The organism is Rhodococcus sp. AC861, assembly GCF_979256035.1.
The window spans coordinates 340,088-392,669 of sequence record NZ_CEEDMW010000006.1 but is presented as its reverse complement, the minus strand read 5'-3'; the positions used below and the strand labels follow the sequence as shown (position 1 = coordinate 392,669).

Genomic DNA, 52,582 nt, shown 5'->3' with positions numbered 1-52,582 from the left:
CCGAGCACCGGAACTACCAGGACCCACCGGTATCAACCACCACAAACTGTCTCAGACAGGTTGACAACTACCGTGCACGGTGCGCAGACCGCCGCGCGCTGCGCCGCGATCAGCAGCGGACGGTGTACGCCCAGGAGGTACCGCTCGGCCCGGTGACCCGCACCAACACCGTCGTGGCGCCACCCGGCGGAAGCGAGACGACTGCGGACCCGGTTCCCTCATTCAGGTCGTCGCCGATGTACCCCGATTCGTAGACCTTCCCGCCCTGGTAGAACACTTCGATGTTGTCCGGAACGCTCTCCGTCTCGTAGTCGAGCACGAAGGACGTCGGACCCGTTCGGCCGAGCTGGTGATTGGTATCGGTCACGCCCTCGCCGCCCGACACTGTCTGCTCGTTGCAGTTCTGCGTCGGTGTGCCGGGGCCGCTACTACCGAGGTCGCTTCCACCGAATCCGCCGATGGCCTCGCCGAGGATGCGTGCCCCCTCGCTCAGGGTTCCGATCGGATCGTCGATCAGGCTGCTGCCCGTGCTGCTACCGAATGTGGACGGTTGCGCACTGGCGACTGCCGGTGCGACGAAGGCCAACCCGGCCGCCACCACAGCAACGGTCGCTATCTGTCGGCGTCGAAAGTTCATGCTGCTCACTATGTTTCCTCCACGCGATGGAGCGGTACCTCCGCCTGCAGCCCATCGTGGCAGCGATGACCCGTGCCGCATATCGGTCGTTCGCACTACCTCACCGCGCAGCGCCCGGCCGAGCGCGCACTCTGCAACCTGCGCAGACCACCGCGCGCAGCGCCCGGCGCGGAGCCGGCCCGCTCACCGCTCAGCCGGCGGCACATCCTGAACTCGCGACACGAACTCGTCCAACTCGGCCTCGCTGTACGGGGTGTGCACTCGCACCGTCGAACCGGGACGCAGAGCCACCGACAAGCCGGGCCGCCATTCGCGGGCAGGGCGTACGGGGCGAGGGGTAAAGCCGCCACCGCAGTTGGGGCAGACGTTCGACAGTCGGTCGACGCAGGCGGTGCAGAAAGTGCAGTCGTAGGTGCAGACCCACGCATCGACGGACGACGGTGGCAGATCCACGTCGCACCGTTCGCAGTTGGGCCGCATGTCCATGGTGTGGGCGCAGAGGGGTTCGAACCCCCGACCGCTGGTGTGTAAAACCAGAGCTCTACCGCTGAGCTATACGCCCCTGTGCTCCCCGGCAGGACCGGGGAACGCGCTCAAGAATCTAGCGCGGCCAGCGCGTTCTCCCAAGCGCCCTGGTCACGGGCCTCCCCGGGCCCCATCATCTCGGCGAACCGGACGATGCCGTCGGTGTCGACGAGGAAGGTTCCGCGGTTGGCAAAGCCCAGGTCCTCGTTGAACACGCCGTATTGCCGGGCCACTTCCCCGTGCGGCCAGAAGTCGGACAGCAGCGGGAAGGTGTACCCCTGTTCGGCGGACCAGATCTTGTGTGTGGGCGGCGGACCGACCGACACCGCGATGACCGCGGTGTCGTCGTTCTCGAACTTGGGCAGTTCGTCGCGCACACGGCACAACTCGCCCTGGCACGTGCCGGTGAACGCGAGCGGGAAGAAGATCACGAGGACGTTCTTCGAGCCGCGGTAGTCCGACAACGAGACGGGCTGGTTGTTCTGATCCTTCAGTGTGAAGTCGGGGGCCGGCGCCCCCACCTCGACAGCCATCAGCGCTTCGTCGGCTGTGCCTTGGGCTGCACCAGCCGGCTGCCGATCCATGCACCGAGGTTCGTCGTCGATGTCTGGGTAAGGCCTGCGGTGGGTGCGGATTCGGCGATCTCGCTGGGTTCGACGTGGCCTGACTGGCCTGTCTTGGGAGTGAGGACCCACACGAATCCGTCGTCGGAGAGCGGGGTGATGGCATCCATCAGCGCATCCACGAGGTCTCCGTCCCCGTCGCGCCACCACAGCAGCACGACATCGACGACCTCGTCGGAATCCTCGTCGACGGTTTCCCCGCCGATCATCTCCTCGACGTCGGCCCGCAAGTCGTCGTCGGTGTCTTCGTCCCAACCCAACTCTTGCACGACCATGTCGTGGGTGACTCCGAGCTTCTGGGCGTAGTTCTGGGCGTCCGCCGCGGCGACCACGGTCGTGTCCTCCTTCAAGTAGAAAACCCGGTCGAGACCGATCGGGCGGTAGTGCCAAGTGTGCAGTAGACAAAGCGAACATGGTCGGGCGCCCCGGCGCAAGCCGACGCGGCGATCTGCTCGATTTTCTGTTGCATTGATTTCACGTGTACCCAATCGGGAACCACCTGCACCAAGCGGGGTCCGATGGGGCAGGATTGACAGCGATCACCCGAGATTGACCCAGATCACCGTGAAGCACCACAGCGGGTCGGCGTCACAGGACCGACTCGCACTGGCCCGGGGGCACACCATGCCCTCGCCACATCGAGGAGAACACACGTTGTCGGAATCGACGAAGGAAGAGCGCACCGACGCGGCAGATGCCGCGGCAGGCGCTGTCGCACGGAAGGCGAGCACGGACGGCCGCGTTCGCGTCATCCGAGAGGGGGTGGCGTCCTACCTCCCGGATATCGACAGTGACGAGACCGACGAGTGGCTGGAATCGTTCGACCAGCTCCTCGAGCGATCCGGGCCGCAGCGCGCGCGCTATCTGATGCTGCGCATGCTCGAGCGTGCCGGCGAGAAGCGCGTGTCCATCCCGGCGCTCACCTCAACCGATTACGTCAACACCATCCCCACCGAGAACGAGCCCTGGTTCCCCGGCGACGAGTCCATGGAGCGTCGGTACCGCGCATGGATCCGCTGGAACGCCGCGATCATGGTCCACCGTGCGCAGCGCCCCGGCGTCGGCGTCGGCGGCCACATCTCGACGTACGCCTCGTCCGCCGCGCTGTACGAGGTGGGCTTCAACCACTTCTTCCGCGGCAAGGACCACCCCGGCGGCGGCGACCACATCTTCATCCAGGGCCACGCCTCCCCCGGCATCTACGCCCGCGCCTTCCTCGAGGGCCGCATCCCGGCCGAGCGGATGGACGGGTTCCGCCAGGAGTACAGCCACGCGGATCAGGGTGGCGGCCTCCCGTCGTACCCGCACCCGCGTCTGATGCAGGACTTCTGGGAGTTCCCGACGGTGTCGATGGGCCTCGGCCCGATGAACGCCATCTACCAGGCACGCTTCAACCACTACCTCGACGATCGCGGCATCAAGGACACCTCCGACCAGCACGTGTGGGCGTTCCTCGGCGACGGTGAGATGGACGAGCCGGAGTCGCGCGGTCTCGCGCACGTGGCCGCGACCGAAGGCCTCGACAACCTGACGTTCGTCGTCAACTGCAACCTCCAGCGGCTCGACGGCCCGGTTCGCGGCAACGGCAAGATCATCCAGGAACTGGAGTCGTTCTTCCGCGGTGCCGGCTGGAACGTCATCAAGGTCGTCTGGGGCCGCGAGTGGGACACGCTCCTGCACAAGGACCGAGACGGCGCCCTGGTGAACCTCATGAACACGACGCCCGACGGCGACTTCCAGACCTACAAGGCCAACGACGGCAGCTACGTCCGCGACAACTTCTTCGGTCGCGACCCCCGCACCAAGGAGTTGGTGAAGGACCTCAGCGACAGCGAGATCTGGAACCTCAAGCGCGGTGGCCACGACTACCGCAAGGTCCATGCCGCCTACGCCGCGGCGATGGAGCACAAGGGTCAGCCGACGGTGATCCTGGCGCACACCATCAAGGGCTACACGCTGGGCAAGCACTTCGAGGGCCGCAATGCGACCCACCAGATGAAGAAGCTGACCCTCGACGACCTCAAGGCGTTCCGCGACATCCAGCACATCCCGATCTCCGACGAGGAGCTCGAGAAGGATCCGTACCTGCCCCCGTACTACCACCCGGGCGAGGACTCCCCCGAGATCCAGTACATGCTCGATCGTCGTAAAGCGCTGGGCGGCTTCGTCCCCGAGCGCCGGACCGCGGCCAAGCCGCTTCCCATGCCGCCCGACTCGACCTACAAGTCGATCATGAAGGGTTCCGGCAAGCAGGAAGTCGCCACGACGATGGCGCTCGTCCGTGTCATGAAGGAACTGCTCCGCGACAAGGAGATCGGGCACCGCGTCGTGCCGATCATTCCCGACGAGGCACGCACGTTCGGTATGGACTCGTGGTTCCCGTCGCTGAAGATCTACAACCGCAACGGCCAGCTCTACACGTCGGTCGACTCGGAGTTGATGCTCGCCTACAAGGAGAACGTCACCGGTCAGATCCTGCACGAGGGCATCAACGAGGCCGGCTCCACATCGTCCTTCACCGCGGTCGGTACGTCGTACGCGACGCACGGTGAGCCGATGATCCCGCTGTACATCTTCTACTCGATGTTCGGCTTCCAGCGGACCGGTGACGGTCTGTGGGCCGCTGCCGACCAGATGGCCCGCGGCTTCGTGCTCGGCGCCACCGCCGGCCGCACCACCCTCACCGGCGAGGGCCTGCAGCACGCCGACGGACACTCGTTGCTGCTCGCCGCCACCAACCCGGCTGCCGTCGCCTACGACCCGGCGTTCTCCTTCGAGATCGCCCACATCATCAAGGACGGACTCCGCCGCATGTACGGCGGAACCGAGGGTGTCGACGGGTTCGGTGGAGAGAACATCTTCTACTACATCACCCTCTACAACGAGCCCTACCGTCAGCCGGCCGAGCCGGAGAACCTCGATGTCGAAGGTTTGCTGAAGGGCATCTACCTGTTCCAGGAGGGCACGGCCGACGGCCCCAAGGCGCAGATCCTGGTCTCCGGCGTCGGCATGCCGTCCGGACTTCGCGCTCAGGAGCTCCTCGCGAAGGACTACGGCGTGTCCGCCGACGTCTGGTCGGTAACCAGCTGGGGCGAACTGCGCCGTGACGGTGTCGCCGCCGAGACGGAGGCACTGCGCAACCCGGGCGACGAGCCGCGCGTTCCGTACGTGACCACCAAGCTCCAGGACGCCGAGGGCCCGTTCGTGGCTGCGTCCGACTGGATGCGGGCCGTGCCGGATCAGATCCGCCAGTGGGTCCCCGGCAGCTACACCACGCTGGGCACCGACGGGTTCGGCTTCTCCGACACCCGCACGGCCGCCCGTCGCCACTTCAACGTCGACGCCGAGTCCATCGTCGTCGCCGTGCTGTCCGCGCTCGGCCGGTCCGGCGAGTTCGACAAGGACAAGGCGGTCGAGGCAGCCGAGCGCTACCAGATCGACGATGTCCTCGCGGCGCCGATCTCGACGGCCGACCCGGGCGTTGCCTGACGGTTCCACCAGCGGCGGCGCGTAGGTTCTTGTCCATGAACGACATCGCTCCCGATTCCCCCGACGGTTCTCCGGAGGGGGAATCGGAGCGGGTTCGGGAGCGGCGCGAGCTCCGACGTGCCGCTGCTGAGGCGCACCGCCCCGGAAGCGCGATCCGGGCGCGCCAACAACGAGTCCCGCTTCCCGACGCGTTGCTGCGTCGGGTCAAGCAGTTCTCGAGCAGGCTCTCCACCGAGGCACTCACGCAGATGCAGGATCAACTGCCGTTCGTGAGCGACCTCGATGCGTCGCAACGCGCGAGCGTGCAGATGCTGGTGCAGACCGCGGTGGTCAACTTCCTCGAGTGGTTGCAGAACCCCGACAGCGACATCCGTTTCAGTCTCGACGCGTTCCAGGTGATCCCGCAGGATCTGGCTCGCCGGCTCACGTTGCGTCAGACCGTCGACATGGTCCGCGTGGCCATGGAGTTCTTCGAGCAGTGGCTCCCGGCCCTCGCTCGCAACGACCAGCAGCTCGTCGCGTTGACGGAGGCCGTGCTGCGCTACGGCCGAGAGTTGGGATTCGCCGCGGCATCCGTCTACGCCAGTGCTGCCGAATCGCGCGGCGCCTGGGACACCCGGCTCGAGGCATTGGTCGTCGACGCCGTGGTGCGCGGCGACACCGGCTCGGACATGTTGTCGCGGGCCGCCACCCTGAACTGGGACGCGACAGCTCCCGCGACGGTCCTGGTCGGCTCACCACCTCCCGACCAGGGTGTCTCGGTGGTCGGCACCGTCCACACCGTGGCGCAGCGACACAATCGGGCAGCGTTGGCGGTCGTCCAGGGAACCCGGTTGGTCATGGTCGTCAGCGGCCACCTGTCCGGCGATCTGTCGAGTACGGCGTTCCTCGACGACCTGATGCGCAACTTCTCCGATGCCCCGGTGGTGATCGGACCGACGACCCGCACGCTCGGCGCGGCGCACACCAGTGCCCTCGAAGCGTTCGCCGGGATGCACGCGGTCGTCGGGTGGCGCGGAGCGCCGCGGCCGGTGCACGCGGGCGAACTGTTGCCCGAACGAGCGCTGCTCGGGGATTCTGCCGCGGTGACATCGCTCAACGACCACATCGTGCAGCCGCTGTCGGCAGCAGGTTCGGCACTGTCGGACACTCTCGATGCCTATCTGGACTGCGGCGGCGCCGTCGAGACGTGTGCTAGGTCACTGTTTGTTCATCCAAATACTGTGCGATATCGGCTCAAGAGGATTGCCGAGGTGACCGGTCGGGACCCCACCAATGCGCGTGATGCGTACGTCCTGCGTATCGCGGCAACAGTGGGTCGCCTGTCGCAATCCCATAACGAAAGTCCATCACCGATAACAACAGTCACAGCCGGAACATTTGGGAACCTCATACAGTAACGGTTCTTGCGCCCGGAGCGATCAGAGGCATCCTGCAGGGCGTTTGTAGGGTTCTGACAAATTCGGTGCCGAAGGTTCATCGCGTAGGACATCTACTCAGGACGCCTTCACAGTGTTTTCTTAGTTCCGTGATCGCAGTACTTTCGCCCGGACAGGGCTCTCAGACACCCGGCATGCTCGTACCGTGGCTCGCCCTTCCCGGCGCCGCGGATCGTCTCGCCCTCTGGTCCCAGGCGTCGGGCCTGGACCTGACGCGGCTCGGAACCACCGCCACGGCGGAGGAGATCACCGACACCGCTGTGACCCAGCCCCTCGTCGTGGCTGCCGCTCTCCTCGCCTTCGAGGAGATCGAGCGCACGCACGGTCTCCCCGAGAACCTCGTCGTCGCGGGTCACTCCGTGGGCGAGCTCGCGGCCGCCGCGGTGGCAGGAGTCATCACGGCCGACCAGGCGGTCGCGCTCGCCGCGATCCGCGGCGCCGCGATGGCCAAGGCCTGCGCACTGGCTCCGACCGGTATGTCCGCCGTCCTCGGTGGCGACGAGGATGCCGTCCTCGAGCGTCTCACCGAACTCGGCCTCGAAGCGGCCAACCGCAATGCGGCGGGCCAGATCGTCGCCGCCGGACTGCTGACCGACCTCGCCGAGCTCGCAGCGAACCCGCCCGAGAAGGCACGGGTTCGCGCGCTGCCCGTCGCCGGCGCGTTCCACACGCGCTTCATGGCGTCGGCACAGGACGCCGTCGTCGAGGCCGCTGCGTCGATCACCCCGAAGGATCCGAAGCGGCGCCTGCTGTCCAACTCGGACGGCCGGGAAGTCACGTCGGGAGCCGACGCACTCGAGAAGATGGTCGCTCAGGTCACCCGCCCCGTGCGGTGGGATCTGTGCACCGCCACGATGCGTACGTCCGAGGTGACCTCGATCGTCGAGCTGCCGCCTGCCGGCACGTTGGTCGGGATTGCCAAGCGCGAGATGCGCGGCACACCGACCACGGCCCTCAAGACTCCGGAGGACGTCTCCGGCCTCACCGCCCCGGTATCGGTCGGTTAGGTTACTGCGCGCAACCTCGGGCCCCACTACGGCGGGGCTCGCGGCTGCGCACTGTCCACCGCCTCACGGGCGGTGGACTGGGCCGGTTCGTAACCGGCCCGAGCTCGCCGGACATGCGTTCGTCGAGTCAGCACTCGAATACGACACCGGCGCCCCCATCGGCGCCGGGTGCACCGTTTCTTACACGAAGGGAGCCACTCCGTGGCCACGCAGGAAGAACTCATCGCCGGACTCGCCGAGATCATCGAAGAGGTCACCGGCATCGAGCCGTCCGAGGTGACCCTCGAGAAGTCGTTCGTCGACGACCTGGACATCGACTCCCTCTCCATGGTCGAGATCGCCGTTCAGACCGAGGACAAGTACGGCGTCAAGATCCCCGACGAGGATCTCGCCAGCCTCCGCACCGTCGGTGACGCAGTGAACTACATCCAGAAGCTCGAGTCGGAGAACCCTGAAGCCGCCGAGGCCATCAAGGCGAAGCTCGACAACCAGAGCGACTCCGCAGGCGAGTGAGCACGACCGTGACCACGCCCAGCACAGCCAATGGGGGCTTCCGCAACGTCGTCGTGACCAGCATGGCGGTCACGACCTCCATCGCCGGTGACGTCGATGCAACGTGGAAGGGACTGCTGAACGGAGAGAGCGGTATCGACGTACTCGAGGATGACTTCATCACCGAGTTCGATCTTCCGGTTCGTATCGGCGGCCATCTGGCCGTCAACCCGTCGACTCTTCTGTCGCGAGTCGAGCAGCGTCGTATGAGTTACGTCGAGCAGATGGCGTACGTCCTGGGCAAGGAGGTGTGGAAGAACGCCGGTAGCCCCGAGGTCGACTCGGAGCGTCTCGGCGTGTCCATCGGCACCGGCCTGGGCGGCGGAGATGCACTGCTCGAAGCCGACAAGAAGATGCGTGAAGGCGGATACCGCAAGGTTTCTCCCCTCTCCGTACAGATGATCATGCCGAACGGACCGTCGGCTGTGGTCGGGCTCGACCTGGGTGCTCGCGCCGGTGTCATCACACCGGTGTCGGCATGCTCGTCGGGATCGGAAGCGATCGCTCACGCATGGCGGATGATCGTCATGGGCGACGCGGACATCATGGTCACGGGTGGAGTCGAGGGACATATCGACGCGGTTCCGATCGCGGCGTTCTCGATGATGCGCGCCATGAGCACACGCAACGACGATCCGACGGCGGCCTCGCGGCCGTTCGACAAGGACCGCGACGGCTTCGTCTTCGGCGAGTCGGGTGCACTCATGGTCATCGAGTCGGAAGAACATGCACTGGCACGCGGAGCGACGATCCACGCTCGTCTCCTCGGCGCCGGAATCACCTCGGACGGGTACCACCTCGTGGCTCCCGACCCGTCGGGCTCCGGTGCAGCTCGCGCGATGCGTCGCGCGATCGAGACGGCCGGACTGACCGCTCAGGACATCACTCACGTGAATGCCCACGCGACCGCGACGCCGATCGGGGACACGGCCGAGGCCACCGCGATCAACGCTGCGGTGGGCAACCATGCCTCGGTGTACGCACCGAAGTCGGCCCTCGGGCACTCGATCGGCGCTGTCGGCGCCCTCGAGTCGATCCTGACAGTGCTCAGCATCCGGGACGGGATCGTTCCGCCCACGCTGAACCTGGACAACCAGGATCCGGAGATCGACCTCGATGTCGTCAAGGGCGAAGCCCGTCGCGGCGAGATCGAGTACGCACTGAACAACTCGTTCGGTTTCGGTGGGCACAACGTTGCGCTCGCCTTCGGTCGTCACTGACCGGGCACCACACCGCGTCACAGCGGAGATCCGGCGGCCTCGCCGCCGGATCTCCGTTCGCACCACCACTCCCCTGCCGGGAGCGGCAGCAGAAGGGGAAATTCGATGACCGTCCTCGCTCCGAACACCCGCTCCACGTCCTCGCGCGATCCGCGCGACCCACTCGGCAGGCTCGAGAAACTTTTCGACTCCGGTACCACCACCCCGCTGCACGACCGTGACAAGTCCGGTGTGCTGGCCGCGTCCGGTGAGATCGACGGAGTCCGCACCATCGCCTACTGCTCCGATGCCACCGTCATGGGCGGCGCCATGGGAGTCGACGGTTGCAAGCACATCGTCTCGGCGATCGACGCAGCACTCGAGATCGAGGCGCCCATCGTGGGCATCTGGCACTCGGGCGGCGCGCGTCTCGCAGAGGGTGTGGAGGCACTGCACGCCGTGGGTCTCGTCTTCGAAGCGATGGTCCGCGCGTCAGGCACCGTTCCGCAGATCTCCGTGGTCCTCGGTTTCGCTGCCGGCGGCGCCGCCTACGGCCCCGCACTGACCGACGTCGTCATCATGGCGCCGGAGGGCCGCGTGTTCGTCACGGGTCCCGACGTGGTGCGCAGTGTCACCGGCGAACAGGTCGACATGGAGTCGCTCGGCGGCCCGGCCACGCACTACCGCAAGTCCGGTGTCTGCCACATCGTCGCCGACGACGAGCTGGACGCACTGGCCCGCGGACGTCGGCTGGTGTCGATGTTCAGCGAGCAGGGAGAGTTCGACCTCGCCGCCGCGCAGCACGGCGACACCGACCTGAAGGCGCTGCTTCCTGCCTCGAACCGTCGGGCCTACGACGTCCACCCCGTCATCCACGAACTGCTGGACAACGTCGAGGGCGAATCGTCGTTCGAGGAGTTCCAGGGAGGGTGGGCTCGCAGCATCGTCACCGGCATGGGCCGGCTCGGTGGCCGCACCGTCGGCATGATCGCCAACAACCCGATCCGCCTCGGTGGCTGCCTCAACTCGGAGTCCGCGGAGAAAGCGGCTCGGTTCGTCCGGCTCTGCGACGCGTTCGGCATTCCGCTCGTCGTCGTCGTCGACGTGCCCGGCTACCTCCCGGGCGTCAGCATGGAGTGGGAGGGCGTCGTCCGACGCGGCGCGAAGTTGCTGCACGCGTTCGCCGAGGCCACCGTGCCCCGCGTGACCCTGGTGACGCGGAAGATCTACGGCGGCGCCTACATCGCGATGAATTCACGGGCGCTCGGCGCCACCGCGGTGTTCGCCTGGCCCGAGTCGGAGGTCGCCGTCATGGGCGCCAAGGCGGCCGTGGGCATCCTGCACAAGAAGGCTCTCGCCGCCGCGCCGGATCACGAGCGTGAGGCGCTGCACGACCGCTTGACTGCCGAGCACGAGGCCATTGCCGGTGGTGTCGAACGCGCAGTCGGCATCGGTGTCGTCGACGCGATCATCGACCCGTCCGCCACGCGCAGCACTCTGACCCGCGCGCTGGCAGACGCTCCCGCGCGTCGTGGACGCCACAAGAACATCCCGCTCTGAGTGGCGGAGGGTCCATCTAGCTCGCGAGCCAGGTGACCTCTCCGCCGACTCCACCGAGTCGGAACTGTTCGAGTTCGTCGTCCCAGGCGGTCCCGAGTACGTGATCGAGCTGCGCGTACACGTCGCCGCGGCTCTGCTCCAGTATCGACTTCAGGCGCTGCTCGCCCACCATCACGTCACCGTTGGCGCTGGTCGCGCCGTGCCACAGTCCGAGACCGGGGACGTGCGCGAAGCGCTCGCCGTCGACCCCTTCACTGGGGTCCTCGGTCACCTCGAAGCGCAGCATCTGCCACGAGCGCAGCACGCTGGCCAACCGGGAACCGGTGCCCACGGGACCGGTCCAGTTGGTGGTTGCCCGCAGTTGACCGTCGAATGCGGGCTGCGCGGTCCACTTCAGATTCGCTCGGCAGTCGAGCGCATCGGACAGCGCCCATTCGACATGCGGGCACAGCGCGGCCGGCGACGAGTGAATGTAGACGACACCCGTTGTCGCGTCCGCGAATTGATTCAGTGCGTTCACCGTTGCCTCCAGCTTCGACGAGGGACGTCTTCCCCAACGGCCTGACGAATCGACTGGTGTACGGCTGCCTACCAGTGTGCCTCGAGTTACCCCTGTTACACCAGTCGATCGGTGTGTCGAATGTGCTTCGGCGGCGTGTCGTGCGACATTTCCGGCACGACCGGGGCCGCGGAGGTCACAGGGAGTCGACCACCACGTCCCCCAGCGCTGTCCACACCGGCTTCGCCCACGCTCCGAACGGTTTGTCGGCCAGCACGATGCACGACGCCCGCACCTTTGGATCGACCCACAGGAACGTCCCCGCCTGACCGAAATGGCCGAACGTACGCGCCGAGTTGCGGTTGCCCGTCCAGTGCGGCGATTTGTGATCGCGGATCTCGAAGCCCAGACCCCAGTCGTTCGGCCGCTGCGGTCCGTAGCCCGGCAGGATTCCAGCGAGACCGTCGAAGTGGACGGCCGTCGCGTCGGCGAGCGTCTCGGGTGCGATCAGTGTGGGGGACAGCAGTTCGGCCGCGAACGCCTCGAGGTCGCGCAGACTCGACCGCGCGCCGTGGCCCGCGGATCCGTGCAACTCGGTCGAGGACATGCCGAGAGGTTCCAGCACCGCTGCCTCCAGGTAGTCCGGGAACTCGATGCCGGTGCGCTCCCCCACGTACTCGGCGAGGATCTCGAAGCCCGCGCTGGAGTAGATGCGCTTGGTTCCGGGCGCCGTCGACGGTGTGCGGTCGTCGAAACCCACCCCGGATGCGTGAGCGAGAAGGTGTTCGACGGTCGCTCCGTCCGGGCCGGCAGGATCGGTCAGCTCGATCGCACCCTCCTCCACCGCCACCAGAGCCGCGACAGCGACGAGCAATTTGGTCACCGACGCCAGTTCCTGCACGCGGTCGCGATCTCCGTGCCGTGCGACGACGCGTCGTTCGGTGCCCGTATCCACCATCACGGCCGCCGACACCACCGCCACCGGCCACTCGTCGAGCGCGGACAGAGACTCGGAGACGTTCTCGGTAACCACGTGTCCGACTGTAATTCACACTCGTCACAGATTCGGTTCGGTTCCGGCCGTGCGCGACTAGCGTGGGGAGAATGACCAGCGCGAGCGATACGGACACTGCAGGAACCACGCGCGTCACCCACGGCACCTGCACTCTGTGCGAAGCCATGTGCGGCCTCGAATTCACCGTGACCGACGAGGGTGTCCAGTCCATCCGCGGTGACAAGAAGGACCCGTTGTCGCGCGGCCACATCTGCCCGAAGGCGACGGCACTGGTGGACATCCACCAGGATCCCGACCGGGTTCGACGGCCGCTGCAGCGCACCGAGTCGGGATGGCGGGAGTTGGAGTGGAAGGAGGCGATCGACATCGTGGCGCGTCGACTCGCCTCCATCCGCGAGGAACACGGCGCCGACGCCGTCGGGGTCTACGCCGGTAATCCGAACGTGCACAGTCTCGGTGCGATGACACACGGCATCCCGTTCCTGTCGATGCTGCGTACTCGCAACCGGTACTCCGCGACGTCGCTCGACCAACTCCCCCACCAGCTGACCAACATGCTGTTCTACGGTCACCAGCTGCGGCAGCCGATCGCCGACATCGACAACACGCAGTTCTTCCTCGTCCTGGGCGCCAATCCGATGGCGTCCAACGGGTCGATGATGACGGTGCCCGACTTCGGCAAACGGGTGAAGGAGCTGCGCGCCCGCGGGGGCCGGATGGTCGTAATCGATCCTCGTCGCACCGAGACCGCGGACGTGGCGGACACGCATCTGTTCATTCGGCCGGGCACCGACGCCTATCTGTTGCTCGCTCTGATCAACGTCATCGTCACCGACGGGTCCGCGACGCCTGCCGCGTATGTCGACGGACTGGACGCCGTGACGGAGGCGGTGGCGGCGTTCACGCCCGAGGCGGTAGCGCCCCGCACCGGCATCGACGCCGATGTCATCCGCTCTCTTGCACGGGATCTGGCGTCCGCCGACTCGGCAGCGGTGTACGGACGCATGGGAGTGTCCACGCAGCAGCACGGCACCGTGTGTCAGTGGGCGGTGCACGTCCTGAACATCGTCACGGGCAACCTCGATCGTGTCGGCGGCGTTCTGTTCACCGATCCCGCGGTCGACCTCATCGCGAACAAGATCACCGGCCGCGGACACTTCGACAAGTGGCGCAGTCGGGTCCGCGACCTTCCCGAGTTCAGCGGCGAACTACCGGCTTCGACGTTGGTGGACGAGATGACGGTCGACGGTCCCGGCCGGGTGCGCGCGATGGTGGTCGCCTCGGGTAACCCGGTGCTGTCCATGCCCGGTGGCCCCCGACTCGACGCCGCGTTCCGTGAACTGGATTTCATGGTGTCGTTCGACATCTACATCAACGAGACCTCGCGCCACGCGAACATCATCCTGCCGTCCACCACAGCCCTCGAACGCGACCACTACGACCTGATCTTCTCGTCGTTCGCGGTGCGGAACATCGCGAAGTTCAATCCTGCTGTGCTGCCGAAACCTGCCGGGGCGATGCATGACTGGGAGATCTTCCGGGACCTGACACTGCGGTACTCGGCGGTGCGCCGTCGCAGTCTGCGCGACCGTACGGCGGGTCGCCTCGGTCGAGCGTCCGTCGTCCGCGAGGTCCGGACGCGGTTGTCCCCCGGGCGCACCATCGAACTGCTTCTCCTGGCGGCGCGTGGTCGCGTCACCATGCGCTCCCTCCGGAAGCACCCGCACGGTCAGGATCTGGGGCCGTTGCGTCCCGGACTGCCCGGCAAACTCCTCACGCGTACCAAGCGGATCTCGCTGATGCACGACGTGGTCACCACGGACATCGACCGTCTCCGTGCGACGGTGACCGCAGCACCGCGGGCAGACGGTGACCTGGTGATGATCGGGCGTCGTCACGTCCGCAGCAACAACTCGTGGATGCACAATTCGCCGAGATTGGTGAAGGGTCGCCCGCGCCACGGACTGCTCGCTCATCCCGACGACTTAGCGCGACTCGGAATCGCCGACGGCGACACTGTCGACGTCTCCTCGGCCGCCGGTACCGTGCGCATCGACGTGACGGCCAGCGACTCGATGATGGTGGGCGTGGTCAGCATCCCGCACGGATTCGGCCACGACCGCGACGGTGTGCGACTCGACGTCGCCCGAACGGTCCTCGGGCCGAGTGTCAACGACATCACCGACCCCGCACGCGTCGAGAACGTCGCCGGCAACGCAATTCTCAACGGAGTGCCCGTCACACTGCGGCCGGCGGGGTCCGCTCAGTGCGCCGACAAGTCGATCAGCGGTGACCCGTCGACGAGCAGCGCCGTGAACGCGGCGTCGTCGACAGGTGGACAGATGGCGTGACCCTGGGCGCGGTGACATCCCGACGCGACCAGCATCCTGGCCGCGCGGGTGGTCTCGACGCCGTTGGCGACGACGTCGAGGCGTAGCGAGGTGGCGAGGCCGATCATGGCCGAGACGAGTGCGCGGTCGTCGCCCTCGATGCCCAGGCCGTCCGTGAAGTGTCGGTCGATCTTCAGAACGTCCAACGGCAGTCGCTTGAGGTGCAGGAGCGAGGAGTACCCGACGCCGAAATGGTCGATAGCGGTGAGAACGCCGATCTCGCGCAACGCCATCAGCGCCGCTCCCGAACCGGCGACGGAGTCGACGACGGCTACTTCCGACAGTTCCAGGCAGACCAACCTCGCCGGAATGCCGTAGTGGTCGAGCACTCGCTGGACTCCCCGCGCGAATCCGGTGACAGCCAGATGCACCGGTGAGATGTTGATGCGCAGAACGAGATCGGTGCGGCCGGTCTTCTCGCGCCATCCGACGTAGGCCCGGCACGCCGCGTCGATCACCCAGCGTCCGAGGTCTGCGGCAAGGTTCGACGCGTCGGCAATGGGGACGAAGACGTCGGGGCCCAACAGCCCGCGGGTGGGGTGCGGCCACCGCACCAGCGCCTCGACGGCGACGACCGTGCCCGTGCGCAGATCGACTTCGGGTTGGAAGTGCAGGATCAGCTTGTCGTGAGCGATGGCCCATCCCAGAGTCAGCTCGATGTCGTTGCGCAGATCGTTGCTCGCCGCGATCGCGTCCGAGTAGAGAACCACCGCGTTTCCACCGGCCGACTTGACCTGCAGCGCTGCCTGATCCGCCTGGCGGAGCAGTTCGGCGGGATCTCCCGTTCCGACGGATACCCCGATGCTGGCCGTCCGGGTGACCCTGTCGTCGCCGATCACCATCGGCTCCGCGACCAGCGCCCGGACCGCCTCCGCGCGTGCCGCGACGACGTCGGCGGACGGAGTCCCGCCGAGGACGACGACGAACTCGTCCCCACCGAGCCTGGCGACGACGTCGTTGTCGGGCAGGCGCGCGCGGAGCCGCTGTGCCACGGTGCGCAGGAACTGATCACCCATCCTGTGCCCGAGGAAGTCGTTCAGGGCGGCCAGTCGGTCGATGTCGACGAACAGGAGCCCGACCGTGGAACCGGCATCGACGAGTTCGGCGAGATGCTCACCGAGGCCGTGCCGGTTCAAAAGTCCCGTCAACTCGTCGTACATGGCGGTGTTGCGCAGCTCGTTCTCGGCCGCGACCCGACGTTGCACTTGCGCGAGCATCGCTCCCACGGCCGTCACGGCCGCGAGCTCGTCGGGAGTCCACTCCCTGTCCTCGAAGCAGACGAAGCCGAGGACACCGAGGGTTTTCCCGGCGCCGAGGAGAGGAACGGTGACGACGGTGGTGGCCGGGACGCCGGATCCTTCCTCGATCCGTTCGCGGTAGTCCTCGGGCTGGTCGCTCGGCCGGTAGATCTGCACCTGCGTCTGCGTCCGGGTCACGGCGAAGACCGGGTCCGCGTCGGCGAACCTCACGACGCCCAGCGGGTCGGGATCCGGCACGAACGAGCGCGGGGGCCATTCGGCGACCATGACCGTCGCATCCGCCGCGGCGTCGTTGTGTCGCAGGAAGCACGTGTCCATGTCGAAGACGTTCACCAGGTCGCGCAGCAGCAGCCGGTACGCGTCTGCGACGGTCGCCGCATCGGCACCGAGAAGGCGCGTCGCCAGATCGGACACAAGTGTGTTCAACGGCCGTCGCACGCCTGCGGAGCCGTGATGTGCCTCCATGACATCTCCTGAAATTCTTCGGACCCCGACGTGCCCCCGCACAACCCTTGTCACCCCACACACCGTCTCCGCCCCCGCGGACACCGCAGTTCGAGCACTGCCGGTGCATCACATGCATACCATCTGACTCGCAAACACTATGACCTGCAACTCATGAGATACCACAGGAAAACCGGCTCCGGCCCTGTTTCACCGCAACACGAGTCTGGCAGGATCGTAAGTTGTTGTGCCAGAATGCATGCCATGCGGGACCCAGTTGCCGGCCAGTCATCCGAACCAGCTCGACGCGCGCACAGCACTGCTCCCGTTCCCGACCTGTCCACGTTGTACTACCGCGTGGTCCGGTCGTCTCTCGCCACGACCATTCACGACGAGACAGGCGCTCTCGCGCTGTTCAACGCCGCGTGCAGCGGGCTCCTCGGTTACGACGCCGCCGAGCTGGCCTCCCTGCCGTCGGCAGGCATCCTCCACCCCCACGATGCGCCCGAGTTGGCCGCGGCCACCGGCCGGGCGACGCATTCGCCGGACGGCACGTCGCGAGCGCGAGTGCGACTGATGCGCAAGGACCAGTCGGCCGTCGAGGTCGATCTTCTGCTGACGCGCGTGCTCGTCGGGCAGCGCCGGTATCTGATGGTCGAGTCCACTCCGGTCGTCCCCGTCGCGTCGGTCGCCTGAGTTTCATTCACACCGCACGGAACGGAGGCGACATGTCGGCGATGCCGACCGTGTCGACGGTCGGAACCAGGCCGTCCGATCGGGGTTACTACACAGACTCGGCGTTCGGGTGCACGATCGTCGCCACCGACCCGTCGGACCGGCCCGATCTGTGGGAGCGATTCCTCGACGGCGCCCACCGCAGCTACGTCCACCACGACGTGTTCTCCGCGTTGGACTACGACGTCATCCGTGACGGGTCGACCACCAGCTTGTTCTTCTGCGCCATCGATCCGGCGGGACGCATGTTGGCCGGCGCCAGGTTGCAGGGTCCCTACAGCGATGCGCGTCAGACTCATGCGGACAGCGAGTGGCGCTCCCATCCCGACGGCCGAACACGTCTGCGGCGCATGGTGAACGACCGCCTGAGCGAGGGAGTCGTCGAACTCAAGACCGGGTGGGTCGACGGAGCCGCCCCTCGGACCAGCAAGCTCGCCGACATGATCGGGTACGCAGGACCGCTGGGCTGTCTGCTCCTCGACGCCCGGTACGCCCTGGTGACCGCGGCCGACCATGTCCTCTCGATGTGGCAGGACGCCGGTGCCGTCGTTGCCCTCGATGTCGAGCCCGCGTCGTACCCGGACGACAGATATCGGACGCGGGCGCTCTGGTGGGACACCCGGTCCTTCCGAGATGTCGCTGCGCCCGACCATGTTCGGCGCATGGACAATGCCTCGCGACAACTCGTCCGCACCAGAGCCGTGTCCGAGCGGCCACACCTCGCCCCATCAGGAGCAATCTCATGACCGGATCACTGCTCGGGCACCACGGCGCCGTCGTCCTCGACCCGACAGACGACGACGACCGCCGGCGCATCGACTCGCTGCGGACGGACGGCGACACGGTGGTTCTCGATACCGTGGAGGCGCAGCGGCGCGGGCTGGCGGAGCTGGTCCCCCTGCCCGACAGCGACATCACGGACGAAACCGCGCGGTGGATCCACTATCCCTGGCGGCGGACCCTCGTCCACGTCGTCGGGCCGAAGGGGTTCCGGCGGCTGCGACTCGACCGCAACCGCAACAAGATCACCGCAGCCGAGCAGGATCGACTCGGCGACATCCGAATCGGAGTCGTCGGACTCAGCGTCGGCCACGCTGTCGCCCACACGTTGGCACTGGAAGGTCTCTGCGGCGAGCTCCGCATCGCGGACTTCGACGACCTCGAGCTGTCCAACCTGAACCGGATCCCCTCCTCGATCCTCGAACTCGGCGAGAGCAAGACACATGTCGTCGCGCGGCGTATCGCCGAACTCGACCCGTATCTGGCCGTCCGCGTGTACGACGACGGCATCACACCCGACACCGTCGACGACTTCCTCGACGGACTCGACATCGTCGTCGAGGAATGCGACTCGCTGGACATCAAAGTCCTTCTGCGCGAGGCGGCTCGACGACACCGGATACCCGTCATCATGGAGACCAGCGATCGCGGCCTGCTCGACGTCGAACGGTTCGACCTCGAGCCGGATCGTCCGCTGTTCCACGGCGCACTGGGCACGCTCGAGTCGACGGACCTGGCCGGCCTGAGTACCCGCGACAAGGTCCCGCACGTCATGTCGATTCTCGGTGCGTCGGACGTGTCGGCACGCTTCGCCGCGTCGATGGTGGAAGTGGAGAGAACCATCTCGACGTGGCCGCAACTCGGGAGCGACGTGGCTCTCGGCGGCGCGACGGTCGCGTCGGTGGTACGTCGCATCGCCCTCGATCGCCCTGTGGCGTCGGGGCGCACGCGTATCGACGTCGATGCGTTTCTCGACGACCTGACGTCACCGCCCCTCGTCGCGGATCCGATCGTCGATCCGGCCGACGTGCCACCGTCGCATCGCCCCGTCGATACGGTCGAGGTGATCGCGGAAGCAGCTCGGCGCGCACCGTCGGGTGGCAACGTCCAGCCGTGGACGATGTCGACGACAACCGATCGGCTGACCGTCGCTCTCGACCCGGGCCGCACCACTGGGCTCGACGTCTCCTGGCGCGGCAGCCAGGTCGCCCTGGGTGCAGCGCTGTTCAATGCCCGAGTCGCCGCCGCGCACCTCGGGAGAACAGCTGCGGTCGACCTCCGAGCTCAGGACGATGCGACGATCTCTGCCGATGTCGAGGTGGGTCCGGCCCTCACGGACACGTCGGGATCACCCGCCGACGTCGAACTCGCCGGACTGTACGAGGCGATGATGGCGCGGTCGACCAACCGGCACGCGGGACGCCCGTCCCCCGTGCCGCAAAGCTCGATCGACACGCTCACCGCGGCGGCCCGGCAGGAAGGCGCGCGCGCGATCGTCGTCACCGACCGCCGAGCGCTGGCCGGTCTGGGAGCCGTGCTGGCCGAGTCCGACAGACTGCGCTATCTCACCGACGCCCTGCACACCGAGATGATGTCCGAGCTGAGATGGCCCGGTGACGACGATCCAGACACCGGTATCGACGTCGGAACACTCGCGCTGGACGCCACCGACCTCGTGAAACTCGACGTCGCTCGCCGCTCCGACGTGATGGGCCTGCTGGCCGACTGGGACGGCGGCACCGCGTTGGGAGACGACACCCGTGACCGTATGGCCACGACGTCGGCAGTCGCCGTCGTGATGGCGTCCGGGCCGAGCGCACAGGAGCACGTCACCGCCGGCAGCGCTGTCGAACGCGTATGGATCGAGGCCGAGATGCTCGGCTTCGCAGTACATCCGGTCTCGCCGGTCTTCCTCTTCGCGCGTTCCACCGAGGACTTCACGGGCTTGTCGGAAAGATACGCGAAAGACCTTGCAGCGCTTCGATCGCAATTCGTCGACATCATCGGAGCCGAGGTGAACGAACCGATCGCCCTCGTATTGCGCCTGTCGCACTGCACAACTCCAGCGATTCGAAGTCGACGTCGAGCCCGATGACCGCTGTCCCCCAGGTACAGTCGGCAACACGAGCGCACCTCCGCGCTCGACACTCTCGCGAGGAGAATCGACGTTGGAGCGCCGCTCGAGCCTCGACGTACTCGTGACTCAGGTCGCGACGCATCTGATCGGCGTCGATTCGATGACCGTGGGCGGCGGCTACCGGGACGTCCTGGAGGACCTGGTCGGCTACTTCGACGCCGATGCCGCGTATCTCCGTCATCACGACCCGGATATTCGCGCCACCGTCATGGTCGCCGAATGGCCGGAGCGCCTCGACGTTCCCCAGCCCGATCCTCTGGGCACCGTCTTCTTCGCGGACGCCGATCCGGTCTTCGCGGCGGCGGAGACCCTGGTCGAGCCGTTGTTGTTCCGTCCGGACCCGGCCATGGAGGAGTACCGCCGGCTGGTCGAGAGCGCATCCGGCTACCAGACCATCTCGATGGCGACGGTTCCGCTGTTGTCGCGGGACCAGACGACCGGCGTCCTCGGCCTCGTGGCGTCGGGCGACCGCGAATGGTCGGACGACGAGGTCGACACTCTCAAATCGGTCGCCACGCTGTTCGCCCAGGTGCAGGCCCGCATCCATGCCGAAGAACATCTTCGATGGGCGGCCACGCACGACGCGCTCACCGGATTGTTGAACCGGCGGGGCGTCTCCGATCACCTCGGCTCCCGCCTGGATGCGGGCGGTGAACCGTTCGCGGTCCTCTATTTCGACCTGGACCGGCTCAAGGCACTCAACGACTTCCTCGGCCACTCGGCGGGCGACTCGTTCCTGCGCACCATCGGGTCACGGCTGCAGGACAATTCGGACTCCGAGACGTTGCTGGCCAGATGGGGTGGCGACGAATTCGTGGTCGTACTCCCCGCGCCGATCACCGAGGACGACGCCTACGCCGAGGCGTGCCGCATCCTCACGGTCGTCACGGCGCGCGTCGACATGGCCGGCGAGTACATCTCGCGCACAGCGAGTATCGGCGTCGCACTGGCCGTTCCGGGCACCAGCACAGTCGACTCGGTCATCGCCGACGCCGATCAGGCAGCGTTGGCCGCGAAGACGGCCGGCGGTAACACGGTGTCGCTCTTCACCGACGAGATCCGTGCCCGCAACGAACTGCAGAACGACATCGAACTCCACTTGCGCGCAGCCATCGAGGGCGAGTCGTTGCTCCTGCACTTCCAGCCCGAGATCGACCTGACGACCGACCGGATCACCGCCGTCGAAGCTTTGGTGCGCTGGCAGCATCCGACCAGGGGCATGTTGCCGCCGGTGGAATTCGTCGCCATCGCCGAGGCGGTCAACCTCGCGACCGATCTGGGTCGGTGGGTACTGAACGAGGCATGCCGGACGTACGCCTCCTGGCACCGCACGCTCGGCTCGCTGGACATCACCCTCCGCGTCAACGTGTCGCCGGCGCAGTTGGTGTCGATCGACTTCGTCCGAACCGTGCAGGACGTGCTCGCGGCCCACTCGATCGACCCTCACCGCCTGTGCATCGAGATCACCGAGGTCGCCGTGGTGCACGATGTCCTGTTGGCGGCCCGTGCGTTGAAAGATGTCCGCGCACTGGGTGTCCGCGTCGCGATCGACGACTTCGGGACGGGATACAGCTCCCTGTCCCACCTGAAGACACTCCCGGTGGACGCGGTGAAGATCGACCGCGAGTTCGTGACCCACCTCGCCACCAGCCAGGACGATCGAGCCATCGTCGAGGCCGTCACGACGCTGGCCCGTGCCTACGATCTCGATCTCATCGCAGAAGGTCTGGAAGACATCGATGCCCGTGCCGTGCTGGTCGAGCTCGGGTGCACCAGAGCCCAGGGCTACCTGTACGCGCGACCGCAGCCGTCCGACGTCGTCCTGGGAATGCTGCGCGCCGGGACTCTCTCACCCTCGTCGTGACGGCTCTCGGGCCACCCGCCGGGACAGCTGAGCGGCCCAGGTAACGTGTGCCGCGCGCAACAGCGCTGCCGGGGGCGGTAGCTCAGTCGGTTAGAGCCGTGGACTCATAATCCATTGGTCGTGGGTTCGAGCCCCACCCGCCCCACCACGTATCGCCGCAGTTCAGCGGCAACTATTCGGGAATTCCGAAGGGTTGCCGTCGGGCTCGAACGCCGCTCGTGCCCACATTCTGCCCACACCCGCCAGAATCAGCCGCTCGACCGGCGGCCGCACCTGGGAGACTTTGCGCCATGACGAGACCCAACCCCGGCTGGTACTCCGATCCGGACCCCGCCAACGCAGGCGGAAAGCGCTACTGGGACGGCGGCCAGTGGACCAATCAGGCAACCCAAGGCACCTCGCCGGGAGCGGGCGCACCGCAGCCGCCAGCGGGCGGGAACCGCGGGCTACGGATCTTCCTGGCGATCGCCGCCGGCCTCGTACTGCTCGCCGGTATCGGGTCGCTCCTCGGTCTCGGCCAGGAGGATGTCGAGAGCGACGAGGCCTCGTCAGTGACGACTACGACGAGGACGTCTGAGCGCGCGGAGACCACCGTGACGCGAGCACCAGCTGCGGCCGCGCCCGTGCCGTCTCGGGCGCCGACGACAGCGACCACGCCCGCACGCCTACCGCCGGCGCAGAGCGCCACCGAGGCCGGGTGCGTGGAGGCAGACCCGTCTCTAGTGTCCGCGATCGAGGCCGCCCTCACGGAGGGGCGGGTGCTGCGCGATGTCGCCGCTGTGCGCACCGACGTCGACGGTGTGGAGTACGAGTACGTGGGAGCGAACGTCTACCGTGCGGATGGCGAGACCCGCTCGGTCTCGGGAGTGGTGTGGGTGTCCCCCGGGCTCGGCGTGGTCAACCTGTCGGGCAATTCACGAGAGGTGACGCCTGAGTTCACATTCGGGCGTGGGGTGTACGGCAGCGCTGGCGATGAACCTGGAGAGCAGGTGTCGGATTGCGTGAGCGCCTTGGCTCGGGGCTGATGGAGTAGATCGTTACTTACCTGAACGAAACGAAACGACTGCCCTGAGTCGCGAGGCGGAAATCGCTGGATAGACAGATAGTTACCTAGCCGAAGCATCGACCTGACGGGACCCCTACCGGGGACACCCCCTCAGGCCGCCAGGTGGTAGAGGCAGGGCGCGCTCTCCCGGTGTGCGGAGTCGCTGATGCACTCCCAGACCGTACCGTCGTCCGGCAGGCCGACCGGGCTACCCTGGGGTGCCTCACCCATTTCGATCGCGTCCTGGTGGCTTTCGAGGGCCCAGGTGGCGGCGTTGTCGAGGCTGTAGTCGAAGTAGTCGAAGTAGTCGAAGTAGTCGAACCCGGCCTTGGTGATCATGTCGGTCAGGTGGCTGATGATCTTTGCTCTGTTCGTACCTTAAGCATACACCCGTTCGGGTGCACGCGCAAGCCGAATGGGGGGTTGATCCCAGAAACTTTCCCACCGGTTCCTTTTGCGCATACGCCCGACTAGGTGTACTGTCTATAGATAACCGGACTCATCACTTCACAACACCGGAGGAACTGTGCAGCACTACCTTTCCGTCAACGAGGTCGCCGCACTACTCGACGTCAGCGTCAATAGCATCAAGGGCTACCGCACCAAGGGGATGATGCCCGAGCCCGACGCCAAGCTCGGCACCGCCTACGGATGGACAGAGGCGACAATCCTCGAATGGCACGCCAGTCGGCCAGGGACCGGCAATCGTCCACGCCCGACCGCCTGACCGGAACACAGAACAAACCCACCCCTCGTTCTGAGGGGTGGGGCTTTGTCGTTCGAACGTGCGTTCGCTATCGTGTGTCTCGGGGGCTGAGTGGCGGTGGCCGGCTTCTGCTGGTCGGCCGAGAAGCACTCGGCCCCGCGTCACATCTCCGAGGAGGTCGACGTGGACTGGACCCAGGCAGCCGAGCAGATACGCCGGCACGCCCAGGAGCACGCCGACCGACTCACCGCCGACACCGGCAACAGACACCGCGTACTACCGCCTCGCCGCCGACTGCAACTCCGCGGCCTACTCCCCCGCCGTCCCGAAGCCGAAGCTCGAACGAGCAGTGAAGTCCGCGCTCGCCGCCGAGCCGAAGCCCAACCCGTCATGGGGCAGCTTCGACCTCAGCAGCGGCACCGGAGTCTGACGGAACCGATCAGGACGAGCGTGCGTCCAAGCAGTCAAGGACGAACCTGACGAATCACTGACACCCGAGGACGTCACCGCGATCCTGCGGGCACACCGACACCTCGTGACCGACGAAGGGCGCTGCGCGACTGGTGGCGCGAGACCCGGCGCGACGGCCGGCCACCGGAAGATTGAGCTTGCGCTTATCGCAGCTTCCAATCTCGTTCGAGGCGCGCGCACTCGGTGCGCAGCCGCTTGGCCGCATCCAGGAGGTAGTCACTGACATTGCCTGGGCGGTTGGAAGGACCAGCTTCGATGAACTGCCGATGTTCCGGCGCCAAGTCTTCGCGGATGTCGATGAACCATTCCTGCGACGCCGCTCCGTTGGCTGCGTTGAGAATTGCCGCCTGTGACGGTTCGGGGGGCGGCATGCCTTCGTAGTAGACGAAGCTCTGCACGGGTTCCGTCGCCGCAACGAGATCGTCTGCCCCACCACGCGCTTGAGTGAGGATCTCTCGACGCCGATCTCTCTTGCTGATCCATCGATCCTGTCCCCATTTGACTAGGCCACCCGCTATACCGCCGGAGAGGATGGCAACGAGCGCCGCTGTGAGCAACTCCATCCGGCGATAGTGCCATGGCCTGCACTGGCCGGCACGTCTGATGGCGGGACATTCCTCGCGCTATTCCCCTACGAGGGTTTCTGGGGAGGTGCACGAAAGAGGGGACCCGCATCCGCGGAGGGATCTCGGAGCTTTCGCGCTGCCTGTTTCATTTGGCCCTGTGTGGTGACCGAACGGAAATCAACGGATGCGTGGTCTGGACCTACAATTTGAGAATCATCGAAATACGTCAGCCTCGCACCGAGGATCGATGAAGTGGTGATACCCCACGTTCCTGCAGAAAGTAGAGGTTTCCCACCCGGCGGGACCGGTGTCTCTACGAACCTACGATGAGCCTCAGCGGGATCAACGCATTCGCGCAGAGTCGACATCAAATCACCGTCGTTGGAATTGGGTTGGTAAGCCCGACGCATTGGCTTGCCTTCGGGATCCAGAAACGTCGGGTGCACTTGCCGGTTCAATGTCTCTTCGCCTGCGATGGCCTCAGCCCCCGGCGGTAAGGCTTCAATGCAGACCTCAGCCTGTGGAGGCGCGTCCGCGTCAGCCACCGAACACGCCCTCGGCAACGAAACGGAGCAGCAATTCGTTGGAGAAAGGCACGCTCAGCTCTCGCAGTTCGTCTGTGTCGACGTCGTCAGAGCACATGAACAGGTTGAGTTCGCTGTTCAGGACAGCAGTGCACTCTAACGTCCCCCGCCGCCACTCCATCACGATGCTCCCATCATCTTCCGAAGCGATCGCTATGTCTGGAGCGCGCGACGTAAGAGCTCCTAGCAGTGGTCGGACGGTCCTGAGGGCGTCGGCGTTTGGAACTAGCGTGCCGGGACCATGCCAGCCCTCATCAAGCTGGGACAACGCGTCCAGACGATCCGTGGCCATCTTTTCACTCACCGATCGAAGTAGTTCGATGGAGTAGACCTGTGTGAGCACTGTGACGCGATTCGCGAGTGGGCCCGGCGAATAACCGTGGACGCGGACGTCCGGCACGTTCATCTCATCTGTAGCACAAAACTGCTTGGCCTGCCGGAGAAGGTGCTCAGAACCGAGCGCGACGGCGCAGGTCACGGACGACCCGCTGTCAGTGCGCATGGTGAACGAACGGGTTTGGCTATCGAACGCGTAGATCACGCCTTCAACCGTTGCTTCAACGTCCGCAGAGTCCTCAAGCACAGCGTCGATGGCCTTGATTGCAGCGTGCACATCCTTGGTCAACGTCGCCTTGCGGCCTTGAAACTTTGGAGGTCCCAACGTCACAGACTCGTTGTCGGCAAGCGACCTCCCCATCTGCCGGAGTGGCTGCAAGGCTTCCGCCGGGAACGCACGCGACACAACGCCCTCAGTGGAAACCGTGTTGATAGCCCCGGTGACCATGTCGCGAGCACGGAAATAGTGGGGGGACCACTCGTCGAACTTGTCATCGTCGACGCTTGTGTCCCGATGAAGGACCAAAGTCGGCCGGGTGCTGCCCTTCTTGACTTCAGTCATTCGCAGATCGAAGGCGTCGGCGAAGCCTCGCGGCACCTGGGCACTGTCCAGATTGCTCCGCAGCCAGAGCCGCTTAGCTACTGCGAGGATCGTCTCGCGGTAGTAGCCGAGCTCGCGCGCAGTCTCGACAGGCAGGCCGGGCGCATCGAAGCGCGCACCCACCATGCGGTAGTCCGCGAACACCTCATCCGTGGCCACGGCCGAAAAATAGCACGCGGTCCGTTCGGGGCTATGGCGAGGTGGCACAGTCGGCCGGCGAGACGGTGCGCACCCCCGCGCAAAACTCGCGTATGCGCGGCGCATTCACTTCGTCCATTCCGTAAACGGCCTGGCCGTCAGCGCCGATCTCGGACGACTAGCCTTGCTTCATGTTGGCCAACACCCTCGCACGCAGCTTGTTGTTCTCCACCGTCCGCATCACCAATAGCGGGCCACTGGGTACGTCCTTCGGGACGGGGTTCTACTTCGATGCCGCGAACACGCCGGGAGCGCCGAGCACGCCGCTGATCATCACCAACAAACACGTTGTCGTCGACGCCCAGCAGTTGAAGTTCGAATTCCTCGTCAGCAACCCGGCTGGAACTGGTCCTGATCTGGGTAAACGCACCGACGTCACCATCGACGTTGATCCTGCTGATCTACCGTGGGTCGGCCACCCCGATCCAGAGATCGACGTTGCCGCTATTCCGGCACTACCGCTTCTACTGCAGGCAGTACGCAACGCAGGTGGTGCGCAGCCGTTCACGGTGAATCTCAGTGCCTCGGTCTATCCGACGGACGCGGTCGCCGCCGAGCTGGACGCGATCGAGGACCTGACCTTTGTGGGGTATCCGAACGGCTGGGCTGACGATGTCAATCACACCCCGATCGTTCGACGCGCAATCACGGCCACGCCCTTGGCGCTTCCATTCGGAGGCAAGCCCACGTTCCTTCTGGACGGCTCCGTCTTCGGCGGCAGTAGTGGCAGCCCGGTCTTCATCTACGACAGAAATGGCTACAACTCGGGTGGTTCGTACAATTTTGGCAGTCGAGTACTCCTCGTCGGGATTGTGAGCGCAACGATGGTCAGGAACGAGACCCTCCCGCTTGAAGTTCGCACCGCGCCGCACACTCGATTGGCTCGTGAGATGAATCTCGGAGTCGCATACTCGTGGCGTTCGATCGAGGAAACGGTCGAGGAAGTGTGCCGGGTCAAGGGCGCAACGAGGTAGACACTCGACAGGCGCGGAGACCGCTCGGTACGGCATGATGCCCAAGTTGCACAGAGACGACGACGCAGCAGCAGCCGACCGACTCGCAGCCGGTCCCTCCGCATCGATCTCCACGACCCGTGGACCATCGCCGGAGTCATCGGTGTCGTTGCCGTGATTCTCGGAGCCGTCTACGCCGGGTATGTCGTCACCACTAGTGGCGGCACCTGCGCGATACCCACCCGGCCGTGCCGGTGATGTTTCCGCACCGCCACAACAGCGGGTGCATCGGCCGGTGGACCGCCGACGGCATCGAGATCAACGGCTCCTCGAAACAGCGTGAGCGGCGCTGCACCCTCACCCACGAGATCGTGCACATCGAACGCGGACCCGTCCCTGACGACGCCTACCTCGCTCTCCGAGAGGAGGCTCGCGTCGACGACATCGCCACCCATCGGCGCATCGAATTCGATGCGCTCATTGATGTCCTCGCCTGGAACCGCTATCGGGTGGGTTCGAGCCCCACCCGCCCCACTTCTGCCGCCACGCATGCGGCGTAAGCGCGCCCCTCGTGAACAACCTGTCCGGGTTCTACAGTGCGACGCGTCTCACCGGTCTATCGGACTGTTCGTCTGCTATCTTCTGAACTATAGGTTTGTTTTGGAACGATCGACAGGGCTATCCGTCTGTTCGGCGCCGATGTTCATCATCGGCGACGGGGAGGCGGCGGCTCTCGGGACAGCAGTCTCGACCGACACGACGAAGGGCAGGACCGACGGCGGAGCCGAAGGAACGACGATGACACCCGCAGAGGACGCATCGATCCCGCCGCTCACCGCGCTGGGATCGGCAGACGGCTACTCCTGGTCGACGCTGGCAGCGATCTTCGACAGATCGCCCGACGTCGTCCTTGTTGCCGACCGGGACGGAACCGTCGTTCACGCCAATCCCCACGCCGTCACGACGCTGGGTATCGGCGCCGGACTGCCGGGAGCATCCGGCGGCCCCACGCTGGAATCTGTCCTCGTCCCTGTCGATACTGCGCCGTCTCTGTCGACACGCCTCATCTTGACAACAGTGCGCAACCACGGAACATGGACGGGCAGAACAGAATTGCGAACTTCCTTGGGAGAGAGGGTGGCCGTGTCGACCTCAGCCTTTGCCGTCCGCGGTCACGACGAGGACTCCTCGCTCGTGGTCACCATCCACCGCGATGTGGCGAGCCCGACCGTCGACGATCATCACCTGCAGAAGGCTCTGGACGCGTCGACCTTCAGAGCTGCGGAGCAACGCGTCGTCGCGGAGCTGTCCCGCCTCGCATTGCGTGGGCGTTTGGACGAGCTGCTGTCGTCCGCGACCGACTCGCTGGCGACTCTGTTCGGCGCTCGTTGCGTGATCATCACCCGCGCTCACGACGCGCCCGCGACGCTCGAGACGGTGGCGACTACCGGAGATATTGCGGACGCGGATCTGTTCTCGCCGGGCCCGGCGTCCGTCATGGCTTTCGCGATCCGTTCCGCTGCCCGTGTCGTGTGGACCGGTCAACCGGACGACGAGCGTTTCGACGTCTCCCCCCTGATCGCGGCCGGCATCGGTAATGCGGTCGCCGTGCCCATCGACGGCACCGGCCACCCGTGGGGTGTGCTGACGGTCCTCGGCGTCGACTCCCGCTACCTCGGTGCGTCGGACGGCACGTCGATCGACGGCGTCGTCGAGACCGTTCCTCTCCACATCGCGCCTCGGGACATCTCGCAGATGGACAACCCGATGCTCGACACCTCCGCCCTGGACACGGTGTCCGACGTGGTGTCCGCAGCCGTCCAGCGTGTCGGTGTCGAGAGTGAACTGCGCTATCGCAGCCTTCGCGACCCGCTGACGGGGCTTCCCAACCGTGCGCTGGCCTACGACCGCATCGATTCCGCGATCGATCGCGGACTCAGCAAGTCGACGACGACGGCCGTCATGCTGATCGATCTCGACGACTTCAAGTCCATCAACGACGGTCTGGGTCACGAGGCCGGTGATTCGACGCTGATCGCGATCGGTAATCGACTGACCCGCGCATCGCGTCCCGGGGACACTGTCGCCCGGCTCGGGGGCGACGAGTTCGTGGCCGTCTGCGAGAACATCGCCGACGCCGAGGAGTCGTTGATCGTGGCTCAGCTCTACGCGGATGCGGTACGCGCGCCCATCGTCGTCGACAACAACGAGCTGCGTATCACCGCCAGCATCGGCGTCGCACTCGCCGACGGAGATGTCCTGGGCAACGAGCTCATCCGCCGCGCGGATGTCGCGATGTACCGGGCCAAGGACACCGGCCGCGGGAACTCCGCGCTCTTCGACACGGACGATCGCGAGCACCGTCGGCATCAGCTGGCTCTGTCGGCTGATCTGCGAACCGCCCTGGACAGCCAGATTCTCACCCTTGCGTACCAGCCGATCTTCGACATCGCCTCCGGTCGCATCACGGCGGTCGAAGCCCTGGCGCGGTGGCAACACCCCACGCTCGGCTCGGTCAGTCCCGAGACGTTCGTCCGGATCGCCGAGCGCACCGGTCAGATCAACAGCCTCGGCCTGTGGGCTCTGCACACCGCCTGCGTCCAGGCTGCAGAGTGGCAAGCCATCTCAGACGTCGGCGTGCGGGTGAACGTCAGTGCGCTGCAGTTGCGTCAGCCCGGGTTCGTGGACAGTGTGGCGCGCATCCTGTCCAGCTCCGGTCTGCCCGTGGGACGGCTAGGCCTCGAGATCACCGAGACGGTGTGGTTGGCCGACACTGCGCAGGTGCGCGACGCGCTGACCGAATTGCACGCCATGGGCGTGTCGATCCTCCTCGACGATCTGGGGAGCGGCCACAGCTCCGTCACCTATTTGAGCCGGTACCCGGTCATCGAGGCGTTCAAGATCGATCAGACCTACATCCAGGCGATGCCGGGGAAGCAATCCGAAGCAATCGTCACCGCCATCGTGTCGCTGGCCCATGCGTTCGACGTCGCGGTCGTGGGCGAAGGTGTGGAGACCCAGGTCCAGCTCGACCGACTCCGTGACAGCGGATGCGACCTGGCCCAGGGGTTCTGGCTGGCGCACCCCGCGAGCGCGTCGGAGATGACGACGATGCTGTTGGAGCGTCGAGCAGGCTAGCTTCGACCCTGGTCGGCAGTGCCGCTGTCAGTCGAGGGAGTGGCGTCGTTGCGTTTCGTCGCGCTCTCGACGAACTCACGGGCGACGTCGCGAACACGCATGTTGCGGCGCTGGGCGTCGTCGGACAGCACGGCGAAGGCAGAGTCCGCGTCTATCCCGCGCATGGCCATCAGGATTCCCTTGGCCTGCTCGATCGGTGCACGCTGAGCCATGGCGCTACGCAGGTCACGGACGGTCGACTCGGCGTCGCTGTATCGCGCATGCTCCCCGACCGCGCGTCCCACCGCGGTGGTCAGCGTGTCCAGGATGTCCGCGTCCATGCCGTCGAAAGCGTCGCTGGCCGACCCGTAGAGGTTGAAGGAGCCGATGATGCCGTCCAGCGTCCTGATGGGTGAGGCGAGGAACGAGCGCACACCCTCCGCCCGCGCTGCCTCGGCGAACGCCGGCCACCGCTGCTCGGTGCTGTTCAGATCGACCACGATGGTCTGCCCCGTCCGGGACGCTTCGAGGCACGGACCTTCCCCGGTCTCGTACTGCGCCTGGTCCACGGAAAGGGTCGTACTGTCGGTGTAGCAGGCCGTGTAGGTGGCTCCTGCGTAATCGATTGTCACGCCACAACTGTCGGCCCCACCGATGACGTCGTGTGCGACGTCCACCGACCGTTGCAGCAGCTCACCGAGCTGGTCCGAATCTTCCAACCGGCGTCCGAGCGAGCCCACGATCTCCCCCAGACGCGCAGGCGTCAGACCACCCTCGGCCCGACCGTCGCTGTCCATACCTCCATTCGATCACATGGTGGCTCCACTGCACGCCCGTGTCCGGCGAAACCGCCCCCGTCGTGCGTAGGCTGACGAGCGCGGTCGGCGATTCGTGGAGACGTTTCGATCCGTCGACCCTCGGGTAGTTCCCCGGACGGCGTGCAGGCATCGCTCGACACTCGTGCGCGCGACGGGAGCGTCCCGATCAGACATGTCCGCGCGTCCTGTCACAACGGAGGAACTGTGGATCCGGAAGTCCAGCACGAACCCAGCGAGATCACCTACGACGAGAGCTTCTACCCGGCCCGACCCAGGCCGCTGAAGCCGTCGGTTCGTCGCGCCTATCGATCCGCGACCGAACTGCCGCACGGTGATGCCGACGCCTCCAACCCGGAGTACGTCTCGTGGCTCGTCGAGCGCTCGATGCTCCAGGACGCGAAACTCATCGCCGAGCAGCTGTCCGGCAAGGGCAGCATGTGGCAGAACCCGTATGCCGACCCGAACCCGCGCGCCGCCGTCGAGCGTGCGCCCGTCTGGTTCACGGCCTATCCGATCTCGTTGATCGCCGCGCCCGGCCAGAGCTTCCTCGGAACGCTCGGGGACGAGGACCTGTGGCAGGTGTTCTCCGACATCGGTATCACTGCCGTGCACACGGGCCCCGTGAAGGAAGCCGGCGGCCTGCACGGCTGGCATGCCACTCCGTCCGTGGACGGCCACTTCGACCGCGTCAGCATGCAGATCGATCCGGCCTTCGGTTCCGAGGAGGAGTTCCGTCGGCTGTGCGTCGTCGCCTCGGCGTACGAAGGCATCGTGATCGACGACATCGTTCCGGGTCACACCGGTAAGGGAGCCGACTTCCGGCTCGCCGAGATGAACGTCTCCGACTACCCCGGCATCTACCACATGGTGGAGATCGAGCAGCAGGACTGGCATCTGCTCCCCCGCGTCCGCGCCGGACAGGACTCGGTCAACATCGACGCCGAAGCGGAGGCCAATCTCGCGCGCGCCGGCTACATCGTCGGGCAGCTGCAGCGGGTCATCTTCTACGAGATGGGCGTCAAGGAGACCAACTGGAGTGCGACGCCCGTCATCCGCGGTGTCGACGGCGTCGAACGCCGCTGGGTCTACCTGCACTACTTCAAGGCAGGGCAGCCGTCCATCAACTGGCTGGATCCCTCGTTCGCCGGTATGCGGCTCGTGATCGGCGATGCGTGCCACTCCATCGCCGACCTGGGCGCGGGGGCACTTCGTCTGGACGCCAACGGTTTCCTGGGTGTGGAACGCCGCACCGAAGGCCCGGGATGGTCCGAGGGTCACCCCCTGTCGGAGGCAGCGAACCACCTCATCTCGAGCATCGTGCGCAAGATGGGTGGGTTCACCTTCCAGGAGCTGAACCTGACCATCGACGACATCAAGGCGATGGGAAGCAGCGGCGCGGACCTGTCGTACGACTTCATCAACCGGCCCGCGTACCACCATGCGCTCGTCATGGGGAACACAGAGTTCCTCCGATTGACGATGAACCTCGCGCGGGATCATGGCGTCGACACCGCGTCCTTGGTGCACGCTCTGCAGAACCACGACGAGATGACGTTCGAACTCGTGCACTTCGCCACCCTGCACCGCGAGGACGAGTTCTCCTACGGCGGCGACGTGATCAAGGGTGGCGATCTGGGGGACCAGATCCGGGCGGAGCTGTGCGAGCGGCTGACCGGACGCTGGGCTCCGTACAACCGCACGTTCACCAACAACGGAATCGCTTGCACCACAGCGTCGGTCATCACGGCGTCGCTCGGTATCCGCGATCTCGACCGGATGGACGAGACCGACATCGAGACCGTCAAGCGGGCGCATCTGATGCTGGCGATGTACAACGCGCTGCAGCCGGGCGTCTTCGCACTGTCCGGATGGGACCTCACCGGAATCCTTCCCGTCCCGGCAGAAGAAGTCGCCGATCTGATCCGCGAGGGCGACACGCGCTGGATCAACCGTGGCGCACACGACCTGATGAACAGCTCACCCGATGCCACGCGATCGGACTCCGGGATCCCTCGGGGTCGGAGCCTGTACGGATCGTTGCCCGAACAGATGAAGGACTCGTCGTCGTTCGCACGGCAACTCGCCCGGATTCTCGACGTGCGCAAGCGGTACGGCATCGCGACGGCAACCCAGCTCGATGTTCCGTCGGTGTCCCACAAGGGGCTTCTGGTGCTGGTGCATCAGCTGGGCAACGGCACCATCTCGGCGACGGTGCTCAACTTCACCGGCGACGAGATCCACGCGACGGTGCAGTCCAAGCACCTGACGGGTGGCGCCACGGTGGTCGACCTGTTCACCGATCAGGACATCGCCGTCGTGGACGAGTTGGGCAGCTTCCCGATGACTCTGCAGCCCTACCAGGGTGTTCCGGTGGTCCTCAGGGGCTGACACCACGTACGCCGCGAGCAAGGTTAGGCTAACCAGCATGCGCGTGGCTATGTTCGGATATCAGACCTGGGGACACAAGACTCTGCAGAGCATCGTCGAGTCGGAGCACGAGGTCGTTCTCGTCGTGACCCACCCGCCCAGCGAGCATTCCTACGAGTCGATCTGGTCCGACTCGGTGGAAGAGTTGGCGCGGAAGCACGACATCCCGGTCCACCTCGCGCTCCGACCCGACGACGCCATGAGGGCAGCTGTCGCCGAGGCGCAGCCGGACATCATCGTCGCCAACAACTGGCGCACCAAGCTCCCGCGCGACATCTACGACCTGCCGCCGCACGGAACGCTCAACCTGCACGACTCGATGTTGCCGCGCTTCACCGGCTTCTCCCCCGTCATCTGGTCCTTGATCAGCGGCGCGTCGGAAACCGGTCTCACGGCGCACCGCATGGACGACGAACTGGACACCGGCGACGTCGTCGTGCAGAAGGCCGTCCCCATCGGACCCCGCGACACCGCGACACAGTTGGTGCAGGCCACGATCGACCTCATCCCCGAGGTGCTCACCGAGGCCCTGGACGCCATCGCCGACGGCACCGCGTCGTGGACCCCGCAGGATCTGGCCCAGCGCACGTTCTTCCACAAGCGCGCCGACATCGACAGTCGCATCGACTGGAGTTGGCCCGCGGACGACATCGACCGACTTGTCCGGGCGCAGTCGGACCCGTACCCGTCCGCATGGACGCACCACCGGGGTCGACGGATCAGCATCGTGAAAGCTCATGTCTCCGAGGGCATCTACGGCGGAACACCGGGCCGGATCTTCATCCACGAGGGCAACGGCATGGCGATCGTTGCCGGCCCGAACGCCCATCTGGGTCGCAATCACGCCCTGGTCGTCGACGTCGTCAGGACCGACGACGGCCGCGACGTTCCGGCCGCGGAATTCTTCCCGCACGGCGGCGGATATCTCACCGACACCCCCTGACACCAGCAGTCGTGTCGATGTGCTGCGCGCGGTGATCGCGTCGCGTAGGTTCCTCGTACAGCAGGCTTCGGGGGCTGGTCACGAGGACGGTCGAGAGTGTGAGAAGCATCGGAGTTCGATCGTGGTCGGACCGTGCGCACCACTCCCGCGAGGTATGGCGGTCGACAGCGCACGACGGTGACCCGGTCCGGTCGGATCTCGTCATCGTCCGAGGGCTCGCCACGATCTCGGCCCTGTGCACGGTGCTCTTCGGAACGGTCTTCGTGTGGATGGTGTCGGCCGGCGACTACGACTTCACATGGTGGTCCAAGACCTACACCTTCGGAGTCGCTGCAGTATCGGCGTCGACGTGGTGTGCGCTCCACACGGCGAGGGCGGGCCTGTTCTACCGCCACACCGACACCGTGACACTGGTGTCCGCGATCATGATCGTCGCCAGCCCGGTTCTCGGATACGCGAGCGCCGGGTCGGCGTATCCCGCATTCGGACTCGTCCTGGCCATCGTGGCCTTCGCCGGCGTTCTCCAACGTCGGGCGCACATCGTCGTGTTCACCACCGCAGCCGTCTCGGCGTGGATCGCGTTGGCCGTCGCACACGGCACGGACGTGAGCGTGGAGACGTTCGCGGTGTCGATCGTCCGCACCGTTCTCGTCGTGGCCGTCATCCACTTCTTTCGAATGAAAACCATCGACCTGTTGTCCGAGAAGTATCGCCTGGTCGACGAGGCGCGGGCCGCCGCCGATTCCCTGTCGCACGTGGACGAGTTGACCGGACTGCTCAACCGTCGGGGTCTGACCCGCCGTGCGGCGGTCGATTTGGACTCGTGTCGGGAGCATGCACTCCCGGTCAGTGTTCTCTACCTCGATGTCGACGGACTGAAGGAGGTCAACGACCTGTCCGGTCACGACGCGGGTGACGCTGCACTGGTTCGACTTGCCGACGCGCTAAGCGAGTCGTTCCGAGGCCAGGACGTCATCGCTCGGGTGGGAGGCGACGAGTTCGTCGTCGTCCTTCCCGGCGCCGACCGCGCGGACGCTATCGATCTGGGAATGGTCGCGCAGGCAGAGTCGTCGACAGCGGCGGTATCCGTAAGCATCGGCGTCGCGGTGTGGACTCCGGGCCCGGACGCCCCTGACCTGGACCTTCTCATCCGTCGGGCCGACAATGCGATGTACCGGGAGAAGGCTCGACGCTGACACGTCCCGTTTGGCTGTGCGGGCGACGGGTACCGCTCAGGCATGGGTGAACAGCGTGGCCTCACAGTGGCCGTGACCGGAGCGACCGGAAATCTTGGCACCTCGGTGGTGGATGCGTTGGCCGCCGATGATCGAGTGGCCGCGATTCGCGCCATCGCTCGCCGAGCACCGCACACGACGAACGGCACACCGGCCTGGAACCCGCCGCGCACCACGTTCGTCGAGGCGGACATCGCGCGCGACGATCTGATTCCGATCTTCGACGGTGCGGACGTCGTCGTCCACCTGGCGTGGCAGTTCCAGCCGTCCCGGAACCCGATCCACACGTGGGACGTCAACGTCGTCGGCGCGATGAACGTCTTCGATGCCGCAGCAGCGGCTGGTGTCGGAGCTCTGGTGCACGCGTCGTCTGTGGGCGCCTACACCCCCGGTTCGAAAGAGACTCGAGTGAGCGAGGATTGGCCGACACACGGCTGGCAGGGCGCGGCGTACACGCGTGAGAAGTCCTACCTCGAACGGGTTCTCGATCGCGTCGAGACGCAGAATCCGGACATGCGCGTGGTTCGCATGCGACCTGCCTTCGTCTTCGAGGCGTCGGCTTCTACAGAGCAACGCCGCCTGTTCGGTGGCCCGTTCGTGCCGGCCCGGCTGGTTCGCCCGTCCCTGGTGCCGATTTTCCCGAGTATCCGGAACCTGGTGTTCCAGGGTGTTCATTCGCACGACGTCGGACGGGCTTTCGCCGAAGCAGCGGTGCGGGAGGTATCGGGGCCGTTCAACCTGGCGGCCGAACCCGTCATCACGCCGGAGACCTTCGCCGACGTCCTGAACGCCAAGCTGGTACCCGTCCCGACGTTCGCGGTCCGCGCGGCGCTCGATGCGCTGTTCACCGCGCGCGTCGTCCCGACGGACCCCGGCTTGTTCGATGCTGTTCTGCGCCTCCCGATCATGGACTCCTCGCGGGCACACGACGAGCTGGACTGGACCCCGCGGTACACCGCTCGGGACGCTCTCGCCGAGTTCGTCCGCGGAGTTCACGAGGTCGCCGACGCCCCCACCCCGCCGCTCTCCGCCTGACCGAGCCCGACCCCCTACGATTTCTCGGTGAACGAACGCCACTTTCTCGCGGCCGTGGACACCAACCCCGTTGTGACGGAGATTCTCGATCGCGCTCGACGTCTCGAAGTACCGGAGTGGTACCTCACCGCCGGCGGACTCTTCCAGACGGTGTGGAATCAGGTCGCCGGCAACGCCCCGCACACGGGCATTCGTGATTACGACTTCTTCTATTTCGACGATTCGGACCTGTCCTACGAGGCCGAGGACCGAGTGATTCGCCGCGCCGCCGCGTTGTTCGAGGACCTGGGGGTCGATGTCGAAGTGCGCAACCAGGCGCGTGTCCACCTCTGGTACGAGGAGCACTTCGGCTCGGCGATCCGGCCCTTCACGAGCAGTGAAGATGCCATCGACCATTTCGTCTCCACCACGTGCTGTTTCGGGATCAGGACGAATTCGGCAGGAACACGTCAGGTGTACGCCCCGCACGGTTTCGACGACGTCTTCGCCGGTGTGATCAGACCGAATCCGCGGGTGCCGATGCGCCACGTCTACGAGGCCAAAGCGGCTCGATGGGTGTCGGTGTGGCCACACCTCACAGTGCTCCCCTGGCCGCTGACAGCGCCGTCAGCATCGGTGCCGATTCCACCTGCGGAGGCGGGCCCGCGAGAATGACGATGTCAAGCACCCCGTGGTGTCACCCTCAGCCCACGGAGTCGCGACTGCACCTCGACGTCGTACCCTCGACCGTCATTCACGCTCTCGCCGCCGGCGGTTCGGCCGCGCTCACATCGGGGTACGCCTCGCCGTACTTGGCGGGGCACGAATGCATCGGCCTGTGGCAGCGACGGAGCAAGCAGATCATCGAAACCCCCACGGATGCACCGTGGATCACGAGGGTGATGGTCCATCCAGGCGTCGCTCGACCACTGGGTGCAGCCGGCTTCCACAGTGCCCCCGACGAGACGGGAATGGTCGAGATCGGGTATCGAGTCGACCCAGAAATGCGCCGACAGGGTTGGGCACTACGGTCCGTCGAGACTCTTCTCGCCGTTGCCCGGCGCCATCAGGATGTACATACGGTTCGCGCCACCATCAGCCCGACCAACGCGCCATCACTGGGCCTGATCGGTCGCTTTGCATTCGTTGCGGTGGGCGAGCAATGGGACGACGAGGACGGGCTGGAAATCATCTACGAGATGGAAGTCTGACGAGCTGTACATCTCCGTCACCAGGATGTTCTGTTCGACGTCAGCCCAGCACACTCCTCGCGCAGCGGTTTGTGGAATGGCACGACGGGTAGCCGAGAGGCCATGACCCAACAGCCACGTACTGGTGATGATCCGGCTCACGCGGATCCCGACGACCCCCGCAAGCCCGAGTCCCCCACCGACCTGACGAAGCCGTCGTTCTTCTACGTCCTCCGGAAGACGGCACGGGAGTTCTCGAAGGACCAGTGCACCGATCTGGCTGCCGCCCTCACGTACTACGCGGTGTTGTCACTGTTCCCCGCACTCCTCGCCATCGTGTCTCTTCTCGGCGTGTTCGGGCAGGGCGAAAAGACCGTGAACTCGGTGCTCGACATCGTCTCCGACCTCGGGCCGTCGTCCGCGGTGGACACCCTGCGCGGACCGGTCGAACAATTGGTGCAGGCTCCGACCGCCGGTCTCGCACTCGTCATCGGTCTCGCCGGCGCACTGTGGTCGGCGTCCGGATACGTCGGCGCGTTCGGCCGAGCGATGAACCGGATGTACGAGGTGGAGGAAGGTCGGCCGATCTGGAAGTTGCGGCCGGTCATGCTGCTCGTGACGCTGATCGGGCTGATCTGCCTGGCGACCGCAGGTCTCATGCTGGCGGTGAGCGGCCCCATCGCGAAGGCGGTAGGCGACGCGATAGGCCTCGGCGACACTGCATTGACGGTGTGGAACATCGCGCGGTGGCCGGTCGTCCTCGTGCTGATAATCCTTGCCGTGGCGATCCTCTATTACGCCACACCCAACATCAAGCAACCGAAGTTCCGCTGGGTGAGCACCGGTGCCGGGATGGCGATCGTCGTGTGGATCCTGGCCTCGGTTCTGTTCGGCTTCTACGTCGCCAACTTCAGCAGTTACAACAAGACGTACGGCTCACTTGCCGGCGTGATCATCTTCCTGCTGTGGCTCTGGATCACCAATCTTGCTCTGCTCTTCGGTGCGGAGCTCGATTCCGAGCTCGAGCGCGGACGGCAGCTCCAAGCCGGCATCGAGGCCGAGGACCATCTGCAGCTGCCCCCTCGGGATACTCGTGTGTCGGACAAGAACGAGGAGACCGATCGCGAGCACATCGAACGCGGCCGCGCGCTGCGCATGTCTCACGGCGAGGACTCGTCACCCCGCTGACGTGGTCCTGCGCTGAGCCGGTGTGCACGCAGGATTCGGCCGGGCACTGACTGGAGCGCAAGAAGAACTCCCCTCGTCGCATCTCGGCACGTGACCGGCTCCGAATACCGGGTACATCTGTTCGGACGCCGTTGCTTCTTCGGCCGGCGTCGACGGCGTCAAGAACCGGCGTCACCTTGTCAGGTCTACGACCTACGACTCCACTGACGCGGTCCTGTGTGGGATTCGCGTCGACCTCAGAGGTGTTTCTATGACCCAGTCGAACACGTCCCCCGACCATCGTTCCGCCGGAACCATCCTGATCACCGGCGCATCCAGCGGCATCGGCCGCGCCACCGCTCACCTCTACGCCGAACGCGGCTGGTCCATCGTCCTGTGTGCTCGTGGCCGCGACGCGCTGGCCACAGTCGCCGACGAGTGTGTCCAGCGAGGTGCAGCGGCTGTGTCCGTGAAGCCTGTCGACGTCGTGCGCGGCGACGACGTGACCAAGGTGGTCACCGAAGTCGTCGAGCAGTTCGGTCGCCTGGACGTCTGCGTCCATTCCGCCGCCGTCATGTCCTACGGCACCTTCCTCGATACCCCGGCAGAGGTCTTCGACCATGCCGTCGACGTCGACCTCATCGGTTCCGCGAACGTCGCCCGGTCGACACTGACGGTGTTCCGCGATCAAGAGCACGGTCACCTCGTCGTCATCGGATCTTTGCTCGGCCGCATCGCCGTCCCGTGGATGGGCACCTACGTCACGTCGAAGTGGGGTCTGCGCGGGTTGACTCGCGTTCTGCAGCAGGAAGTTCGGCAGTACCCGGGCGTCCACGTCAGTTGCGTGGCACCCGGCGCCGTCGACACACCGATCTACTCGCAGGCGGCCACGGTAGTCGGGCGAGCAGGTTCACCACCGCCTCCCGTCGCGCAGCCCGAGGTCATCGCCCGCGCCGTGGCCGCGGTGGTGAAGCGACCGCAGCGCGAACGCGATGCCGACGCGGTCTTCGGCCTGGTGAACAAGTTCGCCTCCGCCGGGTACTCACTCGTTCCCGCGTTGTTCGACCGCCTCGTCGGGCCGCTGATGTGGCGTTTCGGCATCGCACGCGAGCCAAAAGACGATTCGGAGGGCAATGTATTTCACTCCACAACAGTCCCCCAGCGCACAAAAGTGACCGAACGGTCCGTGAACACGCCACACTGAGGCCATGACGACTCGCCGCCGCCTGCCCCCACAAAAACTCGGGTCGGTGATCGGCGGCGTATTCGGCACCGTCTTCGTCGTCGTCAATTCGGCGTCGTCGCCGGGCGCTCTCCGCGCGATTCTCCTGATCGCGACGGCACTCACGGTGGTGGCGATCGTCGCCGCACTCGTCCGGTTGCCGGCCGATCCGACGCCCCCGTCGTTGAAACCGTTCGGCCGTGGCTACTGGATCGTCGTCGCTGCCGAAGTCGTGGCCCTGTTCGCGGGCGTCAGGATCATCGCCGGCCCCTTGGACCATCCCGAGGCGGGCGTCGCCTGGGTCGCCGTCGTGGTCGGCGTGCATTTTCTTGCGCTGGGACGGCTGTGGCGGGTGCGCCTCTTCCTACTGTTGGGTGGAGGGCTCACAGCGCTCGGCCTCATCGGCCTGGCGCTCGCCTTCGGTGGCGCCGAGGCGATGTGGGTCGACCTCGTTTCCGGTGTGGGGTCGGGTGCCCTGTTGCTCGCGGCCGCTCTGCGTGGGGCACTGCCCGCGGGGCGCGCTGCAACGTAGTCACAGCGGTATTTCAGACGCTTCACAACAAAACCGCTTGTATGGTCTGATCGACCGGTGCGCGAAGAGATGCCGGCCGATCCGAAGGTACCGATGACGTCCAGTTTCCTGTCCAAAGGCCAGAACATCGAGCTCCCCGAGGCAGTTTCGAGGGTGGACATCCTGATCAGCTGGGTCGACGACACGGGTGACGTGGACGCGTCCGCGCTTCTGCTGGTGGAGTCGGGCAAGGTGTCCACGGACGCCGATTTCGTGTTCTACAACCAACCTGAGAGTTCGGATGGCGCCGTCCGCCACCTTGGACGGAGTGCCGCCGAGGACGGCCTGTGCGAACGCATCAGTATCGACCTAGCACTTCTCGACCCGCGCGTTCTGACCGTAGCGCTCGCAGGCAGTGTCACCGGGCGGACCTTCGGTGACCTCGGCAAGCTGAGCCTGCGTGTAATCGATGGTGCGGGCATGACGCTGGGCGAATACGTCACGGCAGATGCGCGCGAGGAAACCGCCTTCGTATTCGGCGAGGTGTACCAACGCTCCGGTCGATGGAAACTGCGAGCGGTCGGACAGGGATGGACCAGCGGCCTCGAAGGCCTGGCAACCGATTTCGGTGTGTCGGTCGAGAACGACGATGTGCCCGATTCGGATGCGGTCGCTGAATCCGTTGTCGATGCTGACGCTGACGGTTCGGTCGGTATCGATACCACCCTCGACACGGATTCCAACGATTCCGCTCCGCCTACCTGCGACGGCGACATGCCGACGGCGGCCGCATCGTCAGAGTCGGTTGCGGTAGTAGATGAATCGGAGAACGTTGCACAGCTGGCGCCTCCCCCCAAGCCTCGCGGGGTGCGCACCACGAAGGCAGCGCCCAAAAAGGCGAAACCGTTCAACTTCGCATTAGCCGACGGGGACAATTGGGCGCCTGCTCGACTGTTCTCCGTCGTCGGGGTCGGCTCCGGCGACGAACAGGAACGCCGTGCGACCGCCGCACTCATTGCCACCATGCAGGCTGTGAAACCCTTCGCGCGCGCAATAAGCGGACGTGTCGGCGCACCGGCCGGCCGATTCGAAGGCTATGTCGAAGTCCCGTACACGAAGGGCGAAACCAAGGTCATCCCGGACGCCGTCCTTCGTGTCGCCCGAGGGTCCAAGATGTGGACGGCGTTGCTCGAAGTGAAGACGGGTACCGGCGAACTGCGCCGAGACCAACTCGAGAATTACCTGGATGTTGCCCGACGCCACAAGTACGACGTCGTCGTCAGCCTGTCCAACGACGTGCCACCCGGTGTCGGGGACCTTCCCGTCGAGGTCGACAGACGAAAGCTCGCCAAGGTCGACCTTCGACATCTGTCATGGACAGACGTCGTCCACGAAGCGCGAATGCTGTTGGCACACGGCGGTATCGAGGACGGTCTCGAAGCGTGGATTCTCACGGAATTCGTTCGCTACCTCGCGCATCCACGGTCAGGTGCGGCGGACTTCGTCGACATGGGACCGCACTGGGTCACTGTGCGGGACAGCATTGCCGCCGGCACGTTGCGCGCCGGCGACAAGAAAGTGTCGTTCGTTGCCGACAAGTGGCTGAGCCTCTCCCGGTACCTTTCCCAGCGACTCACCGCTGAACTCGGCGTGCCGGTGCGCCACGTTCTACCGCGACGGCTGGTGAATGATCCGACTCAGAGGACCGCGTTCTTCGTGGACAAGCTGGCGTCGGAGGGGACTCTCGACGCGTCATTCCGCGTTCCAGAAACTGCGGGCGATCTGGATGTCAGTGTCGACCTCAGAGCAAACCGAGTCACCTGCAAGACGACCGTCACCGCTCCTGACGAGGGCTCCACAACCAAGCGACTGTCCTGGATTATGAAGCAGCTCGGTTCGGCGCCCGAGGATCTACTCGTAGAGGCTGTGTTCTCGGAACACGGAGTGGTCGCCTGCGAAACTCTGGCGACAGTTCGCGCAACGCCAAAAGCACTCACCGAGGGTCGCCAGGGGCACATCGTGAAGTTCTCACTGACTCGCATCACCACGATGGGAAGCAAAAGATCCGGTACCGCGTCAGGGTTCGTCACCAGCGTCACCGCTGCCGTCGACGTCTTTTATACCGACGTACTCCAAACGATCAGGGAGTGGGTGCCGGCGGCTCCGGAGCCGGTCGATCCGCCGGAGAGCTGGGCGGCTGCAACCCTTTGATGTGGGCGACCTGATCGCAAACAATTGACTGCGAGGGTTCTGATCAGTGGAAACGGTTGAACGAACCTCGGACTGGCTCGATCTGGAACGCGGACTCCCGAGCCAGGTACACGCCAGCCATGACCGGGGCTTCGCTTGCTCAAATCATCTTGCTTTGCGCCCACGGGAGAGCGCCCGCGCGCATCATCTGGTAACGGCGGACTCGGCCAGTAGATCGCGAGCACGGGTTTCGCCATTGTTACTGCCAGCGCGCGGTGTCGCATGCACTCGTCGGGCCTTAGATCGCTGTTAACGCACCGTCGCGGTCGAAGCACTCAGAGCGCGCCTGCCCTCCACGGTGTGTTCGACCAACGCCGTCCAACCGGCCTCCGCCCCACGGAACCGATCGGACAAAACACCCGATCGGACCATCTAAGTTGCTAGCCTGCGTCTTCGGAAGAGCGGAGCGTGGCTGAAAATTCGAAACTTTTCTGTTGGCGTGGCGCTCGTATCAGCGTGCGGTTCTCCGGTATCGGAAAACACCGACCCGGGCGTAGCTGCGGGCGCCAATCAGCCGAGCCAGCCAGCGGCCAGCACACCAGGACCACCCGAAGTTACGACGAACGAGCAAGGGCGACTCAAGAACCAGTTCGGTGACACTGCGGGACCGTCGGACAACGCCACCGGCGAACCGGCAGTGGCTTTCACCGTCAGCAATCCCAGAATGACGGGTACCTGCTCCGGGTACTGGCAGTTCGAACCGACCAGCGGCATCTATCTCATGGTGGACATCTCCATCGAGACGTCCCCCGAGTACGCCACGGCTGTCACCGGCGCCCGCAACAACATCGTCGCATCCCTGATTGGTTGGGCCTTCGATGCGAGCAGATGGAATGCCACCAACCCCGATGGCACCCCTCCCACGACACACCACTGACCGATATTGTGTTCGATAATCTCTGCCGGACAATCGACGGACTGTGATTGGTCATCGTCCGCTAAGATTGCGTGAGTCGTCGGCCTAAGATGGACCAACTGTTCCGGATTTCCCGAGGTCATACCGTCATTACCCGATCGTAGGTGTCGACAAGCGGCGACCACAGCGGGTGAACCCGGTCGGGGACAACGACATAAGCACGTCGACGTGCCCTGGTAAGTACGACGTAGAGAAGTCGCGACAGCGTCGGGTACGGGGGTCCTTCCTTCCCGTGGTACTCGTCGTCCTGCAAGAGCAGAATCGTCACGTCGGACTCCCTTCCCTTGGTTTGATGCAGATTCATGACCTGCACGGCGTGTGGTCGTAAACCTGCTTCGCCTACTAATGCAGCATGGCGAAACCGTTCCAATTCCGCTTCGACCACGCTAAAGGGCTCGCCATCGCGAAGGTGCCGCAGTGCCGCCCGCATCCGTCGTGCGGCCAGGGTCCATGTCTCCTGGCCGCGGTGCGTACCCAAGCGCGAGTAAGCGCCCGCGACGACGTCGGCCAGCCTATCGACATCTAACGGTTTCGACGCCACGAGGAGATCATTGGCCACATTCGTCAATGCCCGTTCGAATACCGGGTTTGTCTTGTTCACAATGTCCTGCACCAGCGGGTAATGCGCCCGGTAGTTCGCAGCGACGTAGACCGCGAAGGCCGATCGACCGGGTACACCGTGCAGCGCATACCGGAGCATGGCCGCCTGCGCGTTCAACGCCTCTCCGTACGCTTCGGAAAGTCCGACCTGTTCGTGCCGCACGCCGTATTCGGTCAGCGCGTCTGACAACTCCGTTGTCGCAGCGTTGGTGTGGGTGAACACATTCACCGTATGCCGCTTCGAGCGTTCCGCAGCAATGATCGCTATCGGGGTCTCGTATCGGGTCCCGGTTCCAGCACGCGAGACGAGAAGACGACGGCCCTTCACGGCACTCACCAATGCTGCGTCGTGAAACCGGCGTTCGCGCGCCGCGTTGGCTGCCGCCGGCAGCACACCTGTCGGGTCACGATGGCTGGTGACCGGCAGGTCGACCTGGACGGCGCCGGGAAGCCGAAGAGCATCCGCCACCCGAAGTTCCGGGTCGATCCGCTTCATCTCCGCGTAGATGCACTGATTGATGTCGCCGAGCAGGATCCGGCGCGACGCCGGCGCGATGGCCTGCGTGAACTGCCATTCCTCATTGCTGGTGTCCTGGAACTCGTCGCAGATCACCACGGCATAACGACGTTGGTAGTACTGTGATATCGCGTCGTTGCTGAGAATGTCGAGAGCCATGGGGATGAGTTGCCCGTAGCGCACACTGTTGGGAACGGACCCCTGTACTCGATTTTCTGCCTGGGACTGTATCCGCATGGGCGGAGGATGGCCATACGCTGGGCCCCAATCAGTGATGATGCGCCAAGCAAAACCATGGAAGGTAACGACATCCATACGGTCGAGCAGCGGCCCCACCACGGGCCCTGCGCGCTCGACAACCTGAGCCACTGCGGTCCGCGAGAAAGAAAGAAAAAGCACCCTTGCTTGAGGTGGAAGTGTCGTCCTCTGCTTCTCGGCCAACATTCTGTGGCGCTGTGCATCGCGCGTCTCGTCGTTGAAACGAATGAAAGCAGCGGCCGCTGCAGCAGCCGTTGTCGTCTTACCCGTGCCGGCCCCCCCAAGCACGACGGTCACCGCCGCCGTGGACTCAATCACGTCGATTTGCGTTCCGACCGGGGTGAAGGTCACCGCGCTCCTCACGACCCCGCCGCGGCGGGGATCTCCAGATCGATACGGCGAGGACCGTTGTAGGCGGCGGACGCCACTCGGCCCACTGTCGTAAGAGCTTGCTCGATGACTGGGGGCAGCGCATTCGAGCTTTCCACGACGGCCTCCAAAAACTGCTCATGTAAGCCCTTTTTGTGCAGGACTGATGACACAACTCTCGGCAGATCGTTATCGGACGTGCCCACGGACGGATCGGGGATTCCGTACGCGAGCAGCACCCCAGAGGCGGCACGAAGATGGGCAATGTCGACACCAGTTTGTAATGCCTGCTCGATCGCCGTTTTGGGAGGAAGCCGAACCACGGCGTCGCACGCGGCCTCGATGTCGGCCAGTACCGTCGCCGAGGTCTTGTCCGGATCACGATCGATGAGCGCGACGACTCGAAAGCCCAGTGCCTGAGCGAGATTAGCCACGCGTGGAATTTGACCGGTTCCGCCGCCGGAGCCGTTGTCCGCCGATATGAGGCGAACGCCCATCGCCGCAAGAGTCGAGCGCGCGGTTCCGGGGTGCCGGTCAGCGGCGGTGAAGGTGGTCAAGTCGTGCGGGCCCTCCACGATTGCGACTACTGGCGCCGTAAGGGCCGGTAGCAACTGGGTGTGTACGAGGCGCCGCACCGCAATTTCCTTGCGGTCGCTCGGTGCCGCGAGCTGGTGATGGCTTCGGGTGCCTTGGAGGCGCGCGAGCCTCACCAATTCAGCGGGAGCAAATGCTCGTGCCACTTCAGGACGCCGCGTAGACAGCCACACCTGCGCGGCGGCAGCGCGCAACGAAGCGGCCAGGTGTTCGGAGGTGGCCGCGTCCAAACCATCGCCAAAGTCGTCGCCCAGCACAATTGCGCAGTGAGAGGTGGTGGCGAGTAGCAGCGCCTCGGCCGCGGCCAAGACCGCCGATGTTGTTGACCCGTGGTTAGGCAGGCCCAGCAGGCCCGCGTCGTCGAGTTCTAGCCCCGGCTGCACGGTGCGCAGCAAAGCCGACAACGAACCATCCTCAGGTTGGAACCGTACCTGGTCGGCAGTAATCGGTGTCCCGGTCAGATGGTGTGAGAGTTCCCCGACCTTCAGTACGTCGTCTACGGTCGCCGAGATGCTGGGATGCAGCGCAAGCGCTGCCGTCGCTGCGGCTACCGACTGCTCAAGCGTGCGGAACGCCTCGGACGCCCCCTCTGTGTCGCGCTCGTTGACGAGCCGTCGCAGCGCACCCTCGGCTCTCAATTGAAGCGGGCGCTGCGCCGACAGCACAATAATGGGAAGAGCTCGCCGGGTCGCACCAGGGACCCTCGCGTACTGTGCTGCTGCGGGATTACTGCGTGCCGGAAAGTACACAACATGCTCAAGAGCGTCGGCGGTCGGGTCGTAAGTAACCCGATAGCAGAGCCGCACCCCGAGCTTTGCGTCGAACGCCGCGCTTCCGGTTTCGTCGATCTGGTCGTCGTCGAGCGGTTCGAGGAACCCGTCACACAATTGTTCCAGTTCAGGGTCGAGGTCGACTAGGGTCACCTCTACTTCGGCGTAGGGCGCCATGACTGGTTCGTTCACAGAGATCCCGTGGACCGGATCAGCCGCCAGTGCGTCTACGGGCTCATTCTCGGCCGGCGGCGTCGGCGCACCAAGGTTGCCCATCGCAGATACGCCGTCGGCGGGCCGACCCTCTGTGGGCGAGTTCGGTGCACCAGAGTCATCCGACGCGGATGCGTCATCTGCGATCGTCAATGCACCGATACGGTGGCGACGGATGTCGGTGAGCGACGGCTGCACGCGGATGTACGCGGGATCTAAAACTCTCGCTAAAGCGGCGATCACGTCGGTACGGCCTGATCTAGGCACGCCTGCGAGCACCACGTGTTCTTTGGGACGAAGATCTAGCTCCGCCCAACCGCGGAAGTCTTTCAACCGCAGGCGCGAGACGCGCATATCACTCTCCTCATGTGTCGCATCGTGGCAAGTACTCAACGAATGCTCTTAGGCCATATACACCGTAGCCTTCGCAGGAAACGCGATCCGAAGGATGACGATCGTTTGCTTCTGTCAGAACAGTCAGTCCGACCCAGCTCGCACCGCAACAGCGTGAAGGCCAATTTCTTTTAAAAAGAGCGCGGCACCGCTTTCTCCCGATTTGCTGCGGCAAACGAACCAACACCGCCTGAGCGCTTCGATCACTGCGTTTCCGATCACCGCGACGACGGACGACGGACGGCGGACGACCACGGGTATACCGCCGCGGGGATTGCCTGCGCTGCCGTGCCCTCCGGCGTCCCCCAGACGGCCGCCCGAAGGGTTGCCGGGCCGATTCAGGTGGTCGGGAGTCCATATCCGAAGCCTAGACCCCTCGTCAGACACAGTCGCGGGCAAAAACTGTGCTGAACTGGCGTCTCGGGGCGGTAGGTGCTCCAAGTGGAAACAACGGCTATCCGCTTAACGGTTTCTGACGTTCACGGTTCGCCCCGTAACTCGGGCTCGTCTCCTCGGATCGGCTGAGTCTCGATCGTCGACAAATCACGCTGCAGTTCGGACGAGTCGATCGGTGTCAGCTCGTCATCACTGATCGCTACATAGACGATTTTCTGTATTTCCGAAAACACAGCTTGGGCAGCGTTGAACCCCGGGAAGACCATGATCGAGACGGTCACGGCATCCGTGACGCGCTTGTCCAGGGATATCTGCGCTCCCTTGTCCTGTGGCTCCTCTCGAATCCACCCGCGGGATTTTAACGACAGCAGTTGCCGTGTCGATGCCTTCGTTCCCTCCAGCCGGGCGATGGCAGCCTGCACGTCACCAGTGAAGACAGCCCGGTGCACCTGCTCGAACGGCTGCTGCACCATCGCGGCGTCGAGCACGTGCCGCCAGGTCTGCACCGCGTCACCCATCGACAGGGGATGCACCACCGCGACGTCGACCTCATCTGCGATCTCGGCGTGCGCACCATCGGCATCGATGGGCGACCGGAGGTCGGAGAATCGGAAGTGCGTGCCATCGCAGGTAGACCAGACGAGCCTGCTCACGACATGCCACGTCAAGGGGTGCGCGACCAGGTGGGTTCTCACCTGGCCCATGCGCCACGTTCGGTGAGCGACCATCGCCTTCTCGAACCGTGCGATCAATTCGCCGGATACCGCGCCGAGGTCCTTCCGCAGAGTCGTGTACCGCTTGTACTCCTCACGGGCGAAATCCGAATCATGTTGTCCCGGGCGGGGAAGACGGTCGCGGGTCTTGCCGTCGCGGTCCACGATCATCAGGCTCAGGCGGTGGCCGAAGGTCGCGACGAACGAGCGGTCGCCATAGTCGAATGTGGTCGTGCCGTCAGGGTCGAGTCCGAGGTTCGGAACCAGGCGGTCGGCGAGGTCGAGTGGCGTGAGGTTCAGTTCGTCGGCGATGCGCCGGATGCGGGTATCGGCCTTCGCTCGCAGCGCCGGGAACCGCAAAGCTTGCGAAATAGTCCACAGATGGCCGAGTGCTGCGTCTGTGCCGATCGTTGCCAGAACTTCCAATCCTGCTGCGGCCCTGCGGTGTGCGGATTGGAGCGGCCACGTTCGGATCAGTGGTGTGAGCCTCCGCGCGGTGTCGTCGGTGCCAACGATCCCCAGTGCGTCCAACGCCCAATTCTGAGCATCGGGGAAGCCTGCCGCCGCCCATCGTTCGAAGACGTCCCACACGAACACGGCAAGGTCATCCGCGTCGGCGAGGTCGCGCAGGATGTCGATCCCGGCATAGACCTCGTCCATCCGCGACATCGCAAACATGACGAGAACGTTCTGCACGGCATCTGCGGGTAGGGGCGCCTCGGTGTCCGTCAGAACGAGCGGCGGCAACAACGCGGGGTCGAGCCACGCCGGAATCATCGGGATGGCCCGTGGCAGCACCGCTAGCGGATCGACGTCCACGATCGTGGCCACCACGGCGCTCGCCTTCGGCCCGAATTGCTCTGCGGCAGCTACCAGTGGGTCGCGGTGACCACGCCGGGCCAACGTGCGCATGCCTTTCTCCGCTGTCAGTCGCGGCGCACCCTTCTGGCGCAGCACCGACGCGACGACATCGGGCGCTGCCGAGTCGATGTGCCGGTCGAACCACTCGAGAGCGCTCGCCCTCACCGACCTCGCCAGCAACCAGTTCACCATCCGACGGGCCACAGCGCTGCCGCCCACCGGGAGGAGGACGTGCGCGGTCTGTGCTGGTTTGGTGATCACTGTTCGAAGGATGTAATCCGCTGCGTCGACATCGAATCGACCCAGAATTCGCCGTAAATCGCCCTCCGCCTGCCACAGGTAGGACGATGCGGTGATCGTCGGAAGTAGGGGACGGATGATGTCATCCGGTGCGTGTGCCACGTAGCTCAGTGGATATCGCCCGTGGCCATCGGTCACCTCTTTGATGAAGTCCGCCCACGTCTTTCGCCATGCAGACGGTGGATACGATGTGCCCGCCGCGGCCCATTCCTCTCGCTCTCTGGGCAGCCATGCCGTGAACAACTCCGTCGACGGCTCGTCGACGTCGATCACGACGGGGGCTGACGCTTTCCGAGGCCCGAGCCACGGCGGCGACGCCAGAAGTGTGGGAACGGCACTCGCGGACAGCGTGGTCGGCTCGTCCCGTGACTCGGGTCCGGCAAGTTCAGGGTGTGTTCGGTACAGATCGCGAAGCAGTGCCCCTGCGAGCGGTTTGTCCGACTCCTCCAACATCGGCGCCGCCCGCTCGGGTGCACGGTCCATCGCGTCGAGGACAGCGGGTTCTATGTGTTTCGTGCCCAACCGGTCCAGGAGTTCCGACACCCCCGCGTCCGTGTCGAATTCCGCAAGAATTTCGGCACACCGCTTCTTGTTGGCGGACGAGAGATTGCCGTCGAAGATCTCACCCACGATCGGCTCCAACCCCGGCCCGATGTTGGCGCACATGGCGTGAAGGATGCGCGGATAGATCCCAACATTCCAGATCGCACGGGCACGGTCTTCGACCAGCTCGAACGCGGTCTCTACGGCAGCCACGTCGGTGACACTGGCAAGCAGGACGAGGCCGATACTCCGTTGATAGCGGTCGAGTTGGGAAGACTTCTGCAGATCGGCCGCGACCCAGTCGCGTTCGGTCGGCAACAGGAACGACGTCGCGATGCGACGCGCGAAGCACGAGCCGCGAAACTCCGCGAGTCGTTCCACCACTGCCGCGTACTCGTCGTCAGGAAGAGCAGCGAGCGCAGATCGCACGCGGCTGTAGGCGTCGTGGACCCACAGACCGGCCGTATCCATGCCGATTCGGTGGCTGAGGGAACTAGTGGCCATGGTTCTGGGTTGCGGACTCGGGTGATATTCGATGGTCATCCCCGCTGCTACGACGACAGCCTCTGCGGCGAACGCGGCACCGAATCGACCGATCAGGTACACGACGAACGGTGTTCGCATCTTGTATTCACTGTGCTGGGTCGACACCATCCACACCGCTGCCGCCGCGAGTGGCGTCACGTTTTCCGTGGGCGAGTGGTGGCCTGCAACGAACGCGCGGGCAGCATGGGCCCACTCCGGCGGTGTCGCGCGATGATCGAGGACAACATCGAACTGGTCCGCGACCCGTTCGATGAGACCGTCGATCGCCTCAGGTTTCAGTGGCGCCTTGGAGGGCGCCGGCGTCGGTGTCCGACCGTGCACAGCCTCGCCGCGCCGCCACCATTGCGCCGGCACCTGCCACGTCGAAGATCTGGAGCTCATCGCATCGACAGTAGGGGGCCGCCCCGGCGGTACGACGACTGAAACACCGGGGTGCCCTCGCGAACGTGACTCGTGCCTGACAACGCGAAAACCCCCGACCGCATCTCGGATGCATGATCGGGGGTCTCAGGCGCTCCCCCATCTGGACTTGAACCAGAAACCCTTCGATTAACAGTCGAATGCTCTGCCAATTGAGCTATGGGGGAATGTTCGTGGCCTCGAACAGACCCTTACGGATGTGTCCTCGACCGAGAACAGACTCTAGCTCATCACACCCGCACACCACCAAATCGGCTGGTCGGAGGCACTGCCGCACCTGCCCGTGGATCTCGGCAGGCTGTGCGCCCCCCACCCACGGCGCATGTCCGTGCGGTCGGGCAGGATATGGGGAGACGTCTCGAAAGGATCCACGCTCACATGATGCGAATGTTGGTCGGCATCGCCGCCGGATACGTGCTCGGCACCAAGGCAGGGCGTGCGCGCTACGAACAGATCAGCCGCGCGACGAAGGCGGTCGCGTCGAGCCCGGCGACCAAGAAGATCGTGTCCGCAGGCCGTCAGAAACTCTCCGACAGCCTCAGCACGCAGCCGAAGCTCGAGCCGATGAAGCAAGTGGACGACACGCAGCTCTACATCCCGCACGACAAGCTCTAGACGGCGGGGAACTCCGCGTCCGTAGTGCTGCCGACGGCCTGCTCGAGCAG

General features: G+C 65.3%; 43 protein-coding genes and 3 tRNA genes (1 of these 46 only partly in view). 29 read left to right on the top strand and 17 right to left on the bottom strand.

The features are described from left to right. Positions 1–109 precede the first annotated feature (109 nt). The 5 genes from AC0IX4_RS20265 to AC0IX4_RS20245 form a co-directional block, all read right to left on the bottom strand. Positions 110–637 (bottom strand): hypothetical protein, encoded by a 528-nt coding sequence (locus AC0IX4_RS20265; protein WP_082518516.1) that lies wholly within the window; start codon positions 635–637, stop codon positions 110–112. Positions 638–820: 183 nt separating this feature from the next. After that, positions 821–1,117, bottom strand: coding sequence for a DUF1272 domain-containing protein (locus AC0IX4_RS20260; RefSeq protein ID WP_442971173.1), 297 nt, complete (start codon positions 1,115–1,117; stop codon positions 821–823). Between the two features lie 10 nt (positions 1,118–1,127). Next, a tRNA-Val gene (locus AC0IX4_RS20255) sits at positions 1,128–1,199 on the bottom strand. Between the two features lie 31 nt (positions 1,200–1,230). Next, entirely contained in the window at positions 1,231–1,695 is a 465-nt protein-coding gene (locus AC0IX4_RS20250) for a peroxiredoxin (RefSeq protein WP_056075678.1), read from the bottom strand. Then, positions 1,695–2,117 carry a DUF3052 domain-containing protein gene (locus AC0IX4_RS20245; RefSeq protein ID WP_042572906.1) on the bottom strand — a complete coding sequence of 141 codons (423 nt, stop codon included), beginning with the start codon at positions 2,115–2,117 and terminating at the stop codon, positions 1,695–1,697. The genes AC0IX4_RS20250 and AC0IX4_RS20245 overlap by 1 nt, the downstream gene beginning before the upstream one ends. A gap of 292 nt (positions 2,118–2,409) precedes the next feature. Between AC0IX4_RS20245 and aceE the strand changes: the two genes are divergently transcribed. The 6 genes from aceE to AC0IX4_RS20215 all read left to right on the top strand — a co-directional run bounded on the left by aceE (position 2,410) and on the right by AC0IX4_RS20215 (position 11,031). Beyond that, on the top strand, positions 2,410–5,274 hold the full coding sequence (gene aceE, locus AC0IX4_RS20240; RefSeq protein WP_471830720.1) for a pyruvate dehydrogenase (acetyl-transferring), homodimeric type: 2,865 nt from the start codon (positions 2,410–2,412) through the stop codon (positions 5,272–5,274). Positions 5,275–5,309: 35 nt separating this feature from the next. Further along, positions 5,310–6,674: a PucR family transcriptional regulator gene (locus tag AC0IX4_RS20235; protein ID WP_082042821.1), complete on the top strand. Its 1,365-nt coding sequence runs from the start codon at positions 5,310–5,312 to the stop codon at positions 6,672–6,674. Positions 6,675–6,802: 128 nt separating this feature from the next. Beyond that, complete coding sequence (locus tag AC0IX4_RS20230) at positions 6,803–7,720, top strand: ACP S-malonyltransferase (RefSeq protein WP_042572856.1); 918 nt, start codon at positions 6,803–6,805, stop codon at positions 7,718–7,720. A gap of 201 nt (positions 7,721–7,921) precedes the next feature. After that, on the top strand, positions 7,922–8,233 hold the full coding sequence (gene acpM, locus AC0IX4_RS20225) for a meromycolate extension acyl carrier protein AcpM (RefSeq protein ID WP_042572855.1): 312 nt from the start codon (positions 7,922–7,924) through the stop codon (positions 8,231–8,233). 8 nt (positions 8,234–8,241) lie between these two features. After that, on the top strand, positions 8,242–9,492 hold the full coding sequence (locus tag AC0IX4_RS20220; protein WP_042572903.1) for a KasA/KasB family beta-ketoacyl-ACP synthase: 1,251 nt from the start codon (positions 8,242–8,244) through the stop codon (positions 9,490–9,492). 105 nt (positions 9,493–9,597) lie between these two features. Continuing rightward, on the top strand, positions 9,598–11,031 hold the full coding sequence (locus AC0IX4_RS20215; RefSeq protein ID WP_471830719.1) for an acyl-CoA carboxylase subunit beta: 1,434 nt from the start codon (positions 9,598–9,600) through the stop codon (positions 11,029–11,031). A 16-nt stretch (positions 11,032–11,047) separates the two neighbouring features. Here AC0IX4_RS20215 and AC0IX4_RS20210 read toward each other — a convergent pair whose 3' ends face one another. Then, the gene (locus AC0IX4_RS20210; protein WP_471830717.1) at positions 11,048–11,551 is read right to left on the bottom strand and encodes a DUF3145 domain-containing protein; all 504 of its coding nucleotides are present in this window, start codon (positions 11,549–11,551) and stop codon (positions 11,048–11,050) included. A 175-nt stretch (positions 11,552–11,726) separates the two neighbouring features. After that, complete coding sequence (locus tag AC0IX4_RS20205; RefSeq protein ID WP_471830742.1) at positions 11,727–12,488, bottom strand: serine hydrolase domain-containing protein; 762 nt, start codon at positions 12,486–12,488, stop codon at positions 11,727–11,729. Positions 12,489–12,634: 146 nt separating this feature from the next. Between AC0IX4_RS20205 and AC0IX4_RS20200 the strand changes: the two genes are divergently transcribed. Further along, positions 12,635–14,896: a molybdopterin-dependent oxidoreductase gene (locus AC0IX4_RS20200; protein WP_471830715.1), complete on the top strand. Its 2,262-nt coding sequence runs from the start codon at positions 12,635–12,637 to the stop codon at positions 14,894–14,896. On the opposite strand, the gene AC0IX4_RS20195 is transcribed toward AC0IX4_RS20200, so the two are convergent. Beyond that, the gene (locus AC0IX4_RS20195) at positions 14,809–16,659 is read right to left on the bottom strand and encodes a putative bifunctional diguanylate cyclase/phosphodiesterase (protein WP_471830713.1); all 1,851 of its coding nucleotides are present in this window, start codon (positions 16,657–16,659) and stop codon (positions 14,809–14,811) included. The two genes, AC0IX4_RS20200 and AC0IX4_RS20195, sit on opposite strands and share 88 nt — an antisense overlap. Positions 16,660–16,902: 243 nt before the next feature. Here AC0IX4_RS20195 and AC0IX4_RS20190 point away from each other — a divergent pair, with 243 nt between their 5' ends. From AC0IX4_RS20190 to AC0IX4_RS20165, 6 genes are all read left to right on the top strand, one after another. After that, positions 16,903–17,334 (top strand): PAS domain S-box protein, encoded by a 432-nt coding sequence (locus AC0IX4_RS20190; RefSeq protein WP_471830712.1) that lies wholly within the window; start codon positions 16,903–16,905, stop codon positions 17,332–17,334. Positions 17,335–17,366: 32 nt separating this feature from the next. Then, positions 17,367–18,119 (top strand): hypothetical protein, encoded by a 753-nt coding sequence (locus AC0IX4_RS20185; RefSeq protein ID WP_042572850.1) that lies wholly within the window; start codon positions 17,367–17,369, stop codon positions 18,117–18,119. After that, the gene (locus AC0IX4_RS20180) at positions 18,116–20,248 is read left to right on the top strand and encodes an Rv1355c family protein (RefSeq protein ID WP_471830710.1); all 2,133 of its coding nucleotides are present in this window, start codon (positions 18,116–18,118) and stop codon (positions 20,246–20,248) included. The genes AC0IX4_RS20185 and AC0IX4_RS20180 overlap by 4 nt, the downstream gene beginning before the upstream one ends. 73 nt (positions 20,249–20,321) lie before the next feature. Further along, positions 20,322–22,154 (top strand): putative bifunctional diguanylate cyclase/phosphodiesterase, encoded by a 1,833-nt coding sequence (locus tag AC0IX4_RS20175; protein ID WP_471830709.1) that lies wholly within the window; start codon positions 20,322–20,324, stop codon positions 22,152–22,154. Between the two features lie 71 nt (positions 22,155–22,225). Then, positions 22,226–22,302, top strand: a tRNA-Ile gene (locus AC0IX4_RS20170). A gap of 142 nt (positions 22,303–22,444) precedes the next feature. Further along, positions 22,445–23,179, top strand: a complete 735-nt coding sequence (locus AC0IX4_RS20165) for a DUF2510 domain-containing protein (RefSeq protein WP_471830708.1) — start codon at positions 22,445–22,447, stop codon at positions 23,177–23,179. A gap of 131 nt (positions 23,180–23,310) precedes the next feature. Here AC0IX4_RS20165 and AC0IX4_RS20160 read toward each other — a convergent pair whose 3' ends face one another. Next, positions 23,311–23,538: a hypothetical protein gene (locus tag AC0IX4_RS20160; RefSeq protein WP_471830706.1), complete on the bottom strand. Its 228-nt coding sequence runs from the start codon at positions 23,536–23,538 to the stop codon at positions 23,311–23,313. Positions 23,539–23,725: 187 nt separating this feature from the next. Between AC0IX4_RS20160 and AC0IX4_RS20155 the strand changes: the two genes are divergently transcribed. Then, the gene (locus AC0IX4_RS20155; RefSeq protein WP_471830704.1) at positions 23,726–23,926 is read left to right on the top strand and encodes a helix-turn-helix transcriptional regulator; all 201 of its coding nucleotides are present in this window, start codon (positions 23,726–23,728) and stop codon (positions 23,924–23,926) included. A gap of 593 nt (positions 23,927–24,519) precedes the next feature. Here the strand turns inward: AC0IX4_RS20155 and AC0IX4_RS20150 are convergent. Both AC0IX4_RS20150 and AC0IX4_RS20145 read right to left on the bottom strand, forming a co-directional pair. Beyond that, positions 24,520–24,939 carry a hypothetical protein gene (locus tag AC0IX4_RS20150; RefSeq protein WP_471830703.1) on the bottom strand — a complete coding sequence of 140 codons (420 nt, stop codon included), beginning with the start codon at positions 24,937–24,939 and terminating at the stop codon, positions 24,520–24,522. 540 nt (positions 24,940–25,479) lie between these two features. Beyond that, positions 25,480–26,622: a hypothetical protein gene (locus tag AC0IX4_RS20145; protein WP_471830702.1), complete on the bottom strand. Its 1,143-nt coding sequence runs from the start codon at positions 26,620–26,622 to the stop codon at positions 25,480–25,482. 170 nt (positions 26,623–26,792) lie between these two features. On the opposite strand from AC0IX4_RS20145, the gene AC0IX4_RS20140 reads away from it, so the two are divergent. From AC0IX4_RS20140 to AC0IX4_RS20130, 3 genes are all read left to right on the top strand, one after another. Then, positions 26,793–27,635 carry a trypsin-like peptidase domain-containing protein gene (locus tag AC0IX4_RS20140; RefSeq protein WP_471830700.1) on the top strand — a complete coding sequence of 281 codons (843 nt, stop codon included), beginning with the start codon at positions 26,793–26,795 and terminating at the stop codon, positions 27,633–27,635. A gap of 227 nt (positions 27,636–27,862) precedes the next feature. Next, positions 27,863–28,174: a hypothetical protein gene (locus tag AC0IX4_RS20135; RefSeq protein WP_471830698.1), complete on the top strand. Its 312-nt coding sequence runs from the start codon at positions 27,863–27,865 to the stop codon at positions 28,172–28,174. A gap of 238 nt (positions 28,175–28,412) precedes the next feature. Continuing rightward, entirely contained in the window at positions 28,413–30,752 is a 2,340-nt protein-coding gene (locus tag AC0IX4_RS20130; RefSeq protein ID WP_471830696.1) for a sensor domain-containing protein, read from the top strand. Here AC0IX4_RS20130 and AC0IX4_RS20125 read toward each other — a convergent pair. After that, complete coding sequence (locus AC0IX4_RS20125; RefSeq protein WP_471830695.1) at positions 30,749–31,528, bottom strand: ANTAR domain-containing protein; 780 nt, start codon at positions 31,526–31,528, stop codon at positions 30,749–30,751. The genes AC0IX4_RS20130 and AC0IX4_RS20125 overlap by 4 nt on opposite strands. Before the next feature lie 225 nt (positions 31,529–31,753). Between AC0IX4_RS20125 and treS the strand changes: the two genes are divergently transcribed. The 11 genes from treS (at position 31,754) to AC0IX4_RS20070 (ending at position 44,385) form a co-directional block, all read left to right on the top strand. After that, positions 31,754–33,937: a maltose alpha-D-glucosyltransferase gene (gene treS / locus AC0IX4_RS20120; protein ID WP_471830694.1), complete on the top strand. Its 2,184-nt coding sequence runs from the start codon at positions 31,754–31,756 to the stop codon at positions 33,935–33,937. 37 nt (positions 33,938–33,974) lie between these two features. Then, the gene (locus AC0IX4_RS20115) at positions 33,975–34,919 is read left to right on the top strand and encodes a methionyl-tRNA formyltransferase (protein WP_471830693.1); all 945 of its coding nucleotides are present in this window, start codon (positions 33,975–33,977) and stop codon (positions 34,917–34,919) included. Positions 34,920–35,017: 98 nt separating this feature from the next. Then, positions 35,018–36,115 carry a GGDEF domain-containing protein gene (locus AC0IX4_RS20110; RefSeq protein ID WP_471830692.1) on the top strand — a complete coding sequence of 366 codons (1,098 nt, stop codon included), beginning with the start codon at positions 35,018–35,020 and terminating at the stop codon, positions 36,113–36,115. 42 nt (positions 36,116–36,157) lie between these two features. Beyond that, positions 36,158–37,189: an NAD-dependent epimerase/dehydratase family protein gene (locus AC0IX4_RS20105; protein ID WP_471830691.1), complete on the top strand. Its 1,032-nt coding sequence runs from the start codon at positions 36,158–36,160 to the stop codon at positions 37,187–37,189. Positions 37,190–37,216: 27 nt separating this feature from the next. Then, complete coding sequence (locus AC0IX4_RS20100) at positions 37,217–37,843, top strand: nucleotidyltransferase family protein (RefSeq protein WP_471830690.1); 627 nt, start codon at positions 37,217–37,219, stop codon at positions 37,841–37,843. Positions 37,844–37,845: 2 nt separating this feature from the next. Beyond that, positions 37,846–38,379, top strand: a complete 534-nt coding sequence (locus AC0IX4_RS20095) for a GNAT family N-acetyltransferase (RefSeq protein WP_471830689.1) — start codon at positions 37,846–37,848, stop codon at positions 38,377–38,379. Between the two features lie 102 nt (positions 38,380–38,481). Then, entirely contained in the window at positions 38,482–39,546 is a 1,065-nt protein-coding gene (locus AC0IX4_RS20090; protein WP_471830687.1) for a YihY/virulence factor BrkB family protein, read from the top strand. A 250-nt stretch (positions 39,547–39,796) separates the two neighbouring features. Then, complete coding sequence (locus tag AC0IX4_RS20085) at positions 39,797–40,729, top strand: SDR family NAD(P)-dependent oxidoreductase (RefSeq protein WP_471830685.1); 933 nt, start codon at positions 39,797–39,799, stop codon at positions 40,727–40,729. Between the two features lie 4 nt (positions 40,730–40,733). Next, positions 40,734–41,279, top strand: coding sequence for a hypothetical protein (locus AC0IX4_RS20080; RefSeq protein ID WP_042572841.1), 546 nt, complete (start codon positions 40,734–40,736; stop codon positions 41,277–41,279). A 93-nt stretch (positions 41,280–41,372) separates the two neighbouring features. After that, positions 41,373–43,469 carry a TerD family protein gene (locus tag AC0IX4_RS20075; RefSeq protein ID WP_471830683.1) on the top strand — a complete coding sequence of 699 codons (2,097 nt, stop codon included), beginning with the start codon at positions 41,373–41,375 and terminating at the stop codon, positions 43,467–43,469. A 703-nt stretch (positions 43,470–44,172) separates the two neighbouring features. Next, a complete protein-coding gene (locus tag AC0IX4_RS20070; RefSeq protein WP_471830681.1) occupies positions 44,173–44,385 on the top strand; it encodes a hypothetical protein in 213 nt (70 codons plus the stop codon). Positions 44,386–44,503: 118 nt separating this feature from the next. Here AC0IX4_RS20070 and AC0IX4_RS20065 read toward each other — a convergent pair whose 3' ends face one another. The 4 genes from AC0IX4_RS20065 to AC0IX4_RS20050 all read right to left on the bottom strand — a co-directional run bounded on the left by AC0IX4_RS20065 (position 44,504) and on the right by AC0IX4_RS20050 (position 52,084). Further along, positions 44,504–46,150 (bottom strand): UvrD-helicase domain-containing protein, encoded by a 1,647-nt coding sequence (locus AC0IX4_RS20065; protein ID WP_471830680.1) that lies wholly within the window; start codon positions 46,148–46,150, stop codon positions 44,504–44,506. Positions 46,151–46,158: 8 nt separating this feature from the next. Beyond that, positions 46,159–48,099 carry a hypothetical protein gene (locus AC0IX4_RS20060; RefSeq protein ID WP_471830679.1) on the bottom strand — a complete coding sequence of 647 codons (1,941 nt, stop codon included), beginning with the start codon at positions 48,097–48,099 and terminating at the stop codon, positions 46,159–46,161. A 518-nt stretch (positions 48,100–48,617) separates the two neighbouring features. Further along, positions 48,618–51,878, bottom strand: coding sequence for a DUF4132 domain-containing protein (locus tag AC0IX4_RS20055; protein WP_471830677.1), 3,261 nt, complete (start codon positions 51,876–51,878; stop codon positions 48,618–48,620). A 133-nt stretch (positions 51,879–52,011) separates the two neighbouring features. Beyond that, positions 52,012–52,084 (bottom strand) — tRNA-Asn (locus AC0IX4_RS20050). A gap of 211 nt (positions 52,085–52,295) precedes the next feature. Between AC0IX4_RS20050 and AC0IX4_RS20045 the strand changes: the two genes are divergently transcribed. Next, the gene (locus AC0IX4_RS20045) at positions 52,296–52,532 is read left to right on the top strand and encodes a hypothetical protein (RefSeq protein WP_471830675.1); all 237 of its coding nucleotides are present in this window, start codon (positions 52,296–52,298) and stop codon (positions 52,530–52,532) included. Here the strand turns inward: AC0IX4_RS20045 and dnaG are convergent. Beyond that, positions 52,529–52,582, bottom strand: the 3' portion of a protein-coding gene (dnaG, locus tag AC0IX4_RS20040) for a DNA primase (protein WP_471830673.1). 1,872 nt of this gene lie beyond the right edge of the window; 54 of the gene's 1,926 nt are visible here — the last part of the coding sequence; the start codon falls outside the window, past its right edge — the gene reads right to left on this strand; it ends in the stop codon at positions 52,529–52,531. The two genes, AC0IX4_RS20045 and dnaG, sit on opposite strands and share 4 nt — an antisense overlap.

What these genes read in the sequence shown, in the direction of transcription:
- AC0IX4_RS20150 (WP_471830703.1), bottom strand. Translation starts at nt 24,939, where the DNA reads ATGGAGTTGCTCACAGCGGCGCTCGTTGCCATCCTCTCCGGCGGTATA.
- AC0IX4_RS20180 (WP_471830710.1), top strand. Translation starts at nt 18,116, where the DNA reads ATGACCGGATCACTGCTCGGGCACCACGGCGCCGTCGTCCTCGACCCG.
- AC0IX4_RS20055 (WP_471830677.1), bottom strand. Translation starts at nt 51,878, where the DNA reads ATGAGCTCCAGATCTTCGACGTGGCAGGTGCCGGCGCAATGGTGGCGG.
- AC0IX4_RS20235 (WP_082042821.1), top strand. Translation starts at nt 5,310, where the DNA reads ATGAACGACATCGCTCCCGATTCCCCCGACGGTTCTCCGGAGGGGGAA.
- AC0IX4_RS20125 (WP_471830695.1), bottom strand. Translation starts at nt 31,528, where the DNA reads ATGGACAGCGACGGTCGGGCCGAGGGTGGTCTGACGCCTGCGCGTCTG.
- AC0IX4_RS20215 (WP_471830719.1), top strand. Translation starts at nt 9,598, where the DNA reads ATGACCGTCCTCGCTCCGAACACCCGCTCCACGTCCTCGCGCGATCCG.
- AC0IX4_RS20160 (WP_471830706.1), bottom strand. Translation starts at nt 23,538, where the DNA reads ATGATCACCAAGGCCGGGTTCGACTACTTCGACTACTTCGACTACTTC.
- AC0IX4_RS20090 (WP_471830687.1), top strand. Translation starts at nt 38,482, where the DNA reads ATGACCCAACAGCCACGTACTGGTGATGATCCGGCTCACGCGGATCCC.
- AC0IX4_RS20195 (WP_471830713.1), bottom strand. Translation starts at nt 16,659, where the DNA reads ATGGAGGCACATCACGGCTCCGCAGGCGTGCGACGGCCGTTGAACACA.
- AC0IX4_RS20185 (WP_042572850.1), top strand. Translation starts at nt 17,367, where the DNA reads ATGTCGGCGATGCCGACCGTGTCGACGGTCGGAACCAGGCCGTCCGAT.
- AC0IX4_RS20200 (WP_471830715.1), top strand. Translation starts at nt 12,635, where the DNA reads ATGACCAGCGCGAGCGATACGGACACTGCAGGAACCACGCGCGTCACC.
- AC0IX4_RS20075 (WP_471830683.1), top strand. Translation starts at nt 41,373, where the DNA reads ATGACGTCCAGTTTCCTGTCCAAAGGCCAGAACATCGAGCTCCCCGAG.
- AC0IX4_RS20045 (WP_471830675.1), top strand. Translation starts at nt 52,296, where the DNA reads ATGATGCGAATGTTGGTCGGCATCGCCGCCGGATACGTGCTCGGCACC.
- AC0IX4_RS20130 (WP_471830696.1), top strand. Translation starts at nt 28,413, where the DNA reads ATGACACCCGCAGAGGACGCATCGATCCCGCCGCTCACCGCGCTGGGA.
- AC0IX4_RS20165 (WP_471830708.1), top strand. Translation starts at nt 22,445, where the DNA reads ATGACGAGACCCAACCCCGGCTGGTACTCCGATCCGGACCCCGCCAAC.
- AC0IX4_RS20105 (WP_471830691.1), top strand. Translation starts at nt 36,158, where the DNA reads ATGGGTGAACAGCGTGGCCTCACAGTGGCCGTGACCGGAGCGACCGGA.
- AC0IX4_RS20070 (WP_471830681.1), top strand. Translation starts at nt 44,173, where the DNA reads ATGACGGGTACCTGCTCCGGGTACTGGCAGTTCGAACCGACCAGCGGC.
- AC0IX4_RS20250 (WP_056075678.1), bottom strand. Translation starts at nt 1,695, where the DNA reads ATGGCTGTCGAGGTGGGGGCGCCGGCCCCCGACTTCACACTGAAGGAT.
- AC0IX4_RS20260 (WP_442971173.1), bottom strand. Translation starts at nt 1,117, where the DNA reads ATGCGGCCCAACTGCGAACGGTGCGACGTGGATCTGCCACCGTCGTCC.
- AC0IX4_RS20080 (WP_042572841.1), top strand. Translation starts at nt 40,734, where the DNA reads ATGACGACTCGCCGCCGCCTGCCCCCACAAAAACTCGGGTCGGTGATC.
- AC0IX4_RS20265 (WP_082518516.1), bottom strand. Translation starts at nt 637, where the DNA reads ATGAACTTTCGACGCCGACAGATAGCGACCGTTGCTGTGGTGGCGGCC.
- AC0IX4_RS20140 (WP_471830700.1), top strand. Translation starts at nt 26,793, where the DNA reads ATGTTGGCCAACACCCTCGCACGCAGCTTGTTGTTCTCCACCGTCCGC.
- AC0IX4_RS20060 (WP_471830679.1), bottom strand. Translation starts at nt 48,099, where the DNA reads ATGCGCGTCTCGCGCCTGCGGTTGAAAGACTTCCGCGGTTGGGCGGAG.
- AC0IX4_RS20115 (WP_471830693.1), top strand. Translation starts at nt 33,975, where the DNA reads ATGCGCGTGGCTATGTTCGGATATCAGACCTGGGGACACAAGACTCTG.
- AC0IX4_RS20190 (WP_471830712.1), top strand. Translation starts at nt 16,903, where the DNA reads ATGCGGGACCCAGTTGCCGGCCAGTCATCCGAACCAGCTCGACGCGCG.
- aceE (WP_471830720.1), top strand. Translation starts at nt 2,410, where the DNA reads ATGCCCTCGCCACATCGAGGAGAACACACGTTGTCGGAATCGACGAAG.
- AC0IX4_RS20085 (WP_471830685.1), top strand. Translation starts at nt 39,797, where the DNA reads ATGACCCAGTCGAACACGTCCCCCGACCATCGTTCCGCCGGAACCATC.
- AC0IX4_RS20205 (WP_471830742.1), bottom strand. Translation starts at nt 12,488, where the DNA reads ATGGTGGATACGGGCACCGAACGACGCGTCGTCGCACGGCACGGAGAT.
- AC0IX4_RS20095 (WP_471830689.1), top strand. Translation starts at nt 37,846, where the DNA reads ATGTCAAGCACCCCGTGGTGTCACCCTCAGCCCACGGAGTCGCGACTG.